The organism is Micromonospora sp. WMMA1923 (assembly GCF_049179195.1).
GTDB classification, from domain to species: domain Bacteria; phylum Actinomycetota; class Actinomycetes; order Mycobacteriales; family Micromonosporaceae; genus Micromonospora; species Micromonospora yangpuensis.
Window position 1 is genome coordinate 6,008,844 of sequence record NZ_JBMHLZ010000001.1, and the last position, 55,800, is coordinate 6,064,643.

Consider the following 55,800-nt stretch of genomic DNA (forward strand, 5'->3'; position numbering starts at 1 on the left):
GCTCGACTACATGGAGGGCTCGGCGGCGGTGATCGGCACCATGATGCTGCCGATCCTGGGCAGCTCCGATCCGGCGGCGGCCCGCGAGCCGGCCCGCCAGCTCGGCTTCGCCTTCCAGCTCACCAACTTCATCCGGGACGTCGGCGAGGACCTGGACCGGGGGCGCACCTACCTGCCCGACGAGGACCTGGCCGCCTTCGGCGTCACCCGCGACGACCTGCTCGCCGCCCGCGACCGGGGTGCCGGCACCGAGGCGATCCGCGAACTGATCCGGTACGAGGTACGCCGGGCCCAGGCGCACTACGTGGCCGCCGCCGACGGGATCACCCTGCTCGACCCCGCCTCACAGGCCTGCATGCGCACCGCCTACGCCCTCTACGGCGGCATCCTCGACGAGGTGGCCGGCCAGGACCACGACGTCTTCGTCCGGCGGGCCACCGTGCCGCAGCGTCGCCGGATGTCGGTGGCCGCCCGTTCCCTGCTCACCCCCACCGGCACCCCCGTGGTGGTCCCCGGCCCCGACCTGGCCGGGCCGCTGGCCGAGGCGGACGCCGTGCCGGCACCCCGACCGGTGGGCGGCTGACCTCGGTGCGTACCGCGATCGTGTTGTTCACCCGCGACCTGCGGGTGCACGACCACCCGGCGCTGGCCACCAGCTGCGCGGCCTTCGACCGGGTGGTGCCGACCTTCGTGCTGGACCCGGCGTTGGCCGACCGGTCACCGAACCGGACCCGCTTCCTGCGCCAGAGCCTCGCCGACCTCCGCGAGAACCTGCGCGGACTCGGCGGTGACCTGGTGCTGCGGCAGGGCGACCCGGTGACCGAGACGATCAGGCTGGCCGGTGAGGTGGGCGCCGAGGCGATCGCGGTCTCCGCCGACGTCAGCCGGTACGCCCGCCGCCGCGAACGCCGGCTGCGCGCCGAGTGCGAACGGCACCGCCTGCACCTGCGTCTCTTCCCCGGGCTGACCGTGGTCGACCCGGGCGCGCTGCGCCCCGGCGGTGGCGAACACTACAAGGTGTTCAGCCCGTACTTCCGGGCCTGGCAGGGCGCGCAGTGGCGGACCACGCTCGCCCGGCCGGAGCGGATCGAGCTGCCGGCCGGGGTGCCGGTGGGGCGGCTGCCCGCCCTGCCCGCCGGTGCGTCACCGGACGCCGCCGCCGGCGGCGAGACCGTCGCCCGCCGCCGGCTGCGCGACTGGCTGCCCAACCTCGGCGGGTACGGCGACCAGCACGACGACCTGGCCGCCGACGACACCTCCCGGCTCAGCCCGTACCTGCGGTTCGGGTGTCTGTCCCCCCTGGAGGTGGTCGAGCGGGTGGCCGACCGCGCCGACCCGTTCGTCCGGCAGGTCTGCTGGCGGGACTTCTACTACCAGGCCGCCGCCGCCTTCCCCGACCTGGACCGCACCGCCTTCCGCGCCGGCGTCACCGAGGACTGGCGGTACGACACCGACGCGCTGGACGCCTGGACCGAGGGCCGGACCGGAGTGCCGATCGTGGACGCCGGGATGCGGCAGCTGCACGCTGAAGGCTGGATGCACAACCGGGCCCGGCTGATCACCGCCGGCCACCTGACCAAGCAGCTCCGGCTGGACTGGCGGGCCGGGTTGGCGGTCTTCGGGCATTGGCTGCTCGACGGCGACGTGCCCAACAACTCAGGCAACTGGCAGTGGGTGGCCGGCACCGGCCACGACACCCGCCCGTACCGGGGGTTCAACCCGATCCGCCAGGCGCACCGGTACGACCCCGACGGCGCGTACGTCCGGCGCTGGCTGCCCGAGTTGGCGGCGATCGAGGGGGGCGCCGTGCACGAGCCGTGGCGGCTGCCCGACGCGGTACGCCGTACCCTCGACTACCCGCCGCCGCTGCCCCCACCGGGGCCACCCCCACCCTGGCTGCGTTGAACCACGACGGCCTCCCGTCCGTAGCACCTCCGACCCGTGACCCCACCGGAAGGAGGCAGACAGTGCCGAGAACAGGTTCAGGCGGCGGCTCGTCCGCATCGAGTCAGTCAACCAGTCAGCGCCACACAGGGGAGTTGACAGCCTGGCTCGACGACTCCACGAAGGCTGATTTCGACACATTCATCGCCGGTCTGGAACCAGACTTCGCCTCGCAGCCGCTGACGCGTGCGTACGTCAAAGAGCTGCAAAAGCTTGGTAAGCAGTACCGACTACTGCGCGACGCCGCCGAGCGGAATCCAGCCTCTGTGGACCAGCAGAGCCTGGTCAGGGCTTACCAACCCATCGCGCAGAAGAAAGAAGAACTCAACGAGTACGTGCGGGATTTCATCTACACGCCGGAGAGTTCACCGGAGCCCGCTCCGGTGAATCCGCAGGCCTCCACCGGGATGCCCCCTCCGCCACAACCGCAGGCCGGCGCCGAGCAGCGTGCCCGTCCGGCGATTCCGGTGTTCAACCCCGCGTCGCAGGACTGGGCCGCCGCCACCGGCCCGGGTTGGCCCGGGGGCACGAGCGGTGCCGCACAGAGCAGCACCCCGGCCGGCCGGGCACCCGATCAGCCCCGAAGCCGGGGCGGAAGGAACCGCTGATGACGTGGACGATCGTCTAGGATGAGGCCCATGAGCGCGGAGACCGTGGGCCGGTACATGCCTGCCGTCGTGACGCTCGGTGACCTCGCGGCGATGAACGCCGCCGACCCGAACGGCCACCGGTACGAGACCAGCCCTGAGGGAGTCCTCTCGGTCATGCCGCCGCCCGACTCCGAGCACGCCATGATCGCCAGTCGGGTCTTCGCCTGGCTGATCATGGCGGGTTGGCCGGCAGAGCAGGTGCTCCAGGCTGCCGGCATCCGCATCACCGGGCCCGCAGGTGACGGCGGCCGCATTCCTGACCTCACCGTGTGGCGCAAGCCGCCACCGCGTGGAGTCTGGTCGGCGACGGACGGTCTGTTGGCGGTGGTCGAGATCGTCTCGCCCGGTTCTGAGGCGATGTACTCGGTCACCAAGGTCCGGGAGTACGCCTCGGCCGGCATCGGACAGTACTGGGTGGTGGAGCGGGACAGCCGACAGACCGTCACCCTGCACCGGCTGGTCGGTGACGCGTACCAGGAGCAGGCCCGGATGCCACTGTCCTGGCTGCTCCAGACGGCACCCGGCGAACACCTCGACACTCCCTGACCGCCTCCCTGGTGGTGTGGGTGCCGGTCGGGTCGGTCGGAACGTGAGCGGGGTGGCCGGAGGGCGGTCGATGGGTGATGCTGTCGGGATGGCTGAGCCGGAACTTGTGGACGTGGTCGTGGTCGGGCTGGGCGTGGGCGGCGACGAGGTCGCCGGCAAGCTCGCCGAGGCCGGCCTGAGCGTCGTCGGCATCGAACGCGATCTGGTCGGCGGGGAGTGCCCGTACTGGGGCTGCGTGCCGAGCAAGATGATGATCAGGGCGGCCAACGCGCTCGCCGAGGCCCGCCGGGTCGACGGGCTGGCCGGCACGGCGCAGGTGCGCCCGGACTGGGCCCCGGTGGCGAAGCGGATCCGCGAGGAGGCCACCGACACCTGGGACGACCGGGTCGCGGTGGACCGCTTCGTCGGCAGAGGCGGGACGTTCGTCCGGGGCAGTGGACGGCTCGACGGCCCCGGCCGGGTCCGGGTGGGCGACCGGGTGTTCCAGGCCCGGTACGGTGTCGTGCTCGGCACCGGCACCCGCCCCTCGATCCCGCCGCTTCCCGGGCTGGCCGACACCCCGTACTGGACGAACCACCAGGCGATCGAGGTCGAGGAGCTGCCGGCGAGCCTGCTCAGCCTCGGCGGTGGCGCGATCGGTCTGGAGCTGGCGCAGGTCTTCGCCCGGTTCGGCGTACAGGTGACGGTGCTGGAGCGGTCCGAGCGGGTGCTCGCGGTCGAGGAGCCGGAGTCCTCCGAGGTGGCCGCGGCGGCCCTGCGCGCCGACGGCGTGACGATCGAGACCGGGGTCGGGGCCGAACGGGTCAGCCACGACGGTCAGCACTTCACCGTGCACGCCGCCGGTGGCGCGGAGTTCACCGCCGAGCGGCTGCTGGTGGTCACCGGGCGGCGGGCCCACCTGGCGGAGTTGGGCCTGGACACCGTCGGGATGGACCCCGACCAGCGGTACCTGCCGGTCGACGACCGGATGCGCGCCGGGGACGGGATCTGGGCCGTCGGTGACCTGACCGGCGAGGGCGCGTTCACCCACATCGCCATGTACCAGGCGGCCATCGTCGTCGCCGACCTGCTCGACCACGCCCGCCGGGCCACCGCCGGCCCCGACCCCAGCGGTACGGCCAGCGTGGTCGGCGGCGCGGTCGGCGCGGCCAGCGGGGTCCCGGCCGCCGGTGGGCCGGCCTCAGCCGGGTCGGGCTCCGCCGGGTCGGGTACGGCCGCGTCGGGTGCGGTCGGGTCGGGTGTGGCCGGGTCGGGTGCGGTCGGGGCGGGGGTCGGCGGGCCGCAGGGCGTGGCGCGGGCCGACTACCTGGCGCTGCCCCGGGTCACCTTCACCGACCCGGAGATCGGCGCGGTCGGGCTCACCGAACGGCAGGCCCGCGAACGCGGCCTCAACGTGCAGGTCGGCTTCGCCGAGTTGGCCTCGTCGACCCGGGGCTGGATCCACCGGGGCGACGGCTTCATCAAGCTGGTCGCCGACGCCGACCGGGGCGTGCTGGTCGGGGCCACCTCGGCCGGTCCGGCCGGCGGCGAGGTGCTCGCCGGGTTGGTCGTGGCGGTGCACGCGGCCGTCCCGATCAGCCAACTCCGGCACATGATCTACGCGTACCCGACCTTCCACCGGGCCATCGAGACCGCCCTGCACGACCTGAGGTGATCCCGTGCCGGCGCCGATCGGCCCGGCCGAATTGGGCCGGGGTGGGGGGTTTGGGGTGGAAGGTGGCGGGGAGTTGGTGTGGGTGCGAGCATTCCTGACGAAGATCGAGCAGGCCAGGGCGTTGGACCGGGTGGGCGACCGGGTGCAGCGTGTCGTCGAGTCCACCCTGCGCCCGCAGCGGGTCCGTGACCTGCTGCACGGCGTCTGGCTGGGTCATCCGCTGCATCCGGCGATGGTGCAGGTGCCGGTGGGGGCCTGGATCAGCGCCGCCGTGGTCGACCTGCTGCCGGGGCAGCGCCGCGCAGCCACCGCGCTGGTCGGCCTGGGCACCGTCAGTGCGGTGCCGGCGGCGGTCGCCGGCTTCAACGACTGGGCGGCCCTCTCCCGCGACCAGCGTCGGGTGGGCCTGGTGCACGCCGCCGCCAACGTGGTCGGCCTGGCCCTCTACTCGGGGTCGTTGGCCGCCCGGCTGACCGGCCGGCACGGTACCGGCCGGGCCCTGAGCTACCTGGGGTTGGGCGCGGTCAGCGCCGGGGCGTACCTCGGTGGGCACCTGGCCTACACGCAGGGCGCACAGGTCAACCAGAGCGTCTCGGAGCTGCACCGGATCAGCGAGGGGTGGCACCCACTGGGCGAGCTGGCCGCGCTGCCGGACCGCGAGCTGCTCACCCGGGAGGTCGACGACGTCTCGGTGATCCTCTACCGGCACGGCGACGAGGTCACCGTCATGCTGGAGCGCTGCCCGCACCAGAGCGGCCCGCTCGGTGAGGGTGAGGTCCAGCAGATCGACGGGCATGCCTGCGTGGTCTGTCCCTGGCACGGCAGCGCCTTCCGGCTCAACGGCGGCGAGGTGGTGCACGGCCCGTCCGGCAACGACCAGCAGACCCTGCCGACCCGGGTGGTCGAGGGTGTCCTGGAGACCCGCCTGCCCTGACGTTCCTCGCTCGCCCCGACGGTCCCGCCTGCGACGGTCCCGCCTGCGACGGTCCCGCCTGCGACGGTCCCGCCTGCGACGGTCCCGCCTCCGACGGTCCCGCCTCCGACGGTCCCGCCCTGAGGAGTCTCGGCCCGCCTCTGCGATGGCCGGCAGTGTCCCGTCGTCCGCTGGCGACTCGCCGTCGGGTCGCACGGCCGGGGGCCGCTGGCGACCGCGGGCACCCGGCCCGCCGCCACCCGGAGCTGGTGCACATGTCGCGCCGTTAGCGGGGTACCCCGCTATACCAAAAGCGTTAAGAGGGGGCCCTTCCTTACACCTCAGTCGCGGCGGTGGCGGCCGCTGGGGTTGGTGAGGCCGGGGTGGGGCGCGGGTGGTCGGGGTGCCGCCGGCCGGCGGCGCAGGCCGAGTACGGCACCGATCTGCGCGCCGACGATGCTGGCCACGGCGAGGACCGCGGAGACCGCTAGCGGCCGGTTCACCCCGTCGCCGTCGGACGCGCGGGACGCCCCGACCGCCATCACCGGCGAGCCGGAGGTGTGGTCGGTCGACGGCGGGACCACCGGCGCGGGCTGCTCGGCCGACGGTGGGGCGGCCTCCGCACCGGGGGCGGTCGAGGCCGGGCCGCCGGGGGCGGTGGGTGGCTGCGCCGGGGCGTCGTGACCGGGCGGGGCCGCCTCGGCCGGCCGGGCCACCAGCCGGCCACTCGCGTGCGCCCGGGAGCCCTGGTCGTCGGCGGTGGTGGGCAGCTTCAGCAACTGGCCGGGCCGGATCCGGTCCGGGTCGCGCAGCCGGTTCAGCTTCGCCACCTCGCGGTAGTCGCCGAAGTCGTCCAGGTACCGCTCGGCCACCGTGCCCAGGTAGTCGCCCCTGGCCACCCGGTACACCGGCGCGTCGACCTCGGCCGTGCGGTCCGCGCCGGTCCGGTCCAGGCCGGCCAGTCGGACCGACCCGCCCACGCCGGAGTCCGGGTACCCCGCACGTTCCGGCCCGACCTGCGTGACGCTGGCGGGCGAGCTGGCCGCCGGGTACGGACCGGCCAGGGTGGTCGCCGCGGTCGCTGCCGGGCTGGCCGCGATGATCAGGGCGATCGAGCCGACCAGCGCGGCGGCGGCCTTCTGCTGACGGCGCATCCCGGGCAGCTTGGGCGCCGGCCGGCGGAAGGTCTGCGCCACCAGCTCCACCAGTACGGAGAAGGCGAACGTCGCCCAGCCGAACCAGCCCACCAGGGCCAACGCCCGCAGGAAGAGCTGCCCGTCGTCACGGCTGGTGAGGGTGCTGCCGACCTCGGCGAGGGTGGGCAGGTGATCGGGGAGGGGATTGCCGGCCAGGGCGACGAGCGCCAACGGCCCACCGACCAGCACCGCGCCGAGCACGGTCAGCGCGCCGAGTCCGGTGAGGACCTGTCCCGTTCGTCGTACGGCGGTGCCACGCGGAGCTGTCATCGGAATCCTTCCTACGGACCCTCGGTGAGGGTGCGTGCGGTGGCCTCACCGGAGACGGTGACGCTGTCGCCGAAGCCGAAGAGGCCGAGCAGTAGCCGGTCGTAGGCGACGTCGACCCGTACCCGGATGTGCTTTTCGCCCTCGATCACCGGAAAGCTGACCGAGTGGCTGGCCACCCCGGCGGCGGCCAGGTAGCTGCGGACGGCCGCGCGGGCGTCGTCCTCGTCGATCTCCTTGCTGCCACCGGCGATGGCGCGGGCCCGGTCGATGGACTGGCCACCGGTCCGGGCCGCCTCGGCGGCCAGGTTCTCCGCCCGCTGCATCGACCGCAGCTGGCCGGAGCCGTCGAAGGCCAACCCGATGACGACGAGGACGCCGGCCATGGCGACGGCCAGGAAGAGGCTTACCCGTCCGGCGTCGCCCGTCGGCTCCGCCGCACCGACCGACCACCGGCGGCGGTTCACGGTCGGCTCCGGTACCGGTCGAGGGGCGAGGTGAAGGCGGCCGTGACCGTGCGCCTGGTCGGCATGCCGGGTACCGCCGGCAGGTTGAGGTCGGTGAAGGAGACCGTGCAGGTGACCCGTACGGTCACCGCGCTGGACTCGCCCACCGCGCTGTCGAAGGCGTCGTCGAAGGTGGCCGGCCGACCCCCCACCGATCCGGTGAAGGTCACCGCCGGCGCGCCCGTGCAGCTCAACCCGGACCAGTCCAGCTGCTCACGGGCCGCTCTGCGGGCCGCCGCCTCGGCGCTGTCGGCGTCCCGGGAGATCGACGCGGCGCGGGCGGCGTGGTGGGCGGCCGAGTCGATCGCCTCGGCCGCGATCGCGGTCCGACCGGCGACGCCGGCCAGCACGATCAACGACAGGAAGGCCGGGGCCAGGATCGCCACCTCGACGGAGACCGACCCCCGGTCGGACCGGCCGCTCACTGCGGATCCCCGGTGGTCCACCGCTCCACCGTCCCGTGGGCCGTCTGCCGGACCGGGAAGCTGACGCCCGGGACCAGCGACAGGGAACGACCGGTGACCGTGCAGTTCACCTCGGTCTCGGTGGTGACGCACCGCGGGCCGGCCCGCTCCCAGCCGACCAGCCAGTCGCCGGCGGCGGTCAGGAACCCGGTCGCCCGTGCCTCGCCGGCCCCGGCCGGGGCCTGGTGGACCCGTTGCGCGTTGACCCCGCTCTGGGCGGCGTTCAGCGCGGTGGCCCGCGCGACGAACCAGGCCGCCGCCTGGATCGAGGCGAAGAGCAGCAGCAGGATCAGCGGCATCACCACCGCCAACTCCACCGGGCTGGCCCCCCGGTCCGCCCCGGAGGTGACCGACGCCGGCCGGACCCGGGTCGGCCCACCAGGCGGACCCGGCACCGGGGTGGCGACGGGCGTGCGGTGGCACCGGGCGGCCGGGGCCGCCCGGTCGTGGGCCGTCGGTGGCGTACGCGGCATCGTCGTTACGGGGCGGCCGGGCCGGGGATGGCGTCCATCCAGCTCTTGGCCTTCGTGCTGACCAGGGCGGTGACCGCGATCGCGGCGGCCACCAGGCCGAAGATGATCACGGCGGTGGGGACCGGGCTGTCCCCCCGGTCACCGGCCCGGCGCAGCTCGGCGAGCCGGTCGAGGAACACGATGTGCAGGTAGGCGACGAGGCGCATGGGAGTTCTCCTGGGATGGGGAGGGGATCACAGACGGGCGACGAACGGATAGACGGCGAAGCCGAGCAGGACGAAGACCAGCAGCGCGCCCGGAATGTCGAGCCGGCTGGTGATCCCCTCCGCCCGGGCCAGGTTGTCGGTACGGATCTGGTCGCGCAGCGAGTCGGCGCGGCTGCGCAACGTCTCGTGCACCTGGGCGCCCTCGCTGCCGGACGAACGCATGATCGCCCCGACGTCGCCCAGCTCGGGGATGCCCAGCTTCTCGGCCAGGTCGCGCAGCTCGTCCCAGGGTGAGTGCATCTGCATCTGGGCGATCCGCAGCGACTCCCGCAGCCGGTCGAAGACCCAGCCGTCGCAGACCATCGCCGCCCGTTCCAGCGACTGCACCGGCCCGTGCGCGGCGGACAGTTGCAGCGCCACCAGATCCAGGTACGCGGAGACGGCCTGGCGGAACTCGGCCCGCGCCGCCTCCGCCCGGACCAGCACGTCCCGGTGGGCGATCAGGGCGCAGACCGCCGCCGCCCCCACCGAACCGAGCACCGGTACGACCACCGGCAGCTCCGTCCCGGCCAGGAAGAGGACGCCACTGAGCAGCGTCGGCGCGGCCAACCCGATCAGGGTGGAGAGCAGCAACGAGAGGGTGTACTGCTCGGGCGTCCGGTCGATCAGCGCCAACTCCCGGTGCGGCGGCCGTACCCAGCGGGCCAGCCCACCGAGCCAGTCCAGGTGCCGGCCGGTACCCGGTCGCGTGGCACCCGGTGGCTGGTGCAGCCGACGCAGCGCCGGCCCGAGCGCCGGGGTGGCCGGCAGGGCCTCCTGGACGACGAGGAACAGGCCGAGCCCGACCAGCCCGCCGCCGACCACGGCCAGGGTGAGCTGCCAACTGAGGATCACCGCAACGCCTCCTCCGGATCGGGGGCGGGCAGGAAACGGGCCGGCTGCGGTGGCTGGCTCATCGCGCGAACCCAGACCAGCAGGCCAACGAAGCAGGTGCCGAGCACGACCATCACCAGTTGCCCGGTCGGGGTGCCGTACGGTCGCATGTACTCGGTGTTGAGCAGCCCGTACGCCAGGGTCGCCAGGGTCATCCCGGTGAGGAACCGGACCGCGAACCGGGGCTGGGTGCGTTTGGCCTCGATCTCCCGCCGGGTGGCGACCTCGGCCGCCGCCGCCCCGGCGATCGAGCCGAGCACGTCACCGAGGCGCTCGCCCCGGTCGGTGAGGTGCAGGATCAACGCGGCCACCACCTGGTCGCAGACCGGGTCACCGATCTCGTCGGCGAAGGCCAGCAGGGCGGCCCGCGCCGACCAGCCGGCCTGCAACCGGGCGGCGAGCACCCGGACCTCCTCCTCGATCTCCTCCGGCACGGTGGTGACCGTGCTGGCGATCGCCTGTTGGAGGCCCTGACCGACGGCGGAGACGTCCTTGAGCCGGCGGGTCCACTCGCCGACCGCCTCGATCCGGGCGATGGCCCGCTGCTCCTCCCGGCCGACGGCGAACAGCCACGGCACCCCGGGCACCGCGAGGGCGACCAGCAGACCCACCACCGGCAAGCCGGTCAGCAGGAACGCCAACGCCCCGGCGACCACTGCGCCGACCAGCAGGGACCGGCGGCGACGCTGCTGCCGGCGGCTGGTGTCCGTGCCGAGCAAGAACCGACGCAGGTCGTTGCCCGCGCCGGGGCGGGTCCGGCGCGGGCGGCGGGTGCCGACCACCGCGACGACGGCCAGCACCATCCCGGCCACGCAGGCCGCCCCGGAAACCACCGCGACCAGTTCGACGTTCATGTCTTACCGCCTGGCCAGTTGGCTGTGGCGGGGGCGACGCCAGGCACCGGCGCCGGCCTCGATCCAGCGGCTGAGCAGGCGGGCGTCGTAGCCGACCCGCATCAGCTGCTCGCGGACCCGTTCCGGCAGGTGCCGGGGGACCGCGCGGCCGTCCGGGCCCGGGCCGAAGACGGCGGTGGTGACGATCCGGTTGCCGTCGCCGACGCCGATCACCTCCTCGACGTGCGAGACGAAGCGGTGCTTGCGTCCGCCGATCGCGGTCTCGTCCTCGACGGTGACGTAGACGATCAGGTCGAGGGCGTTGCCGGCCATCCGCCGGGCCTGGTCGACGGTCATCTCCCGGCCGTGGGCCAGCGCCAGCTCGATGATCCGCTCGCTCACCCCCGCCGGGGTACGGGCGTGGATGGTGCACATCGAGCCCCGGCTGGTGGTCATCGCCTGCAACATCGGGACGATCTCCCGGGACCGGACCTCGCCGACGATGATCCGCAGCACGCCCATCCGCAGCGAGACCGGGATCAGGTCGGCGATGCTCACCTCACCGGCGGGCCGGCCGTCCAACCCGCGTTCGCCGTGGCCCTCGCGGGCCTCGAAGCTCATCACCGCCCGGTGCCGGCCACCGTGGCGGGCCGGCAGCAGCTCGCGGCTCTCCTCCAGCAGCACGAACGGCTCGTCGGGCGGGATCTCGCTCATCAGCGCCCGGATCACCGTGGTCTTGCCCGCCCCGGCCAGGCCGGCGACCATGATGTTCAGCCCGGCACGCATCGAGGCGCGCAGGAAGTCGCGCAGCAGCGGGTCGATCATCTCGTCCAGGTCACCCCGGGCGCCGGCCAGGTCGTCCAGGCTGACGTCGAGAGTGTTGTGCTTGCGGATCACCGCGTACGGGCGGTGGCTGACCAGGAACACCGCCGCGAGGCGGCTGCCGTCGGGCAGTTGCAGGTCCAGGGTGGGCTTGGAGGTCGACAGGGAACGCTCGGTCGCCCCGGCCCGGCGGGCCGCCGCCTGGAGGATCTCCACCAGCTCCGCGTCGCTGTCGGCGATCGGTGCGCCCCAGTCCACGCCACCGCCGTGCCGGGTGATCCGTACCTGGTCGCAGCCGAGGATGTGCACCTCCTCGATGCTGTCGTCGACCAGCAGCGTCTGGAGCCGGCCCAGCCCGACCAGCTCGGCGGTCACCTGGTCGAGCAGGCTCCGTTCCTCACCGGCCGGCATCGGGGTGCCCGCCCGGCGGACCGAGTCGGCGTACTCGGCGACCACGGTCACCGCGAGCCGGGCCCGCTCGACGTCCTCCTCCTCGACGGTGAACTCCCGGCCGCGCTGCCAGAGGGTGAGCCGTTCGCTGAGTTCCCGGCGCAGCTCCCGGACCACGGCGAAGTCGGCCCGCCGGGGCGGGGGCGTCGGCTGCGGCGCGGGGGCCACCGCCGGCAGCTCCGCCGGTGGCGGCGGCTGTGGGTGCCCGTTCGCCACGGCCAGCGGCGGGACCGTGGAGGTGACCCCGGGCTGGGGGCCGCGCGGGTCGTGGGAGACCGGCTCAAACCGCATCCGGTACCTCCTGGTCGACCGGCCAGGCCAGGCGGGCCCGGCGGCGTTCCAGCAGCGCCCGGACCGGCACCTCCAGGCCACCGGCCGCGCGCATCAACGGCCGACCGGCCCGTACGGTGCCACCGAGGCTGAGCACCTCGGCGGTACGCGGATCGTGTGGCAGCCGGGCGATCACCGGCACCCGCAGGGCCTTGCTGATCTCGGCGCTGCCGTGGCCGGGGCCGACCAGCAGCAGGCGCAGGGTGCCCGAGGGCACCCGGTGCTCGGCGAAGTCCCGTTCGATGGTGCCGACCATCGACCGGGTGCCGGAGAGGTCGGGCAGGTTGGCCCGGCTGACCAGCAGCACCACGGTGGCCGCCCGCAGGACCGGCCAGGGTGGACCGGTCACCTGCAACCGGCCACAGTCGACGAGCACGTCGTACGGGGGGTTGCCCTGCTCCAGGCCGGTGAAGAAGTCGGTGAACCGTTGCCACAGCGGGGTGACGCTGCCGGCCTGGGCGGGGTCGACCACCCCGGGCAGCAGCAGGCGTTCCCGTTTCGGCGCGTCCAGGTCGACGAGTTGCGACCAGAACGCCTGCTCCAGGTTGCCGTCGCGCAGCTCGCCGACGGCCAGCTCACCGATGCCCCGGGGGCCGTCCAGCACCCCGCCCAGGTAGCCGGCCATGATCGTGCCGCCGGCCGGGTCACACTCGGCCAGCACCAGCCGCCGGTGCCAGCTCAACGCGCAGGCCAACGCCGTCGTGGTGACGCCCGGCGAGCCCTTGGCCGAGACCAGCGCGATGATCGCCATGTTCAGGCGGCCTTGGTCAGCACGAGCGCGATCCGTTTCTGCGCGGCGAGCACCACCACCGCCGGCACGTCCCGGTTGGGCAGGGCCAGGTAGACCACCACGTTGTTGGTCTCCGGGGTGGCCATCTCGATAACGGTGGCCTCGAACCGGGTGCCGGGGCTGCGGCTGTCGGAGTTGCGGTCCGGGGTGGTGACCAGCAGCACCTTGTCGCCGGGGTGGAGCTGTTTCGCGGGTACCTCGCTGGGGGTGAGGCCCAGCGCGATCTGCTGCTGACCGGGGCCGAGCAGCGGGTCGTCGGTGAGCTGGGCCATGCTCAGCAGGGTGCCCGGGGTCAGCCCCACCGCGGCCCGCATGCCGACCACCTCGTCGAGCCGGTCGGCGGCCACCGGGTCGAGCCCCTGGCCCCCGGCGACCTGCACGCTCACCAGGTCGTCCGCGTCGATCTGCCGGCCCACCTCGACCGTGCGGGCCACCGCCAGGTACGTGCCGGTGGCCCGGACCGAGGTGACCGCGAAGGCCGCGCCCAGCCCGCCGAGGGCGATCAGCAGCACCGCCAGGCCGAGCAGCCCGGGACGCATCCGGCGTTGCCGGACCACCCGGGGCGGTACGACCGGCGCGTCCACCGGACCGGTACCGCTGCGCGTCACCACACTCACCTGGTCACCACCTGAAGTTCGTCGATCTCGATCGGGGCCCCGCCGCTGTTGCGGTTGAGGGAGAAGGAGTCACCGGCCCCGCCGCTGCTGGCCGACCACTCGACGGTCCAGAAGGTGGTGGCGCTGATCCGGTAGCTGCCGGCCCGGGCGTACCCGTCGTCGTAGCCGCAGTCGGGTGAGGGCTGGCCGGCGTACGGGCCGTCGACCCGGTACGGGGTGCCGGGGCCGGTGCAGGTGACCCGGTCGCCGTTGCCCATGTCCCAGACGATCCGGTCGACCCGGGCGGTGATCGTGACGGTCAGTCCCCGGTCGGAGGCGGACGCGGTCAGCGGGCCGAAGTAGTTCGCCCCCGGGCTGGCCCACATCCAGACCGGCAGCCCGACCAGTCCGGGACCGGTGCCCCGGCGGGGTGCGACGGAGATCCGGGGTGCCTTCAGGGTGATCGAGGCGAGCGCCCGGCGGGCCAGCTCCTCCGGGTCCGGCGGCGCGCCGAACCCGGGCGGCGGCGCGTCGAACAACTCCTCGCGGGAGGAGCCGAGGCCGCCGTTGCAGGTGACCAGGTACCACTGCTTGCCCTCGACGATGGTGGGCTGCGGCTCAAGGAGCTTGTGGTAGCAGCCGGTGCTGTTGTCGAAGTAGCCCAGGAACTCGTCGTAGCAGGGGATCACCCGCCCCTCCCACTGGCACCGGGCCGCCGGGCCACCGCCGCCGTCGTCCCCGTCGCCGGGTTCGCCGGGGTTGCCCGGGTTGCCGGGCGTGGGCGGGTCGTCGTCCCAGACGTTGCAGTCGTCCTGCCCCGGCGGGCAGTTGGCCCCCGGGTCGGCCCGGCCGGCGGCCCCCGCCGGGACCGCCGTCAGCAGCGGCCCCAGGGCGCCGACCAGCAGCAGCGCCGCCGTCAACGCCAGCAGCCGGACGGGTCGGCGGGTCAGCACGGCTGGTCCTGGTGCGCTTCGCCGGCGCGAATCAGCCAGCGCCCGTCCGGATAGCGGGAGGCGGTGGCGGTGGCCAGGTGCCGGCTCCCGCCGGAACCGGGCACCACCTTGTTGTTCCGGGTGTAGACCAACCGGTACCCGGTGGTGTCCAGGCAGTCCTGGATCTCCACGGTGGGCGGTTCCGAGATCAGGTCCACGCTGGTCACGGTGGGGTCGGAGACAATTTTCCCGGTACGCATCGCGCCGCGCTCCTTCGTCTCACGAATTGTCACCCGGACCCGGGTCAACAACGGATCACCCAGGTACCTGGTCAACTGCGGATGGTGTGGATCACTGTTTCGACTGGCCGCCCGGGTAGCGGCGAGATAACCGGCGTAGGCGGCGAGGGCGGCCTTCCGGGCGACCTGCTCGTCGGCGGTGGAGACGGTGGCGGTGGGGGTGGGTACTCGGCGGGCGGGCCGGTCACCGGTCTCCGCCGTCGGGCCGCCGCACCCGACGCCGGAGGTGAGCCCCAGCACGGCGATCACGAACAGTCCGGTGACCCGACGTACGACGGGTGCCCGACGATCTGACTGCCTCGCGCGCAACGCCGTGCCTCCTCGATGGCGACCGGGGGATGCCGGCATCCGGTGCCCTTCGGACGTGCGGAAACGTGCCTCGGACCGGTAGTTCCGGAGCCGCGGCGACGGTTTCCGCATTCGCCTGTGTGGATCATTTTTGAACGGGGACGTTTGTCCTGGTTGGCCCGACGCCGGTTGCTCTTCGGGGGTTGCGTCGTACCCAAGGGGCGAGCATAAGCTGACCCACGCCGCTACAACAGAGGCAATTCGCCCGAATACGCTCGGTGATGAATGGGGGTGTCGGCAGATGATCGCTGGCGATGCGTCCAGCTTGCGCGGCCGGCCCCGTATGGTAACCCCGGTCGGTACCGGTGCGGGACTGCCTCCGGGTGCTCCGGCACCGATCGGCCGCCGCGCGGTATTGCGGAATGAGACCGGCTCTGCCCGGATTCATTCCCCCGGTGTCGACGGCCTGGTCGGGGCGGATCGCTGCGAGGTCGGTCGGTCGAAGACATCCGCATGCGGCGGTCTGCCGCTGCCGTCCCGGGTCGGTTCTCGCGCCATCCGCTACACGAGAACCCCGGAACGACTACTGTCCGTGCCGTCCGCCGTTGCCCTGACCAGCGGTCGAGGGACGGTGACGCGTCCAGCTCGCCCCCTCGCCAAGGGATCTTGGAAAAAAACGGCCCGCACAGGGGCCATCAGCTTCCAAGATCGGCCAGGATCTGCCGCAACGTCGCCAGCGGTGCTTCTTCGGGCTGGGGCGTGACCGCCACCCGGCCCCGGCGGTCGGCCGCGCCGGTGCTGGGGGCGCTCGCCGTCGTACCCCTGCTGCGGCTGGCGGTGGTGCGGCACGCCGTACCGGCGGGGGTGGGTTGGCGGGTCGGGTGTGACGGCTGCGGCGCGCCGGTCGGCCTGGACCGGCCGCTGCCGGCGCTCGGGCCGGCGGCGCGCTGCGGCGGGTGCGCGGCCCGGGTCGGCGCGCCACCCGGGATGGTCGAGGCCGGCCTGGTCGCGGCGCTGGCGGTGGCCGCGCTGGTCGGCGGTTCGGTGCCGGAGACCCTCGCGCTGCTCTGGTGGCTCGGCTGGGTGCTGCCCGCCGTCCTGGTCGACGTGGCCGTGCACCGGCTTCCCGACCGGCTCACGTATCCGGCGGCGGCCGGCACCTGGGCGTTGCTCGGGCTGGCCGCGTGGAGCGGGGCGGGCGGGCAGGCGTGGTTGCGGGCCACCGCCGCCGGCCTCGTCCTCGGCCTTTTCTTCGCCGCCACCACGCTGCTGCTCGGCCGACGCGGCTTCGGCCTGGGCGACGCGAAGCTGGCGCTCGGTGTCGGACTGCTGCTCGGCTGGTACGGCTGGGCGACGATGCTCGGCGGGCTGCTGCTGGCGTTCCTGCTCTCCGCCACGGTCAGCCTGGCCCTGCTGCTGGCCCGCCGGATCCGCTGGTCCAGTCACCTGCCCTTCGGCCCGTTCCTGGTGCTCGGCACGGTCGGCGCGTTACTGCTCACCGCCACCTGACCGCCGCCGCCGGCCCGCCTGCACCGCCGGCCCGCCTGTGCCGGCCCGGCCCGCCTGTGCCGGCCCGGCCCGCCTGTGCCGGCCCGGCCCGCCTGTGCCGGCCCGGCCCGGTTTTGGCAGTCGGGCCGGGCCGGCAGGGCCGGTGATCAGTGCCGGTCGACCGGGATCGGATCCTCGGCGCGGCGGCTGCGCCGGCGGAGCACCTCGCCGACCGGCCGGGCCAGCAGCGGCGCGACCACCGCGACGACAAGCGTGCCGAGCAGCACCCCGGCGACCACGTCGTGCGGGTAGTGGACGCCGACGTAGACCCGGGAGAAGGCAGCCAACGCCGCCAACGGCACCGCCGCGTACCAGCCGATCCGACGGTGCAGCAGGACGACGGCGGTGGCCAACGCGCCGGCGATGGTGGAGTGGTTGCTCGGGAACGACCAGTCGCCCACCGGCGGGCACTGCTCGGCGACGATGGCCAGGTCGGTCAACGCCCGGCAGGGGCGGTCCTGGTCGACCAGCACCTTCAGGCCCTCGCTGCACCCGTACGCGAGGACCACCGCGACCGGGGTGACCAGGGCGAGCGCCCGGTCCCGGGGGCCGCCGCCCAGGCGCGGCCAGGCGGCCAACAGGAAGAGCAGCCCGAGCAGGATGATCGACGCCTCGGTGAAGTGGCCCATGAACCACTGCACCGGCTCCGGGTTGGCGTCGGCGAACTCGACCACGTCCCGGTACCAGTCCCCGCTGACCTCCGGAACGTCCGACGGCGCCTCCGACGGCGCCTCCGCCGCACCGACCAGACCTGAGCCGATCATGTCCCACCTCACCATGCCGTTACCCCACCAAGCGTTCAGAAACCGTTTACGAACGAGCACCGTAGGAAACCATGTCGGTTCACCGCAGCGTTCATTGGTTGATCCGAAACCCTCACTTTCGTCTCAGCGGCCTCTCAGCCGGGTCCGGTTGACTGGCCGGTGAGGTCCCGCAGCCTTGGAGGCGATGTGCACACCACCGGAACCGCCGACGGGCGGGAAGGCCCGCAGTCGACGGCGAAGGACGCGACCTGGCGGGTCCGGCGTACCGGGTCCGACCTGGACCGGCTCGCCGAGACCGAGTCGATCTTCGCGTTGAGCAACGGCTGGATCGGGTGGCGGGGCACCCTCGACGAGGGGCAGCCGTGCGGGATGCCCGGCACCTACCTCAGCGGGCTGCACGAGCGGCGGGAGCTGACCTACCCCGAGGACGGGTACGCCTTCCCCCAGCTCAGCGACACCGTGATCAGCGCGCCGAACGCCGCGCTGATCCGGCTCTTCGTCGCCGGCGAGCCGCTGGACGTGACCACCGGCACCCTGCGCGAGCACGAGCAGACGCTGGACCTGCGGGCCGGCGTCGTCGAACGGCACACCGAGTGGGTCTCGCCCGCCGGGCACCGGGTACACGTCCGCAGCACCCGGCTGGTCTCGCTCTCCCGGCACCCGATCGCCGCCGTCCGGTACACCGTCGAGGCCCCGGACGCGCCAGTGGAGCTGCGGGTCTGCTCCGACCTGCAGGCCAACGAGCGGGTGCCGAACCGCTCCGACGACCCCCGGGCCGCCTCGGTGATCCCCGACCCGCTGACCGCCGAGACCCACCGGCGGCACGGCACCGGCGGCGCGCTGGTGCACCGCACCGAGCGCAGCGAGCAGCGGGTCGCCGTCGGGGTCGGGCACACCGTCGAGACCCCGGAAGCCGACGACTGGGCCACCGAGGCCGACCTGACCGACGACCGGCTGCGGGTCACCGTGGTCGGCACGCTGGAGCCCGGCCAGCGGCTCACGCTCACCAAGTTCGCCGCGTACGAGTGGGCGGCACTGGACGGCACCGACGCCGAGGAGATGGCCGAGCACGTCAGCCGGGCGGTCGAGGAGGCCCGCACCGAGGGGTTCGACGCGCTGCTGGCCGACCAGCGGGCCGCCCTCGACGTGGCCTGGCGGACCGCCGACGTGGTCGTCGACGGCGACGAGAAGTTGCAGCAGGCCATCCGCTTCGCCGTCTTCCACCTGCTGCAGGCCGGCCGGCCCGACGTCGACCGGACGATCCCCGCCAAGGGGCTCACCGGCAACGGCTACGACGGACACGTGCTCTGGGACACCGAGGGTTACGTGCTGCCGGTGCTTACCTACCTGGCCCCGGCGATGGTCCGCTCGGCGTTGCGCTGGCGGCACGCGCACCTGCCGGAGGCCCGGGAACGGGCGGCGGAGCTGCGGCTGTCCGGGGCCACCTTCCCGTGGCGGACGATCGGCGGCCGGGAGTGCTCCGGTTACTGGCCGGCCGGCACCGCCGGGATGCACGTCAACGCCGACATCGCCGATGCGGTGCTGCGCTACGCCGCCGCCACCGACGACCCGGACTTCCTCGCCGGCCCGGGGCTGGAGCTGCTGGTGGAGACCGCCCGGCTCTGGCACGGTTTCGGGCACTTCGCCGACGACGGCACCTTCCACGTCACCGGGATCACCGGCCCCGACGAGTACGCCGCCCTGGTCGACGACAACCTCTTCACCAACCTGATGGTCCGGCGCAACCTGCGTGGCGCTGCCGACGCCGTCGAGCGTCACCCCGAGCAGGCCGGGCGGCTCGGCGTACGCCCCGACGAGGTGGCCGGCTGGCGGGCCGCCGCCGACGCCGTGCACCTGCCGTACGACCGCAAACGCGGGGTGCACCAGCAGGCGGCCGGCTTCACCGAGCAGCCCGAGTGGGACTTCGAGTCCACCGACGAGGACGACTACCCGCTGCTGCTGAACTTCCCGTACCTGGAGCTGTACCGCAAGCAGGTGGTCAAGCAGGCCGACCTGGTGCTGGCCATGCAGCGTTTCCCCGGTGACTTCACCGCCGAGGAGAAGGCCCGCAACTTCGCCTACTACGAGGCGCGGACCGTCCGGGACTCGTCCCTGTCGGCCTCCGCACAGGCGGTGCTCGCCGCCGAGGTAGGCCACCTCGACCTGGCGTACGACTACTTCGCCGAGACGGTGCTGCAGGACCTGGCCGACCTGGGTGACAAGACCGGCGACGGGCTGCACCTGGCCTCGCTGGCCGGGGCCTGGCTGACCGTGGCGCAGGGCTTCGGCGGGATGCGCGACGACCAGGGGGTGCTCTCCTTCGACCCCCGGCTGCCCGAGCGGATCGGGCGACTGGTCTTCAGTCTGCGCTGGCACTCGCACCGCCTCCAGGTGACGCTCACGTCCGACGGGGCCCGCTACGAGCTGCCCGACGCCGAGCCGGGCACCGAGATCGAGATCCGGCACTGCGGCGAGCGGCTCCGGATCACCCCGACCGGGCCGGTGACCCGCCCGCTGCCCGCCGTGCCCGACCCCGGCCCCGAGCCCACCGCCCCACCCGGCCGCCGCCCCACCCGCCGGTAAGGAAGGGCCCCCTGTTAACGCATTCGGTATAGCGGGGTACCCCTTTCACACCGCCCCGGCACCAGTGGCGCCTCGGTGCCGGGGTCAGACGGTGCCGGGGCCAGACGGTGCCGGGTTCAGAGCTGGGTGGGCGGGGGTGGGCCGGCCATCCGGGCGTGCACCGCCTCCAGCGCCTCGAAGGCGTACGCCCAGTTGTGGCACTTGAAACTCCGCAGCCCGGTGATCGGGGTACGGCAGTCGAGGCAGTGCAACCCGGCGATCGCCGCCGGGATCTCGGTGTTGACGTACTTGCGTTCACCGAGGATCACGGTGGCGATCATCATCCGGTCGTGCACCCCGGAGAGCGCCGACGAGACGATGTCGAGCCAGCTGACCCGGCGGCGACACTTCGGGCAGTCCGGTTCGTCGCCGCTGAGCCAGAGCGGCGCGCCGATGCTGCGCGCGGGCATGCCGAGCAGCTTCTCGATCCGGCGTACGTCCGACTCCGGCGTGGTCCACCGATGCCGACCGGGCAGGCTGGCGGGCGAGTCGTACACCGCGCGGAACAGGCTCGGATCCACCTCGACCGTTCTTCGTGCACCGGTCACGGCATACCTCCTCGGTCGGTGGCGGTCCCCCCCCAGCAGTGGCGGACACCCGACTCAACGACACGACGGGTTAGCGGGATGTCGCATTCGGTGATAGACATCAGGGCGGATTCCGCTCGGCGCGAGTGGAGCCACGCGAGGGAGGAGTCCCGGTGAGCCCTGATCCGGCATCCGCGGGCGGTCCGCCCGTACCATCCGGTCTGTCGTCGGCAGCGGCTCAGGCGGAGGCTCAGGCAGAGGCTCAGGGCCGCCCGAACGTCGCCCGGATGTACGACTACTTCCTGGGCGGCTGCCACAACTTCGCCCCGGACCGGGCCGCCGCCGACCGGGTGCTGGAGATCCTCCCGGAGACCCGGGGCGCCGCCCAGGCCAACCGGCACTTCCTGCACCGGGCCGTGCGCCACGCGGCGCAGCGGGGCATCCGCCAGTTCCTCGACATCGGTGCCGGCCTGCCCACCCAGGGCAACGTGCACGAGATCGTCCGCGCCGTCGACCCCGGGGCCCGGGTGGTCTACGTGGACAACGACGAGGTCGCCGTCGCGTACGCCGGTGAGTTGCTGACGGAGACCGACGGCGTTGTGGTGGTCCGGGGCGACCTGCGCCGCCCGGACGAGCTGCTGGCCCACCCCGCGGTACGCGCCACCCTCGACCTGACCGCGCCGGTGGCGGTGCTGCTCGCCGCCGTGCTGCACTTCGTGCCGGACACCGACGACCCGTACGGCGCGGTGGCCGGGCTGCGCGACGCCTGCGCCCCCGGCAGCCACCTGGTGTTGTCCCACCTGACCGTGGACGACGTCCCGCCGGACATGGTCCAGCAGGGCGAGGCGATCTACCGCAGCAGCTCGGCCCCGCTGGTGCCCCGCACGCACGCCGACACCCTGCGCTTCTTCACCGGGTACGACCTGGTCGAGCCCGGGTTGGTCTGGCTGGCCGACTGGCGTCCCGACCACGGCGCGCACCCGGTCGTCTCGCACTCCTACGGCGCCGTCGGCATCCGCCGCTGACTCGGTACGCAGGCGGTCGCTGATCCGACAGTGCGCGCGAGCGGACTCCCGGCCGATGTCCACAGTGGCATGATGAGGGCTCGCGTTCGGGATCATGCGAACTCCTGAGGAGACCAGCTGTGGGCAGTCGCCTGCGGAATCTCGTTCGCCGGAGCCTGCTGGCACCGGAGGTCGGCGGCGAGGCGTCCCCGGGCCAGGAGCCTTCCGTCCGGGACACGCAGAGCCTGGAGACGCTCCTGCTCGACTACGAGATGGTGCGTGAGGACGAGCGCAACTACCTCAACGTGCAGGCCGGTCTCTACGGCGTGGCCATCGCCCTGATCGCGCTGATGATCGGGGCGCTGACCCAGGAGTGCGGGCTCGGCATGCGGGAGCCGCCGGACTGCACCGACGCACCCGATGCCGTGCTCGCGGCGGCGCCGATCCTGCCCCTCGGGCTGATCGCCTTCATCCAGGGCATGGGTTCGATCGCCAGCATCCGCAGCTACTATCTGCGGGGGCTGGAGCGGGAGTTGGGGCGGTACGTCCCGCAGCCGATCGCGGCGCTGGGTGATCTCCGGCCGATCAGCTACGTCGGCCTGACCACCGAGTTGATCAGCTTGCGGCGGGGGTTCCTGACCTACCGGATCCTCTTCAACACCATCCTGCTGGCGATCTTCGTCGTCTTCGGCGGCATGACGTTCTACATCGGTACCGCGGTGACCCGCCCGTACCAGGTGGCCATGGCGGTGTTGTACGGCACGGTGGTGCTGATCCTGCTCACCCAGACCCTGCAGGCGACCGTCGGCGGCGCGAGACTGTTCGCCCTGGTGGCGCGGCGGTTCGTCCAGGGGCCCCGGTACAGCCACCTGCCGAAGGTGCACGCGGCCGCGGAAGGCGGGGTGGCCACCACGTTCGGCGCCACCCGGCAGCGGAGCTTCCTCTCGTACCTGCTGCTGCCCCGTCCCGAAGACATGATCAAGTGGTCGATCGCGCCGCTGACGTACGCCGCGTTCGCGGTGGGGCCCGGCGGGTGGGCGGACGTCCGCGGTTTCGTCGTGCTGTGGTTGGTCCTCGAATACCTGGTGTACATGGCCCGGTACCAGTGGAACGACGTCCGGGGCGTGACGGACGACTGGGAGCACAGCGAGAGTGCCGCCCGGGGCCGGCTGCCGATCGGCCGCGACTTCGCCGAGACCAGGTCGAACATCCTGGGCAGCGTCTTCGTGGCGGCGCTCCGGTTGGTCCTGGCGATGCTCGTCGCCTGGCTGGCCGGGCTGGTGGCGCAGACCGGGTGGACCATCGCGGTGGTCTTCGGCGTGGCGGTCCTCTACGAGGTGTTCCGCTCACCCGCGCTGGCCCGGGTGCCGGGGACCGTGCCGGTCGTCTGGCTGCTGGTCGGTGCCGGGTACGCCATCCGGGGCGCCGTCGGCATCCAGGGCGCGGGTGTCCCGCTGCGGTCCGGCCCCGCGCTGGTGGGCCTCGGCTTCTTCGTCTCCTTCGGCATCATGTTCGTGTTGCTGACCTGGGTGCTCGACGCCACCTCGTACGGACGGACCGGGCCGGACGGGAGCTGGGCCTTCCGGCCGGCGTTGCGGCGTAAGCCGCACCTGGCTCGACTGCTGTCCCACACCTCGTTGCGGCGGCACCTGGTGACCGGTCAGCGCGACGAGGAACCGGAGGGGGAGTACGGCGGTGACGTTCGCCTGCTGCTCGACGACCCGCAACGACCCCGGCCAGGTGCCCCGTGGAACGTCGCGCAGGTGGTCGCCGCCGGGTTGGGCGCGGTACTCGGGCTGGAGCTCGCGGTGCCGGCGGATCGACTGCCGGTGGCCCACCTGACGGTGCTGGCCGGTGGGGTGGCGCTCGCGCTGCTGGTCCAGCAGATCCGGAAGACCTGGGTGAACGTGCTCACGGTCGTCGCCGGGGTCGGCGCGCCGGTGGCTGTCGCCCTGGTCGCGGGCGCGGCCTACCCGGTGTTGGCTCCGCTGCCGTGGCTTGTCGTGGCGCTCACCTATGTCAGCTTCCGTGGCTCCTCGTACCAGGAACTCAAGTCCTTCGGTCCGATGGTCGTCGGGCACCTGCGGCGACTGCCGCGGCTGCTGATGCGCGGCATCGTCGGCTCGGCCACCTGGGACCGTCTGGTCCGGTGACCGCCCCGGGCCTGCGGCCACGCCGCCGCGGCCCCCCTCAGACCCGGCGGTTGGCCTGCTCGAAGATGTCCAGCAGGCTCAGCATCAGCGTGCGCTGTTGCGCGGTGTAGGCCGGGTCCCGCCGGATCGCCTCGCGGACGCTGATCTCGGACGCGCGGGCGGCGTCGGTCCCGGTCGGCGGGGCGGGGGCCCGGCCGGCGAGGCGGTGCGCCTCGGCCGGGTCGATCTCCAGGGCGTCGGCCAGGGCGTTGACCACCCGGGCGGTGGGTGGCCGCTTGCCGACCTTCATCCGGCCGACGGTGGTGCGGGCGACGCCGGTTCGGGCGCGCAGCTCGTCGTCGGTCCAGCCGCGACTGTCCTGCTCGGTGCGCACCCGCCACCAGAAGTCGTACGCCACGCCATGTGCAGACCCCTGAGCCACGTGCATGTTGTAGCACGAATGCACGATCCGGACATAGGGCCAGGGTGGCTGATCCCGACTCGCCGGATCGGTCTTGCATCGTCTTGTAGCGTCGGCTAGCGTCCGGTGAGCGCGCGGAAACGCTACGAGTCGATACAAGGTGGGTGCGGGTGTCGGGGCTGGAGATGGAGCGCCTGCTGACCGTTCAGGAGGTCGCCGACGTGCTGCGGGTCTCCCGCTGGTCCGTCGGTCGGTACATCGAGGCCGGCGCGCTGGAGGCGATCAAGGGTGACGGGCCGAACGGCACCGTCCGCATTCCGCTGCGTAGCCTCTCCGCCTACATCGAGGCACACACCGTCGGGCCGGGAGATCAACCGTGACGCCCGCGCCAACCCGCTGCCACCTGCGTGAACATCGATCGTTCGTGGTCGGGTGCGGCTCGGCCGCAGGGCGGGCCGCGCATCGTTCCGGCACCGATCTCGTTGATTCCAGAGAACGGTGCGGGGCCGGTGTCACGCCGGCCCCGCACCGGAGTGGGGCTACCGCTGATCGTTCGATCTGCCAAGTACGGCGATCAGGCGGAGCAGGAGAGCGGTGGTTCTGGCGGCATGAGCCAGGCCGCCGCTTTCTGCTTCCAGCAGTTCTGCTGCAAGCTCAAGAGCGGCGGCCAGGGCCGATGCTGCGTTTCTGACTCTTCCCGGGCCCGCTGGCGGCGACCCGGTTCTTGGGGGTTGGGCCTGCTCTGAGCCCTCGGGCTCCTTGTGATCATCTGCCACCGGTGAGCAGAAGATCCGGTGCTGCACCCTCTCCAACGGAGCCGGGCGCACCGGGTGACGGGGAAAACAAGAATCTTCCTGAGGTGCATCTTCGCCTGCCGTGCCGGTCGCACAAGCTGTCTGTCGCCGTAACGAAGAAGTGTGCTGAGCGACCGGCTCGGCGAAATGGCAAATCCGGCTAAATGTTCAAAGGTGGCAAATCGTCGTGAGTTTGTTGCGATATGCAATTGCATCGGCCAACCCCCGACACGCAAGATCGGCTGTCAGATGCTGGACACCTGTCGACCCGGCCGCTCAGCCGGTGGCAGTCCCGAACCATCGGGGCAGCTGGTCGAGCAGCTCCTGCTGGTCGTCGCCGACCCAGGCCACGTGCCCGTCCGGCCGGAGCAGCAGGGCGGGCACGTCCAGCTCCTCGCTGGCGTCGACGACATGGTCGACCCGGTCCGCCCAGCCGGTCACCGAGAGCCGCCCCGTCTGGTCCAGCAGCAGCCCACGCCCCCGGTGCGTCAGCCCGTACAGGCGTCCCCGCCGCAGCCCCACGTCCCGCAACCGGCGGCCGAGCAGCCGGTGACCCGGGCCGAAGTCGTACCGGACGGAGATCGCGGTGATCTTCTCGATGAGGTGCCGGTTCACCTCCTCGAAGTCCATCAGCTCCGCCATCAGCCGCCGGACGGCCTGCGGACCCGACTCCAGCTTCATCAGCTCGGTCTGCGCCCGGGTGTTGTCCAGCACGTCCGACGCGACCGGCCGCCGCTCGGCCTGGTACGTGTCCAACAGATCCGCCGGTGCCCACCCGGCGACCTGCGCGGCCAACTTCCAGCCCAGGTTGAACGCGTCCTGCAGGCCGAGGTTGAGCCCCTGCCCGCCCAGCGGCGGGTGCACGTGCGCCGCGTCCCCGGCCAACAGCACCCGGTCGACCCGGTACCGCTCGGCGAGGCGGGTGGCATCGCCGAACCGGGAGAGCCAGCGGGGCGAGTGCACCCCGAAGTCGGTGCCGGCGGTGGCCCGCAGCTGCTGCCGGAACTCGTCGAGGGTCGGTGCGACCGCGCGGTCCTCCGCCACCTGGGCCGCCGGCACGACCACCCGGTACAACCCCTCCCCGTCCCCGACCGGTCCGACCCCGAACCGCAGCTGGGTCTTGCGTACCTCGGTCATCACCGCGAGCACCTCATCCGGTGCGGCGGTCAACTCCATCACGCCCAGCAGCGTCTCGGCCCTGCTGGGCTCACCGGGAAAATCGATGCCCAGCAGCTTGCGCACCGTACTGCGCCCGCCGTCGCAACCGACGAGGTAGCGCGCGCGCAACCGGGTACCGTCGGCCAGCTCGGCGGTCACCGCCTCCTCGTCCTGGCTCAACCCGACAAGTTCGACGCCGCGCCGCAGCTCGGCGCCGACCTCGGTGGCGTGCGCGGCCAGCAGTCGTTCGGTGACCGGCTGCGGGATGCCGAGGATGTAGTCGTGCGCGGTGTCCATCCCGGTGGGCCACGCCTTGACGATCCCGGCGAAGTACCCCCCGAGCTGGAACTTCTTGCCCGCCGCCAGGAAACGCTCCAGCAGGCCGCGCTGGTCCAGCACCTCGATGCTGCGCACGTGCATGCCGAGCGAGCGGACCACCCGGGTCGGCTCCGCGTCCCGCTCCAGCACGACCACGCGTACGCCGTGCAGCCGCAACTCGGCGGCCAGCATGAGACCGGTCGGCCCGCCGCCCACGATGATCACATCGATCATGGAAATCCCCGTTCTGTCGCTTGCCCAGCCGTCGTCCACGTCGGACGACGACGCGGGAGGTCGCGGAGCCCGGATGACACCGGGTCCGGCTTCGGCTGGAGATTTTGCAGCAGAACCGGGGTCTTGCCGCAAGACCCCCGGTGTGGTATACGTTAAGAGTGGCAGGGAGCGGTCGACTCCCTGCCTTTTTCTTGTCCGGGCAAATGGAGCAGCTCGGTCTGATTATCAGATACGCTGGTCGCATGCGAACCATCTCGGCCACCGAAGCCTCACGAAGGTTCTCCGATCTCCTTGACGCCATCGAGCGCGGCGAGAGCGTCACCGTCACGCGTGGAAACCGACCGATCGCCGAGATTCATCCGGCCCACCGTCGCACCGGCCGGGACCTACGAGCCGCGCTCGCCGACCTGCCCGCACCCGATGACCACTTCGAAGCCGATCTCACCGACGCCCTCCGCTACGTGACGACCGAACGGACGGATCCGTGGGCCGACGTCTGATCCTCGACACCAACGTCCTCATCGCCTACGAGCGCGGCACGCTCGATCGCGCCCTCCTCGACGAGGACGAGCTGGCGATCGCCGCCGTGACCGTCGCCGAGTATCGGGTCGGCATCGAGCTGGCAGATACCGTCAGTCGTGCGGCAGATCGGGCCCGAGCGCTGGCCGCGATTGTCTCCGCGGTCGATGTCCTCGACTACACCGACGCGACGGCCGCCCACCACGCCCGACTCATCGCACAGGCGCGACGTGCCGGAACACCGCGTGGTGCGCACGACCTGATCATTGCCGCCCACGCAGCCGAGACCGGGCGAATCATCCTCAGCCGAGACGCGAAAGCTCGCTTCGGTGACCTGCCCAACGTCCTGGCGACGCACCCCTGACCGGTCACATCGAGATCACGGCACGCGGTGGGCCGCCTGGGACTCGAACCCAGAACCTAAGGATTAAAAGTCCTCAGCTCTGCCAATTGAGCTAACGGCCCGCTGGGCCACAGGTTACCCGAATCCCGCCCGCGCCCGGCGTCCGCCCGAGGCCCCCCGCGGCGGCAGGCCAACCGGACGGCGACGGGTTGGCGGCCGGATCCGTGGGTACCGGAGCCGGCATGCGGATCGTGGTGGTGGGGGGCGAGCGGGAACGCCGGTACCGCGCTGTTGCGGCGGCTGCGGCGGGAGTCCGACCTGGAGCTGGTGGGGGTGGCCCGGCGGTTGCCGGGGCCGGACGCCGGTCAGACCGACCCCTACTGACTGAGGGTGTCGTCCCTGGTCAGGTGTGGGAGAGGGCGAAGGCGGTCAGGAAGCCGGCCACGGTGATCAGCCCGACCAGCAGGTGGGCGTCCTCGAAGGCCTCCGGGACCATGGTGTCGGTGATCATCGCCAGGATGGCGCCGGCGGCCAGCGCGGTGATGGCGGCCGTCACCTGCACCGGAGCGTCACCGAGCAGGGTGTAGCCGGCCACCGCCGCCACCCCGCTGACCAGCGCGATCGCCGTCCAGAGCAGGAAGACGTACCGTCGGGACCGGCCCGCCCGGCGCATGCCGGCGGCGCTGGAGAGCCCCTCCGGCACGTTGCTCAGGAAGACCGCGACCACGGTGACCAGGCTGACCGGGCCGCCGGCCAGCAGGCTCGCCCCGATCACCACCGACTCGGGTACGCCGTCGAGCAGCGCACCCACCGCGATCGCCGAACCGGAGCCGGGACGTTCCTGTTCGGAGGGCTGTGCTCCGCTGGATCGTTTGCGGTGCTGGGCACCCCGTCGGGCGAGGAGCAGGTTCGCCCCGGTGTACGCCAACGCGCCGCCGGCCGCCCCGATCGTGGTGGCCAGCAGCCCACCCTGTCGGTGCGCCTCCTCGATCAGGTCGAAGGAGACGGCGGAGAGCAGCACCCCCGCCCCGAAGGCCATGACCGACGCGAGCACCCGGCGGGGGACCGGCACGAACCAGCCCACCGCCGCCCCGATCAGCAGAGCGGAACCGGCCAGCAGCCCCCAGCCACCCGCTTGCAACCACTGCGGCACGCCGACGAACCTACTCCCGCCGGTCAGAAGTCGGCGAAGAGGTACGGCACCTGACGCGAGAAGATCCGGCGCAGCTCGGCCGCCGCGTCGGCGGGCACCGAGCCCAGCTCACGCAGGTGCACCTCCATCGGGTCGAGCACCCCGTACGCCAGCGCGGAGAGCCCGGCGGCGGTGAGCGTGGCGGTCGGGGTCGAGGAACCGGCAGCCACGGCAGAGGTCACCTCCAGCTGACCGCTGCCCCCGTCGAGCAGATGCGTGCCGGCCAGCCAGCGGTCCCCGGTCAGCTCGACGAGGACCCGCCCCGTCCCGGCGGGTCGGCCGGTCAGCGCGTCCAGGGAGAGCAGCCGGGCCATCGGGGCGGCCGCCTCCGGGCTGTTCACCCTGGCCTCCACCTGCACGTCGAAGTCGGTGAGCCAGAGTTCGGGCAGCTCGTCGGGGGGAATCTGGACGGTGATCCGGGTTACCTGGTCGATGTGCCGGGCGAAGAACCCCAACAGCAGCATCCGCCCGTACGGGTCCTCGGCGAGCAGTTCGTCGGCGACGAGGTGCCCGCCGTGGCCGTCGATCCGGTAGGTCACCGCGCCGACCGTCCGGCCGTCGAGGCGCGCGGTGACCAGCCAGCGGTTGTCGTCGTCGCGGACGGCGACCGCCCGTTGCGCGTCGAAGACCGCGAAGCCGTGCCGCCGGCGCAGGCACTCCTCGGTGAACGCCCGGTAGGCCGGATAACCGGCGCCGATCCGCTCCCAGGCCAGCTCGCCGGGAAGCTCCGCGCGCAACAACGGACCGAGGTCGGCCGGGGAGAACGAGACGGTACGCGCCTTGGGCAGCCCGACGAAGCCGAACCGGGCGTAGAACGACGGCCGGAACGGGTAGAGCGCGCTCAGCGGGTGTCCCTCGTCGCGCATCTCGTCGAGCAGTTGGTGCAGCAGGGCCCGGATGTGGCCCTGCCGTCGGGCCAGCGGATGGGTGGCCACCGAGGCGACCCCGGCCATCGGCAGGACGGTGCCCCGCAGGTTCTGCCGCATCGGGATCGCGCTGACGCAGGCCACGGTGCTGCCGTCCGCCTCGGCCACCAGGGTCCGGGTCTCCGCCCAGTACGGCAGGCGGTCCCGCCAGCCCTCGATCTGCGCCGCCGGCAGCGGCGAGCGGTCGAAGGCGTACGCCTGGAGCGGATAGCTGGTGGTCAGACGTTCCTCGGCGGTCACCCGGCGGATCTCCATCACCCCATCCCAGCCAGCGCCGACCTGGTACGCAACCGAATTGGGCGGCCGGGGTCAGTCGGTCGTGATGTCGGTGACCACCACCGTCACGTTGTCCGGCGCGCCGGCCTGGTGGGCCAGCTTCACCAGTTGCTCGCCACAGTGCTGGCGCTCGGCGTAGGAGTTCAGGGTGCCCGCGATCGCCCCGTCGGCGACGTAGTCGGAGAGCCCGTCGCTGCAGAGCAGCAGCCGGTCGCCGGTGTAGACGGTGAGGGTGCCGATCGCCGGTGGGGCGTCCGCGCCCTGCACCGCCCGGGTCACCAGCGAGCGCTGGGGATGTTGCCGGGCCTGGGCGGGGGTGAGCGCACCCTGGTCCACCAGGGCCTGGACGAAGGTGTCGTCCCGCGTCAACTGGGTCAGCTCACCGTCGCGCAGCAGGTAGCAGCGGGAGTCCCCGACCTGGGCCAGGACCAGGGTCTCCCCGGCCAGCAGGGCCGCGGTCAGGGTGGTACCCATGCCGTCGCGCGCCGGGTCGGCGGTGATGGCCGCCCGGATCCGCTGGTTGGCGGTGCTCACCACGGCCAGCAGCGCGTCGGTGGCCTCGGTGACTCCGGTCGGCGGGGTCAGCTCGTCCAGGATCCGGATGACGATCTCACTGGCCAGCTCCCCGGCGGGCAGTCCACCCATGCCGTCGGCCACCGCCACCAGGCGGTCTCCGGCGAGGGCGGAGTCCTCGTTGTTGGTCCGGACCAGGCCGACGTCGTTGATGATGGCCGAGCGGAGGATCAGCGTCATGGGACAAGCTTGCCAAGAACAACCCGTCGGCGTCTCGACACACTGACGCCGCGTTGTGAAATTACCTTTTCGGGCGGGGATAGCGCAGTAGGAGACTCGCGGTCACCTCCTCGTCGCCGAGGGCGGCGTAGCCGTGCGGCACGTCCGAGGTCCAGCGCAGGTGACCACCGGCCACGGCGGTCAGCGGCGCGTCCACCGGCCCGGCCCGCAGCACGCCACTGAAGACGGTGACGTGCTCGGTCACCCCGTACTGGTGGGCCGGGGAGACCTGGCCCGACCCGGGAGCGACCCGCAGCCGGTACAGCTCGTACGTCGCGTCGGTGTCGGTGAACACCTCCAGTACGGTCGCGGTGACCGCCGCGCCGCGTACCACCGGTTCGGTCGCCGTCGCGGAGAGTACCGCGCTGAGCGGCACGCCGAGTTGCGCGGTGATCGCGTAGAGCGTCTCCAGAGTGGGGTTGCGCAGGCCGTTCTCCAGCCCGGACAGGGTGGCCTTGCCCACGTTCGCCTGCCGGGCCAGCCGGGACAGCGACAGGCCCCGCTCCTCGCGCAGGGTGCGGACCCGGCGACCCACCTCACCGGCCTCGGCGTCGAGGGGGCGACGGGGCTCTGGTGGTGGCTGGTCCATCCCGCTATGGTGCTACACGGCCAGCGTTCCGTAAACGGAACAGTCGGGGAGGGGGTGGCCGTGGCCGGACGTACCCAGCCGTTGTTGGCCGGGGTGGTGACCGCGCTTGTCGGCTTCGCCAGCTCGTTCACCGTCGTGCTGGCCGGATTGCGGGCGGTCGGTGCCACCGACGCCCAGGCCGCCTCGGGGCTGCTCGTGCTCTGCCTCACCGCCGGCCTGGCCGCCGCCTGGCTGGGGCTGCGCCACCGGATACCGATGAGCGTGGCGTGGTCCACCCCCGGTGCCGCGCTGCTGGTGGCGACCGGACCGCTGCCCGGCGGCTGGCCGACGGCCGTCGGGGCGTTCCTCGTCTCCGGCGTGCTGATCGTGGCCGCCGGACTCTTCCCGCCGCTGGGCCGGGCCGTCGCGGCCATCCCCCGACCGGTCGCCGGCGCGATGCTCGCCGGGGTGCTGCTGCCGCTCTGCACCGCCCCGGTCCGGGCCCTGGTCGAGGTGCCCCTGCTCGCCGCGCCGGTGGTGGTGACCTGGGTCCTGCTGCACCGGTACGCCCGCCGCTGGGCGGTCCCCGCCGCGCTGGCCGTCGCGGTGGTGGCGATCACCCTGACCGCCTCCGGACTCGGCGGGGTGGGTGCGGCGGGGCTGCTCCCGGTCGTCGAGTTGACCGCGCCGGCCTGGAGCCTCTCCGCCACGATCGGCCTCGCCGTGCCGCTGTTCCTGGTCACCATGGCCGCGCAGAACGTGCCCGGGATGGCGGTGCTGGTCGGCTACGGCTACCGCCCGCCGTTCGGCGCCGCGCTGCGGGCCACCGGCCTGGCCAGCCTGGCCGCCGCGCCCGCCGGCGGACACGCGGTGAACCTCGCCGCGATCAGCGCCGCCCTCGCCGCCGGCCCGGACGCCCACCCCGACCCGGACCGCCGGTGGATCGCCTCGGTCACCGCCGGTGTCGGTCTCGCCCTGCTCGGGCTGGGTGCCGGACTCGCCACCGCGCTCGTCGCGCTGGCACCCCCGGTACTGATCGAGGCGGTCGCAGGCCTGGCCCTGCTCGGGGCGTTGGCCACCGCGATCGCGGCGGCGGTGACCGAGCCGGACGCCCGGGAGGCAGCCGTGGTCACCTTCGTCGTCACCGCCTCCGGGGTGACCCTGCTGGGGGTGGGCGGCGCGTTCTGGGGACTGCTCGCCGGCTGGCTCATGCTCCTCCTCTTCCGCGAAGGAAGGGCCCCCTCTTAACGCTTTCGGTAGAGAGGGGTTCCCCTCTCACATCGCATCGAGGACGTGCACGTCACGCCGGGGGCGCGCACCAGGGGGCAGGGTGCCGGGTTACTGCTCCGGCGGGAGGTCGGCGGCGGGGACGGCCAGCCGTACCCCGTCGGCGGTGACGGTGGCGATGCGGTCGGCAAGCACGTACACCGCGCCGGTGGGGACCAGGTCGGTGGAGACCTTGAGGTAACCGCTGTGCAGCAGCCGGGCGGCCAGGTCGGCCGGCACGTCGGGCTCCTCGACGGTGGTCGACTCGATCAGCTCGTCGAGGCTGCTGCCGGGGTCGGCGTTCGGGGTGCCCTGCACGGTCACCGCGTTCGGGTCGCCCCGCTGGACCAGATCGACGGTGCCGATCTCGGTGCCTGTCGAGTCGATCACCCGCATGCCGGTGGTGACCCGGGAGATGGTCGCCTGCTGCTCGGTGTCCTGCTGGCTCATCCTGGCGCGGTTCCCGGACCGGCCCGACGCTAAACGCGCGACGGCGTGGCGCCCACCGCGACCACGTGAGGGCAAGGACCGCGCGAGGGCCGCGGGGTGGCTCAGTGGGACGGGGTCCAGCCGCCCGGCGGGCGGGGGGAGAGCTCCCGCCAGTCTGCCCCGTCGAGCAGGGCGCGGACGGTCTCCTCCGCCGCGTCGGCGCTGTCGTACTCGTAGAACCGGGAGACTCCCTCGGCGCCGCCGGCGCGCTGTTCGACGTGCCAGCGGTCGGCGTCCACCCGGAGGAAGACGTCCCGCCGGGCGAGTCGCCCCCACTTGCCGTTCCACCAGTGTTTCCGCTGCTCCATGGGGTGGACTCTATCGAACACACGTACGAAAAAGGTTGGCCCCTGCGGGATTCCCACAGGGGCCGATGTGCGGGTGCCGGCTCAGCGCAGGGCGGGCGGCTCCTGGCGGCGACCCAGTACGTCGTCGAGCGCGCCGCGCTGCTGCCCCGGGCCGGCCTGGCCGGCGGCGACCAGCGCGTCCCGGATCTCGGTGAGCAGTTGGATCTCCTCGCTGGGCGTCTTCGGCGGCGGCTCCTCACCCCGCTGCCGCCGCTCGGCCAGCTTGTTCATCGGGAACACCACCAGGAAGTACAGTGCCGCCGCGGTGAGCACGAAGGTGATCAGCGCGTTGACGAAGCTGATCCAGTCGAACTCGACGTTGCGTACCGTCCAGACCGCGCCGTCCAGGCCCTTTTCGCTGCCGGTGATCAGCACGGTGATCAGCGCGATCAGCGGCTTGAGGAACGAGGTGGTCAACTGGGTGACCACCGCCGTGAACGCGGCCCCGATGACCACGCCGACCGCCAGGTCGATGACGTTGCCGCGCATGATGAACTCTTTGAAGCCCTTGAGCATCCCTACTCCTGTGGCTGGCCCGTGTTTCGATCGGGGACAACCTAAGCCCCCGGGGCGGGCTCCAGGAAAGCGCCGGCCTCCCGGGCGGCCCGTGCCGGGTCACCGGCCCGGATCGCCTCGACGAGTCGACCGTGGTCGACGTACCGCTCGGGGAGCAGTTCGTCGCCCATGGTCCGGGCTATGGTGCTGCGGAGCGCGGTGCCGACCGAGGCGTACAGCTCGGCGAGCATGCCGTTGTGCGCGGCGGCGACCACCGCGGTGTGCAGCGCCGCGTCGGCCTCCACGAAGTCGGCGACCCGGCCGCCGCGCCACGCGGCCTCCCGGGCGGCCAGCGCGTCGTCGAGCGCCGCCAGGTCTGCCGGGGTACGCCGAAGCGCGGCGAGCCGGGCCGCCTCCACCTCGAAGGCGCGCCGGACCTCCACCACCTCGGCCGTCCGGTCGTCGGTGATCCGGCGGGCCACCACCGGGGCCAGTTCGTCGGTGGAGACCACGTACGTCCCGGAGCCCTGCCGGCACTGCAGCACCCCGGCGTGCACCAGTGCGCGGACCGCCTCGCGGACGGTGTTGCGTCCCACTCCGAGCGTGGCGACCAGCTGTGGCTCGGTCGGGATCCGGTCGCCCACCGGCCAGTCGCCGCGCAGGATCCGCTCCCGCAGCGAGGCGATGGTCTGCTGCACCCGCCGGCCGCGCGGCGGCACGGTGGCGGAATCAACCGATGGTGGCACTGGTTACATCACCCGCCCAGAATTCATCCCATGATTGTAGGTTGACGGTCATGACCCCGCCACCGACCGCCCTCGCCTCAGCCCGCACCCGCATCCCCGAGGCGCCGCCGGATACCCGGCCGGCACCGGCCGAAGCGCCGCTGCCGGACTCCGGTCCCCAGCCGACCGCCCCGCCGCCGGTGGCACCCCCACCCGCTGCCGGCCGACCGGCCGCTGGTCCGGTGGTGATCCTGGTCGGGATCCTGCTGGTCGCCCTGAACCTGCGCGCCGCGATCACCAGCCTCGGCGCGCTGCTCGACGAGGTACGCACCGGCCTGGCGCTCTCCGGAGCGGTGGCCGGCTTCGTCACCACCCTGCCCGCCCTGGCGTTCGCCCTGTTCGGGTCGCTGACCCCGCGCCTGGTCCGCCGGTACTCGGCCGCCCGGGTGCTGGTCGCGGCGATGCTCGCCCTCGCCGCCGGGCAACTGCTGCGGGTGGCCACCGACTCGACGGTGGTCTTCCTGGTCACCAGCGCGCTGGCGCTGGGCGGGATCGCGGTGGCCAACATCCTGCTGCCGATGCTGGTCCGGCAGTACTTCCCGCACCGGGTCGGGCTGGTCACCGGGGCGTACTCGATGACCATGACGGTGGGTGCGACGGTGGCCGCCGCGGCGGCGGTACCGGTCGGGCACGCGCTCGGGTCGTGGCGGGCCGGGCTGGCCGTCTGGGCGCTGCTGGCGGCGGTCGCCGTACTCCCGTGGGTGCCGGCGGCGCTGCGGGCGCACGCCGCCGCCCGGCGGCCGAGCGCGACGCCGGTCGCGTCGGTCCCGCTCCGGATCCGGCCCGGTCGGACCCGGCTCGGCTGGGCCATGGGGCTCTACTTCGGCACCCAGGCGCTCGGCGCGTACGCGTTGATGGGCTGGCTGGCCCAGCTCTTCCGGGACGCCGGTTACACCGCCGGGGACGCCGGCCTGCTGCTGGCGGCGGTGACCGCGGTCGGGGTGCCGATCGCCCTGCTGATGCCGACCCTGGCCGGTCGGATGCGCACGCTGCACCCGCTGATCCTGGTGCTCTCCGCGGCGATGCTCCTGGCCTACCTGGGCCTGGCCGTGGCGCCGTACCGGGGGGCGTTGGTCTGGGCGGTGCTGCTCGCGGTCGGGCAGAGCGCCTTCCCGATGCTGCTGGCGACCATCGGGCTGCGGGCCCGGACCACCGAGGGGACCGTGGCGCTCTCCGCGTTCGCCCAGAGCGTCGGGTACCTGATCGCGGCTCTGGGGCCGCTGCTGGTCGGCGTCCTGTACGACGTCACCGGCGGGTGGGTCGCACCGATCGGTTTCCTGCTGGTCGCCCTGGTGGTGCAGACGGCGGCGGGCATGGTGATCGCCCGTCCCCGGTTCATCGAGGACGAGCGCTGAGTGGTGCGGGTCGGGTCAGGAGGAGGTCGGCGTGGGCTCGCCGGCCACCGCCTCGTCCACCGTCGGATAGGTCTGCAGCACCTCGACCAGCCCGCTGACCTCCAGGATGCGGAGCACCCCACGCTGCGGGGCGGCGAGCCGGACCACGCCGCCGGCCTCGTCGCAGCTGTTCTTGGCCCGGACGAAGACGGACAACCCGGTCGAGTCGCAGAACGACACCTCGGCCAGGTCGAAGACCAGGCGGTTGCGGCCCTTGTCGAGCAGGTCGGTGATCTGGTCCTGCAGCTGCGGTGCCGTCGCCATGTCCAGCTCACCCGCGACCGATACGACGACCACGTCGCCACGCTGTTCCGTGTGCACCGTCAAGGACATTCGTACCTCCTGTTATCCGGGGGAACGGTATCCCACCGAACCGGGGTACGCCGACCGGGAGCCGAACCCGGTGGCAGCGGTCATTCCTTTGCCACGGGGCAACTAGTTGACCGGGGTGCGGTGATAGAGTCCGGCCGGTTCGGGTCGAGGAGGTAAGCATGGCGTTGACCGCCGAGGAGAACGGCCGACTCACCGGTCTGTTGAACGAGCACGCCGAGCGGATCACGCAGCGGTGGACCGAGCTCGTGGCGGTGACGTTGCGCGGTCGGCTGAGCCAGGCCGAGCTGCGCCGCCAGCTCGGTGACCTGCACCGCAGCCTGGTCGCCGTGGGCGAGCAGGGGATCATCGACGTGGAGGCCGAGCAGGCCGCCGAGCTGCGCGCCGAGCTGTCCGAGCTGTCCCGGGGACGGGCCCGGCAGGGCTTCTCGGCCCGCGAGACCGCGGTGAGCATCTTCGCCCTCAAGGACGTCCTGCTGGAGCTGATGGACGCCGAGGCCGGTGCGGGCACGCTGCGCGACTACGTCGCCTTCGCCGCCCTGATCGACCAGCTGGGCCTCTTCACCGTGGAGAGCTACGTCCGGACCCGGGAGAGCCTGATCGCCGACCAGGCCGAGCAGCTGCTCGAACTCTCCACCCCGGTGGTCAAGCTCTGGGAGGGCGTCGTCGCCGTGCCGCTGGTCGGCACGCTGGACTCGGCGCGGGCGCAGGTCGTCATGGAACGGCTGCTGCAGACCCTGGTCGACACCGGCTCGCCGTACGCGATCATCGACATCACCGGTGTGCCGGCGGTGGACACCCAGGTCGCCCAGCACGTGCTGAAGACCGTGGTGGCCGCCCGGCTGATGGGCGCCGAGTGCATCATCTCCGGCATCCGGCCGCAGATCGCCCAGACCATCGTCGCCCTCGGTATCGAGTTCGGTGACATCGCCACCAAGGCGAGCCTCGCCGACGCGCTGCGGCACGTCCTGCGGATCACCGGCGTGGAGAACGCGCGCCGACAGGCGCAGGCGCGCCGGGAGGCCTGATGGAACGGGTACCCATCCTGAAGATCGGCGACATCCTGCTGGTCTCCATCCAGCTCGACATGTCCGACCAGACCGCCGTGCAACTGCAGGAGGACCTGGCCGAGCGGATCGTCGCCACCGGTTGCCACGGCGTGATCATCGACATCACCGCGCTCGACATCGTGGACTCCTTCGTCGGGCGGATGCTCTCCACCATCGCCTCCATCTCCAAGGTGCTCGACGCCGAGACGGTGGTGGTCGGGATGCGCCCCGCCGTGGCCATCACCCTGGTCGAGCTGGGGCTCTCGCTCAACGGCATCCGGACCGCGCTCAACGTCGAGCGGGGCATGGAGCTGGTCGCCGCGGCCCGCGCCGACGAGTTCGGTTACGACTTCGACGAGCCGGACGCCGAGACGACGGCGACAGCATGATCACCGGCGTCGACCTGGGGCAGCCGCAGACCCAGGCGGTCCGCGCCGACGAGGACGTGGTCCGGGTCCGCCAGTTGGTGCGTACCGTCGCGGTGCAGGTCAAGCTCTCCCTGGTCGACCAGACCAAGCTGGTCACGGCCGCGAGTGAGCTGGCCCGTAACACCCTGGTGTACGGCGGCGGCGGCACCGTCGAGGTGATGACCGCGGACAACGGCCGGCGGCGCGGCGTACGGATCGTCTTCGCCGACTCCGGTCCGGGCATCGCCGACCTGGACCTGGCGCTCACCGACGGCTACACCACCGGCGGCGGGCTCGGGTTGGGGCTCAGTGGCGCCCGCCGGCTGGTCGACGAGTTCGAGATCGACACCGGCGTGGGCCGGGGCACCCGGATCACCATCACCAAGTGGTCCCGTTGACCTCCGACGTGGTTCCCGACCAGGGGATCTGGTTCCGGGTGGAGAGCAGCAGCGCGGCCAGCGCGGTCCGGCGGGCCGCCGAGCGCCTCGGCAGCCAGCTCGAACTCGGTGCCGAGCGCACCGCCGACCTGGCCATCGTCGCCGCCGAGCTGACCAGCAACCTGGTCAAGCACGCCGACGAGGGCGCGTTGCTGCTGCGGCCGGTACGCGGCACCCGGGAGGCCGGGGTGGAGCTGATCGCCCTCGACTCCGGGCCCGGCATGGCCGACCTGGCCCACTCCGCCCAGGACGGGCACTCCACCGCCGGCACCCTCGGCATCGGCCTCGGCGCGATCCTGCGGCAGGCGAGCTGGTCCGACGGGTACTCGCGCCCCGGCCGGGGCACCGCCTTCGTCGTGCAGGTCTGGCCGGTGGCGGCCCCGGATCCGAGCTGGGCGGCCGGACTGACCCGACCGTTGACCGGCGAGTCGGTGAGCGGCGACGGGTACGCCGTCCGGGTCGTCGAGGGCCGGCACCAGGTGCTGGTCAGCGACGGGCTCGGACACGGACCGCTGGCCTCGGCCGCCAGCGACGCCGCGCTGACCGCGTTCCGGGCCGCGCCGGCCGCACCGCCCGGCGCGGTGGTGCAGCACCTGCACCGGTCGATGTCGCACACCCGCGGCGCCGCGCTGGCCGTCGCCGAACTCGATCCGGCCGCCGGACTGCTCCGGTACGCCGGGCTGGGCAACATCTCCGCCATGATCACTGTCGAGGGTGAGCGCCGCCGAGGGCTGGTCTCGTTGCCCGGGATCGCCGGCCACCAGCGGCCCACGGTGCGCGAGTACGACTACCCGTTCGCCGCCGGGGCCCTGCTGACCATGCACAGCGACGGGGTGGTCGACCGCTGGTCGATGGACGACTATCCCGGGCTGGCCGACCGGTCGCCGCTGGTGGTGGCCACCACGTTGCTGCGCGACGCCGGCATCCGGCGCGACGACGCCTGCGTGCTGGTTGCCCGGGCCTGGTCGTGACCGGCCGGATGGACGAGCCGCTGCTGCAGCTGGCCCTGCGGGTGGAACACGACATCTTCGTGGTCCGCCAGCGGGGCCGGGAGGTGGCCGCGGCGGTCGGCCTGGAGCACCAGGACCAGGTCCGGGTCGCCACCGCGCTCAGCGAGGTGGCCCGGGACCTGCTGACCATCACCGGTGGGGCGAACGTCACCTTCGCCGTGACCGGCCGGGTCGACGGGCGCTTCGGCCTGCGAATCGACCTCGCGCCGCTGCGCCCGTTGCCCGACGACGACTACCAGCCGCAGTCCGGCGCGGTGGCACGTCTGGTCGACACGTTGGGCGTGGTACGCGTCGAGGGGGATACGGTCGTGAGGATGTCCCGACGCGCCCCCTCCCATGTGCCTGAGCCGACCCCGCAGCGGCTCGCGGAGCTGCGCGCCGAGCTGGAACGGGTCGCCCCCGGCAGTGCCGTGGACGAGCTGGCCAGCCAGAACCAGCAGTTGATCGCCGCCCTCGACGAGGTACGCAGCCAGCGCGACGAGCTGGCCGTGCTCAACGCGGAGCTGCAGGAGACCAACCACGGGGTGATGGCGCTCTACAACCAGCTCACCGAGGAGTTGGAGGCGACCAACCAGGGGGTGGTGGCCCTCTACGCCGAGCTGGACGAGAAGTCCGCCCAGCTGCGGGCGGCCAGTGAGTCCAAGAGTCGCTTCCTGGCCAACGTCTCGCACGAACTGCGGGCCCCGGTCACCGCGATCATCGGGTTGGGGCGGCTGCTCACCGACGGCGGCTCCGACCCGCTCACCACCGAGCAGAGCCGCCAGGTGGAGCTGATCCGCTCCTCCGCGACCGACCTGCTCAGCCTGGTCAACGAGCTGCTCGACCTGGCCAAGGCGGAGTCCGGGCGGATCGAGCCGGCCTGGGCCGAGGTGGACCTGCGTCTCCTCTTCGGGCAGTTGCGCGGCACCCTGCGGGCGCTGGCCTCCCGGGACGAGGTGGAGCTGGTCGTCGAGGATCCGCCGCACCCGGCAGTCATCCGAACGGACGAGGTGCTGCTGGCCCAGGTGCTGCGTAACCTCCTGCACAACGCGCTGAAGTTCACCGAGCGGGGCGAGGTGCGCATGCGGGCTGAGCAGCGGGCCGACCGGTGGCAGCTGACGGTGACCGACACCGGCGTCGGCATCGCCCCGGAGCTGCACGAACGCGTCTTCGAGGAGTTCTACCAGGTGCCGGGGAGCACCCGGGTCGGCGGCACCGGCCTCGGGCTGCCGTACGCCCGGCGGTTGGTGACCCTGCTCGGCGGCACGATGCAGCTGACCAGTACGCCGGGGCAGGGCAGCAGCTTCACCGTGGCCCTGCCGGTCGGTGGGGGCTGACGGTGGACGGCAGCCCCGCGACAGTGCTCGTCGTCGACGACAGCCAGACCAAGCGGTACCTGCTGGTGAGCTGGCTGACCCGGGCCGGCTTCCGGGTGGTCGAGGCGGAGAACGGCGCCGAGGCGCTGGCCCGGGTCGACGCGGACCCGATCGACCTGGTGGTGCTCGACGTACGCCTGCCCGACCTGAGTGGCTTCGAGGTCTGTGAGCGGATCAAGGACGCCCATCCGGCGATCCCGGTGATCCACGTCTCGGCACACGCGGTCGACGTGGTGGACCGGGCGCAGGGGCTGACCCGGGGCGCGGACGCGTACCTGGCCGAGCCGATCGAGCCGGAGGAACTCGTCGCGACCGCGCACGCGGTACTGCGCTACTACCAGGCGCGGCAGCGCGCCGAGCTGCTCGCCGAACGGCTCACCGGGCTGGCCGACACCACCGTGGCGGTGCACGCGGCACCGAACTTCGCCCGCCTGCTGGAGGCGGCGGCGACCGGCGCGGCGCAGATCTTCAAGTGCCCGGCGGCGGTGGTGGCCGAGACCTTCGACGGCGACTGCATCGCCGGGGTGTCGGCCGGCCCGGACGCCGGGGCGGAGGTGGTGCCCTGGATCGTCGACGACACCGGGGTGCCCACCGGCTCCACCGTCCGAATCGACGAGCCGGAACACTGGGGCCTGGTCGACTGGCCGGCCGGGGACACCGTCACGGTCGCCGCGGCCAGGCTCCGGGAGGACCGGGCCCCGCTCTACGTGGTGGTGCCGACCCACACCCAGACCGCGCGGACCCCGGTGCTGGTGCAGCTCGCCCAGGCCGTCGCGGCGGCGGTCGAGGGGCAACGCTCCTTCGACGAGGAGCACCGGATCGCGGTCACCCTGCAGCGCAGCCTGCTGCCCCGGCGGATCCCGGAGATCGCCGGGCTGGACCTCGCCGTCCGGTACGAGCCGGCCAGCGCCCAGACCGAGGTCGGCGGGGACTTCTACGAGCTGGTGATGCTCGACGGTCACCTGCTGATGGCGATCGGCGACGTCGCCGGCCACTCGCTGCACGCCGCGACGGTGATGGCCGAGCTGCGGCACGCCGTCCGGGCGTACGCCGTGGAGGGGCACCAGCCGGGGCAGATCCTGCACCGGGTGAACGAGTTGATGCGTACCCTGCTCCCGGCCGAGCTGGCGACGATCTGCGTGCTGCTGCTGCACCCGCCCACCGGGCGGGTCCGGCTGGCCAGCGCCGGGCACCTGCCGGCGCTGCTCAGCCTGGACGGCAAGGTCGACTACATCGAGCACCCGGCCCCGCTGCTCGGGGTCCGCGCCCGCCGCCCCGACGACCTGGAGTTCGTCCTGCCGGCCGGGGCGACCCTGGTGCTCTACACCGACGGGCTGATCGAGCGGCGGGACGTCACCATCGACGACGGGCTGGCCGCGCTGGCCGCCGTCGCCGGCCGGGTCGACGACGACCTGGACGCCTTCTGCGAGCGTCTGGTGGTCGAGCTGGCCCCGTCGGAGATCAACGACGACGTAGCCGTGGTAGCCCTCCGCCGCCGCTGAGGGTGTAAGGAAGGGCCCCCTGTTAACGCTTTCTGATGTAAAGGGGCCCCTTCCTAACGCCGTGCCTGCGGCGTGCGCGGCGTGCGCGGCGTGCGCGCCGTGCCTGTGGCGTGCGCGGTGTGCCGTCGGTCCGGGGCGGCGGGGACGGCCCGGTGGGACCTACGCTGGGCGTCATGACGACGGAGATCGGTCGGTTGTTGGGCGCTGCCGGGCCGGGGACGGTCGCGGTGGTCCGGGGTACCGCTGACGGGCAGTTCGACCTACCCACCCCCTGTGCCGAGTTCCGGGTCCGTGACCTGGTCAACCACCTCTTCGAGGTGGTGGTCAACTTCCAGGCGCTGGCGGTCCGGCAGCCGGTCGACTGGGCGGAGAAGCCGGACTTCCTGACCGGGGACTGGCGGGAGCGGTTCGAGGTCGAGACCGACCGGGTGGTGCGGGCCTGGTCGGATCCGGCCGCGCTGGAGGGCACCTCGCCGATGATGGGCATGCCCCAGCAGGTGGTCGGCGGCATGATCCTGATGGATCTGATCGTGCACGGTTGGGATCTGGCGGCGGCGACCGGCCAGCCCTACGATCCGGCCCCCGAGACGTTGCCCCCGTCGGTCGCGCTGATCGCGCAGCTGGCGCCGCAGGGCCGGCAGTACGGCGTCTTCGGCGCGGAGGTGGCGACCGGCCCGGATGCCCCGGAGCTGGACCGGCTGCTCGGTCTCGCCGGCCGAAACCCGGCCTGGGGCCGCTGACCGCATCGCCCGGGAAACCGGGGGTGACTGCCGATCGAGAGATTTGCAGCATTTAGGAAATTCTGTGAACCGGGTCTGTTGGCCTTCCGTAGTTGTTCCGTCACGGTCGCCGGTTGTCAGGAGCCTGCATGCCCACCTATTACCAAGAGCCCGAGGAGATGGGAGAGCCGTCGACTCCCCGCCGGGCGGACACCCAGGTGTTTCCGGCGTCCTCGACGGAGAGCTCGGACGACGAGTACATGACGGCGAGCATGCCGAACATACCGATCGGGTCGTACCCCAGCGGGCTGGTCGGGCCCGTCGGGCCCGCCGCCGGGCAGCCTCTCGGCGGGCCGGCGGTGAACGCGGCGGTGGCTGGCGTGGCGTCGATGTCCTATGCCCCGCCAGCGCAGAGCCCGCTCGAGGCCCGGGAGCCGGTCCCCGGTGTGCTGACGCGGCGCAACGGCTTCTACGCCAGGACCTCGCAGGACCAGTCCGCGCTGTACGAGGTCCCCAACCCGGGAGCGCTGACCCGGGTGGCCACCGAGCTCAGCGCCCTCACCTCGGACGGTGGGCCGGTCCGGCGGGGCAGCGTCGAGCTCGACCTGTCGCCGAGTCGACGGCTCACCCCCCAGGAGCGGGAGATCAGCGCGCAGAACGCCGGTTTCTACAACTACGACCAGCTCAAGAGCGTGCTGGAGAAGGCGTGGGAGTACGTTCCGCCGAAGGTGGAGACCGGGGGGAACTTCATCAGCGTCATCGGGGCGCTCGTCGAGAACAAGCCGACGGAGATCGCCGGCGCGGCGCTGACCACGGCCACCGCCTTCGCGGGATTGATCAACGCGACGCGCGAAAGGGACTACGAGCGGGCCGCCCTGCACCTGGGCAACCTGGGGGTCGGGGGGATCAACGCCTACAACGTGCACGCCCAGCTCAAGCCGTTGGCTGCGGTGTCGGGATTCGCCGCCATCGGGCTCAACAGCTGGGAGGGGCACATCGACGGGCGGCAGCAGGCCCGTCAGGAAGCCCTGCGGCGTGACCTGGAGCGTCGAGGCTCCGGCACCGTCGAACCCTCCGGGTCCCAGTCACAACCCGACGCCTCGTCGAGCGCGTTCCAGCACCGTCTGCACCGGACGGACACCAGGGCGACGCGGCGGGGCGGTCGCTCCTAGCCCGGCTCCGGCCGGGCCGGCTGCCGCCGTTCGCAGCGACGGCGGCAGCCGGCCCAGGTCGAGCGCCCAGCCGGTGATGGTGGCCGGCCGTCGCCGCGGGGCGGCCGCCGGCAACGCGTTCGAGTGCATCAGGCCCGCCCGGTGAATCGCCGGGCGGGCCCCCTTGACAGTGGCTATTCGCTGAGTGAATAGTTGTGGTCGTGTCCACTCCACACGTGCTGCTCGGTCTGCTCGCCGCCGGCACCCGCCACGGCTACGAGCTGAAACGGGCGCACGACCAGCGGCTGCCCCGGGCCCGTCCGCTGGCCTTCGGGCAGGTCTACGCGACCCTCGGCCGGCTCCAGCGGGACGGCCTGGTGGTGGCCGCCGGGCAGGACCGCGACGGCGGGCCGGACCGGACGGCGTACGCGCTCACCGCCGACGGCCGCGCCGCGCTGGACCAGTGGCTGACCACCGTCGAGCCGCCGATGCCGTACGTCGCCAGCACCCTCTTCGCCAAGGTGGTGGTCGCCCTGGTCGCCGCCGACGTGGAACGGGCCCGGGCCTACCTGATCGACCAGCGGCAGGCGCACACCCAGCGGCTCCGCGAGCTGACCACGGTGAAGACAGCCGCCACGGCCAGTCTCGACGACGTCGTCGCGGCCGACTTCGCCATCGCCCACCTCGACGCCGACCTGCGCTGGTTGCAGACCACGCTGGACCGGGTCGTCGACTGGCACCGGGAGGTGCACTCGTGACGCAGCTACAGGCCCGCGCGGTGGTCAAGGCGTACGGCGCGACACCCGCCCTGCGCGGGATCACCCTCGACGTCGCCGAGGGGGAGATCGTCGCCGTCACGGGCCCGAGCGGCTGCGGCAAGTCGACCCTGCTGCACTGCCTCGCCGGGATCCTGCGACCGGACGCCGGCGAGGTGCACTACCGGGGCCGACGGATCGACAACACCTCCGAGGCGGCCCGGTCCCGGCTGCGGCGTACCGAGTTCGGGGTGTTGTTCCAGTTCGGCCAGCTCGTCGCGGAGTTGACCGCGGCGGAGAACGTCGCCCTTCCGCTGCTGCTCGCCGGCACGCGGCGGCGAGCGGCGCGGACGGTGGCGCTGAGCTGGCTGGACCGGCTCGGCGTGGCCGAGGTCGCCGACGTCCGTCCAGGGGAGATGTCCGGCGGTCAGCAGCAGCGCTGCGCCACCGCGCGGGCGCTGGTCACCGAGCCCCGGGTGCTCTTCGCCGACGAACCGACCGGCGCGTTGGACACGCTCAGCGGCGAGCAGGTGCTCACCCAGGTGGTGCGGCTGGCCCGGGAGCAACGCACCACGGTCGTCCTGGTCACCCACGAGCCGAGGATCGCCGGGTACGCCGACCGCGAGATCGTCCTGCGCGACGGCACGGTCGACCACACCGGACTCGGCCTGGACGCCGCGCTGCCCGGTGGCCGCCGGTGAAACCCGCCACCCTGGTACGCCTCGCCCTGGCCGGCACCCGCACCGACTCGGCCCGGGTGATCCTGACCGCGCTCAGTGCCGCCCTGGCCGTTCTCACCGGGTTGGCCGCCGCGACCGTCCTGGCCATCCCCACCCCGCCGTTCAGCGACCCGGAGAACTTCCTGAGCAACCACTCCGAGCAGTACGCCAGCGGCCTGCTCCGGGAGCCGGGGCTCCGGCCGGGGGTGGCCTTCGCCCTGCTCCTGCTCACCGTTCCGGTGCTGGCGTTGGCCGGGCAGTGCGCCCGGCTCGGTGCCCCGGCCCGGGACCGTCGGCTGGCCGCGCTACGGCTGGCCGGTGCCACCCCCGGTCAGGTGACCCTGGTCGCCGCGCTGGAAACCGGGGTGGCCAGCCTGCTCGGCGCGCTGGTCGCGCTCGGGGCGTACCTGGCCGGGCGGGAGGTGTTCGACCGGCCCGACCAGCGGGGGCAGCTGGCCCTGCCCACCGACGTGCTGCCGCATCCCGGGGTGCTGGCCGCCGTGGTGCTGGGGCTGCCCCTGGTCGCCACGGTGGCCACCGTGCTGCTGCTGCGCGCCGTGGTGACCGGGCCGCTGGGCGTGACCCGACGGGCCACCCGGTCGGGGGCACCCCGACCCTGGGCGGGGCTCCTGATCGGCGTCGGCCTGCTCGCCTTCGCCTCGATCCGACCCGTGCTGGAGGTCTACGCCCGCACCGGCGTCGAGGCGCCGACCTGGCTGGTGCCGACGTTGCTGATGACCGGTGGGCTGCTGGCGATGACCGGGGTGGTGACCGGGGCCGGCTGGTTCTCGTACACCGCGGGCCGGCTGCTGCGCCGGTACGGCCGGGGGCCGGCCGCGTTGCTGGCCGCCGGCCGGTTGACCGCCGACCCGTGGGCCGGTAGCCGTACCCTCGCCGCACTGCTGGCCGCGCTGGTCTTCGGTGGCGGTGCCGCCGGGCTGCGGGCCTACTTCGTCGCCGACGACGCCAGGCTCCGGGAGGAGAACCGCCTGGTCGGCGTCGACGCAGGCGCCGACCCGTTCTACCTCGCCAGCATGGACCTGGTCGACCTGGCGGTCCAGGTGGCCGTGGCGATCGCCGCCGCCGGCATGCTCGTCGCCCTGGTCGAGGGCGTCGTCGGACGCCGCCGGGCGTACGCCTCGCTGGCGGCGACCGGGGTGCCCCGGGCCACCCTGAGCCGGTCGATCCTGTGGCAGGTGCTGGCCCCCGCAGTGCCGGCGGTGCTGCTCGCCCTCACCGTCGGGTTCTTCCTGGCCCGGGGACTGTTCGGCGACGTGACCCGGGACAACCGCGTCTACGTCTGCGACGCCGGCACCCAGCTCTGCTCGGATCCGGCGACCCGGGAGCGCTACACCCGTACCGTCGGCGAGCTGGTCCGGTCGGCTCCGGACGTACCGGTGGAGCAGTTGGGTTGGCTCGCCGCCGGCACCCTGGTCGCGGTGCTGGCCGTTACCGGCCTCGGCCTGCTCCTGCTCCGCACCAGCACCGCCCCCGAAGAACTCCGCACCCCCTGAGGTGTAAGGAAGGGCCCCCTGTTAACGCTTCCGGTAGAGAAGGGAACCCCTTTCGACAGCCGAGGGCGGAGCCGAACTCGGCAGGCGCGATCGCGCGTCGTCGGGGGCTGCCCCGTCCGCGGTACGGGCCGGGGCGCGAAGATGGCCGGATGGACCTCGTCTCGCTGGCCGATGTGCGGGCCGCCGCCACCGACATCGCCCCGACCGTGCTGCGTACCCCGTTGCTTCCGGCGACCTGGGACGACCGGCTCTGGCTCAAGCCGGAGAGCCTGCAACCGGTGGGGTCCTTCAAACTGCGCGGGGCGACCCACGCGCTCGCCCGGCTGGCGGCCGACCGCCGGGAGCGGGGCGTGGTCACCCACTCTTCCGGAAACCACGGGCAGGCCCTGGCGTACGCCGCCCGCGCAGCCGGCGTCCGGTGCACGGTGGTGGTGCCGGAGGGTGCGCCGGCGGTGAAGATCGACCGGATGCGTGCCCTCGGCGCCACGGTGCTGCTGGTGCCCCCGGCCCAGCGGCAGACCGAGGCCGAACGGGTCGCCGCCGAGACCGGCGCCACGCTGGTACCGCCCTTCGACGACCGACGGATCATCGCCGGCCAGGGCACCGTCGGCCTGGAGATCGTCGCCGACCTGCCCGACGTCGACGTGGTGCTGGTCTCGGTGGGCGGCGGCGGGCTGGCCTCGGGGGTGAGCACGGCGGTACGGGCGCTGCGGCCGTCGGCCACGGTCATCGGGGTCGAGCCGGCGCTGGCCGCCGACGCCCACGAGTCGCTTACCAGCGGAACACTGACGAGTTGGGAGCCGGAGCGGACCTACCGGACGGCGGCCGACGGATTACGGACGAACCTCTCCGAACTCACCTTCGCCCACCTGACCGAGCGCCTCGACCGGGTGGTGACGGTGAGTGAGGAGGAGATCATGGCGGCGACCGTCCGGCTGGTCCGCGAGGCCCGCCTGGTGGTCGAGCCGAGCGGCGCGGTGGCGCTCGCCGCCCGGCTCTTCCACGCCGCCGAACTACCCCCCGGCCGTACGGTCGCCGTCGTCACCGGCGGCAACATCGACCCGGCCCGGCTGGCTGCCCTGCTGAACCCCTGAGCCGCCCCGGCCGGCTGGCAGGCCCTACCCCGTCCGGGCGCGTGGCATGCCCGGACGGGGTCCCGGTGCCGTGCGCGCCCAGGCAGCCTGGGTGCCCTCGCGGCGGGTGTGAGAAGGGGACCTTTCTATACCGGAAGCGTTAACAGGGGGCCCTTCCTTACCGAAGGAAGCGGTCCAGGGTCCAGGCGTTGACGAAGGCCTCTTCCTTCCAGGCGTCGTACCGGCCGCTGGGGCCACCGTGTCCGGCACCCATCTCGGTTTTGAGTAGGTAGTCGCCCTGCGGTGCCACCGCCCGCAGTCGGGCGATCCACTTCGCCGGCTCGTGGTAGAAGACCCGGGTGTCGTTGAGACTGGTCACGGCGAGGATCGGCGGATAGTCGACCGGGGCCACGTTCTCGTACGGGGTGTACGACTTCATGTACGCGTACACCTCGGGGTCGGCCAGCGGGTTGCCCCATTCCTCCCACTCGGTGACGGTCAGCGGCAGTGAGGGGTCGAGGATGGTGTTCAGCGCGTCCACGAACGGCACCTGGGCGACGATCCCGGCGAAGGCGTCCGGGGCGAGGTTGGCCACCGCGCCCATCAGCAGCCCGCCCGCCGAGCCGCCCCGGGCCACCAGTCGGTCCCGGGCCGTCCAGCCGGCCTTGACCAGGTGCCGGGCGCAGGCGACGAAGTCGGTGAAGGTGTTCTTCTTGGCCAGCAGCTTGCCTTCTTCGTACCAGCGTCGGCCCAGTTCGCCACCGCCGCGGATGTGCGCCACCGCGAAGATGACCCCCCGGTCGAGCAGGGAGAGCCGGCTGACCGAGAACCATGGGTCCATGCTCGCCTCGTACGAGCCGTAGCCGTAGATGACGCAGGGCGCGGAGCCGTCGCGTGCCGTGCCGGCGCGCAGGACCAGCGAGATCGGGATCCGGGTGCCGTCGTCGGCGAGCGCCCAGTCGCGGTGCTGCTCGTAGTCGGCCGGGTCGAACTCGCGCCCGTCCGGGCCGGGGCGTACCGGGCTGCGCCGGCGCAGCACCAGGGCCCGGGTGACCAGGTCGAAGTCGTACACCGAACCGGGGGTGACCAGCGACGAGTAGCGCAGCCGGATGCTGTTGGTGCGGTACTCCGGGTTGGCGTCCAGCCCGACGCTGTAGATCGGTTCCGGGAAGTCGATGTCGTACGAGTCGGAGGTGCCGACCGGGAGCACCCGCAGCCCGGTCAGGCCGTTGCTGCGCAGCGAGACGACCAGGTGGTTGTCGAAGGCGTCGACCGCCTCCAGCCGGGTGCCGGGGGCGTGGTCGATCAGCGGCACCCAGTCGCCGGGCGCGTCCGCCGAGGTGTACGCCAGCGCGAAGTCCTCCGCGCCGTCGTTGTGCAGGATCAGGAAGCGGTGCCCGTGGTGCTCGACGGCGTACTCGACGCCCTGCCGGCGCTCGGCGATCACCGCCGGTTCGCCGGTCGGGTTGTCCGCCGGGATGACCCGTACCTCGCTGGTGATCTTGCTGTGGATGTCGACCAGGACGAAGCGTTCCGACCGGGTCAGCTCGACGCCCACCCAGAACCGCTCGTCGTCCTCCTGGTGCACCACCTGGTCGTCGGCGGCCGGGGTGCCGACGGTGTGCCGCCAGACCCGGTGGGGCCGCCACGCGTCGTCCACGGTGACGTAGAAGAGCACCGAGGCGTCGGCGGACCAGGCGGTGCCGTAGAAGGTGCCGGGGATCTCGTCGGCCAGCACCTCGCCGGTGTCGAGGTCCTTCACCCGCAGGGTGAACCGCTCGTCACCGGAGAAGTCCGTCGAGTACGCCAGCCAGCGCCCGTCCGGGCTGACGTCGAACGCCCCGAGGGAGAAGAAGTCGTGCCCCTCGGCGAGCAGGTTGCCGTCGAGCAGCACCTCCTCGCCGTCCAGGGGTGCGCCGTCCACGCTGACCGGCGGTTCGGTCTCGCCGTCGCGGACCGCGCGTCGGCACTGCACGCCGTACTGCTGGCCCTCGACCGTGCGGGTGTAGTACCAGTGCGCGCCCTTGCGGGCCGGCACCGACAGGTCGGTCTCCTGGGTGCGCTGGCGGATCTCCTCGAACAGTTCGGTACGCAGGTCGGCCAGGTGCGCGGTGCGCGACTCGGTCCAGGCGTTCTCGGCCTTCAGGTACGCGATGGTGTCCGGGTCGTCCTTGGCGGTGAGCCAGGCGTACTCGTCGACGACGGTGTCGTCGTGGTGGATGCGCTCGGTGGGGACCCGCTTGGCGACGGGCACGGGGGTCTCGGTGGTCACCGGTGTCACGTTACCGGCCGGGCGGGTCGGGGTCGGCCCGCGCGGCACCGCTCGGCGTCGCGCGCCGAGCCCCGACCCCACGTGGTACGGGACTGCGTGCGCTTTCGTACACCTGTACGATCTGGCCATGGCGGCAACAGCGAGTTCCTCGATGGACCGACCCGGAGCCTCCGACATCGTCCGCCGGCTGGTGGAGATCTGCGGCCCGCCCTTCGCCCGCCTGGCCGGCCCGGCCGACGAGGTGGCGGGGTGCCCGGCGCGGTGGGTGGCGGTGCCGGGCGACGCGCGGGCCGCGGCCCGGGTGCTCCGGCTGGCCGCCCAACACGACCTGGCAGTGGTGCCCCGGGGCGCGGGCACCAAGATCGACTGGGGTGCGGCCCCGGCCCGGGTCGACATCGTGCTCGACACCGGCCGGCTGGCCGGCATCGACCGGCCGGCCGGCGAACCCACCGAGGTCGAGGTCGGCGCGGGTACGCCACTGCGCGCGATCCAGGCCACCCTCGGGCGCAGCGGGCACCGGTTGCCGCTGGATCCGCCCTCGCCCGGGGCCACCATCGGCGGGGTGCTCGCGGCCGACGAGTCCGGCCCGCTGCGACTGTGCCACGGTGGCCCCGGGGACCAGCTGCTCCGGCTGCGCTACCTCGACGCCGGGGGAGAGCTGGTCACCGTCCGGCTCGACCCCGCCGACCTGCCCGCCGGGAACGGCGTCGACCTGACCGGGACGGGAGTCAACCCCGACCTGACCGGGACGGGCGTCAACCCCGACCTGGCCGTGACGGGCGTCAACCCCGACCTGACCGTGACGGGAGCCGACCCCGACCTGGCCGCGACGGGAGTCGACCCCGACTTCTGGGCGGCCGGGGCCACCGGGTTCGACGTCGAGCTGCCGGCCACCGGCGGGTTCCACGGGGGCGCTGGAGTGGCGCTGGCCCGGCTGCTCTGCGGCTCCCAGGGTGGGCTCGGCCTGCTGGTCTCGGCGACGCTGCGGGTGCGGGAGGTGCCCGCCGGGCGGCGCTGGGTGATCCGGCCGGTACGGGACCCGGCCGAGGCACGCACCCTGGTGTTGGAGGTGCTCGACGCCGACCTCGACCCGGCGGCGATCGAGCTGCACCTGCCCGCCGACGTCGGCCCCCGGGCGTTCGTCCATCCCGACCACCCCTCGGTGGCCGGTCGTTCCGGGCTGGCCGGCAGCGTCGCGGTGCTGCTGGAGGGTGGGCTGCCCGAGGTCGACGAGCAGGCCGCCCGCCTGGTCGGGATGCTCGGTGCGGAGACCACGGTGACCCGGTCGGCCCCGGACTGGTGGGGGCGGTACCCGTTCGGCCCCGCCGACGTGGCGCTGCGCATCGAGGCCGCCCCGGAGCACCTCTACTCCGCCCTGTACGCGTTGCGCGACTCGGCCGGCGGCCCGGTGTCGGTGCGCGGGTCCTTCGGCTCCGGCGTGCTCCACGCGGCCCTCACCGGCCGGCTCGCCACCGTGGAGCGTGCGGTCCGGATCGTCGCCGCCGCCCGTGCGGTGCTCCAGCCCCGGCAGGGGCGGTGCGTCGTGGTCGCCGCGCCGGCACCGGTGCGTGACGCGGTCGACATCTGGGGCGGCCCGCCGGGCCTACCCGGCCTGCGCGACGCCAAGGACCGGCTGGACCCGCACCGCCGGCTGGCCCCGGGTCGCCTTCCCGGCGGCCTCTGAGCACCGTTCGCCGGCCCCGCGCGGGCCCGGTCGTGCCCGCCCGGACGTGCCGCGCCGCTCGGACGTGCCGCGTCGCTCGGACGTGCCGCGTCGCTCGGACGTGCCGGGCGGACGCGCCGCGCCGCTGCCCGAGTGCCGCTGGACCGGGCACCGTCAGAGCGCGTCGTTGCGGAGCACCAGGATGGCGATGTCGTCGCGGGGCGGCTCCGGCGAGAAGTTGATCGCGGCTGCGCGCAGCCGGGCGGCGACCACGTCGGCGGAGTAACCGCGCAGCGGGGCGGCGGCGTCCCGCAGCCGGGCGGTGCCGTAGAGCTCCCGCCCGCGTCGCCGCTCGGTGACCCCGTCGGTGTAGAAGATCAGCGAGTCTCCGGGGTCGAGCGTGATCTCGGCGGTCGGCGAGGTGATCGAGTCGAGCAGGCCGAGCGCGGTGCCGCTGGTGCCCACGAAGGTGGCACCGCCGCTGCCGTGCAGCAACACCGGGCGGTCGTGCCCGGCCAGGTGCAGGGAGACGTCCAGTTGGTCGCCCTCGCCGGCGCCGACCGCTGCCAGCGCGAGCGTGCAGTACCGCCCGCCGCCCCGGTCGACGAGCGTCTCGTTGAGCCGGGACAACGCCTCCGGCAGCGGCTTGCCGTCGCCGACCAGCACCCGGATGACGTCCCGGACCAGTCCGGTGACCGCCGCCGCCTGCACGCCCTTGCCGGAGACGTCGCCGATCACCACCAGCCAGCGGCCGTCCGGCAGCGGCAGCACGTCGTAGAAGTCCCCGCCGACGTCGGCGTCGTCGCCGGTGGGGACGTACTCGGCGGCGAAGCCGATGCCGTCGACCACCGGCAGCACCGGCGGTAGCAGCGACTGCTGCAGGGTCTGCGCCACCCGGCGGCGTTCGGCGTGGATGCGGGCGTTCTCGATGGCCAGCGCGGCCCGGCGGGCGACGTCCTCCAACACGGCGACCTCGTCGGGGTCGTGCCGGTGCCGTTGGTGCCGACCCACCGCCAGGGTGCCCAGGCGCTGGCCCCGGGCGATCAGCGGGACCGCGAAGCCCTCCGTCGGCGGCCCCAACGGCACCTGGGAGCCGTGCCGGGAGGCCTCGCGCAGCCGGGCCTGGATCGAGTCGGGTCCGGTCTCCCGCAGCACCTGGTGCAACTGTGGCAGCACCGACTCGTCGGCGTGGCTGGCGGCGGCGAGCCGCAACCGGCCCCACTCGTCGGTGGTGTGCACCGCGCACCACTGCCCGAGGCGCGGCACCACGAGCTGCGGGACGAGCGCCATGGTCAGCTCGACGTCGAGGGACTGGGCGAGCAGCTCACTGGCCTCGGCGAGGAAGGTCAACCAGGCCTGCCGGCGGACGTCGGCGCGGCGCAGCCGGTCGTTCTCCAGGTGCAGGGAGAGCCGTTCGGCGGTCAGACCCGCCAACGGCCAGGCGTACCCGCTGGGGGCGGCGTCCAGCTCCAGCTCACCGGAGTACGGGCGGTGCACGGCCAGCGGCACCCGGAGCAGTTCGTGGCCGGGGCGGGGGTGCCGGCCGTACCGGGCGAGCACCTGGGGGCCCTGACCGTCACCCCGGTCCAGCCGGATCACCCCGCCGGCGGCGCCGATCATCTCGCCGAGCCGGGTCAGCAGGCTGGCGGCGAACTCCGGCAGCGGGTCGTCGGCGTACGGGTCGGGGGTGGTCTGCATCAGTTCGCTCATGGCGGCCGCGCTCGGGGTCGAGGACTGCCCGGAGTCGCCGCTGTCCGCCGAGGCGGCCGGCAGGTCCCGCCGGGTCGGCAGCCCCCGGTCGGCGGGGCGGTCGCGGTGCCGTTCCAGCCGGAACCAGACGCCCTTGCCGGTGGGCAGGTACGTGGTGCCCCAGCGGCTGGCGAAGTGGTCGACCAGGAGCAGCCCCCGGCCCCGCTCGGAGACCTCGGTGATCTCGGCGGTGTCGTTGCGGACCCCGACGATCAACTCGTCGACCGGGCCGGAGGCGAAGTCCGACACGGTGACGGTGAGCCCGACCTCGTCGGCGACGACCTCGATGTCCAGTTCGGTGCCGGCGTGTTCGACCGCGTTCGTGGAGAGCTCGGTGGTCAGCAGCAGCGCCTCGTTGACCAGCTCGTCGAGGTCCGCCTCGGCCAGCACGGAACGGACCACGGCACGGGCGGCGGCGGGGGTGCGCCGATCGGCGGGCAGGCGCACCCGCCGTACGTGCTCGTCCAGGCCACCCGTGCTGGCGGCCCCCGCCTGCGCTGACATCCCTCGTATCCTCCACCGCCGGAGGCCGGGTGCCAAGCCGATCTCCACGGTCGGGTCGGGATCCGCTTTCCGGCTCAGCGTCGGCACCCCGTCCAGCGTGGCGATCGGCACGTCAGATGGTGTGCGGCGGCCGGCGGGCACAATGATGGGACGGCCGGCACGTCGGCAGCGGCCCGAAGCCCCGAGCTCTGCGAGGAATCATGACCACGGCGAAACAGTCCGTCGCCACGGACCCCTCCGCTCCGGATCGCGACGCGGTGCTCGACGAGCTGGCGGAGGCCCTCCGGCGGGTCCGCCGGGGTGACCTGAAGGTCCGGTTGTCCCGCCGCTCGGGTTCGGCCGGTGAGGTCGCCGAGGCGTTCAACGAGGTGGTGGCGTTGCAGGAACGCCAGCACCTGGACCTGCGCAAGATCAGTCGGATCGTCGGTCGGGACGGTCGGCTCACCGAGCGCCTCGACGAGGAGGGGATGGAGGGCTCCTGGGCCGAGGGGCAGCGGGCGGTCAACTCGCTCATCGACGACCTGGGCCGACCGACCACGGAGATCGCCCGGGTGATCGTGGCGGTCGCCGACGGCGACCTGTCCCAGCACATGGCGCTGGAGATGGACGGTCGGCCGCTGCGGGGTGAGTACCTGCGAATCGGGCGGACCGTCAACACGATGGTCGACCAGCTCTCCTCGTTCTCCTCCGAGGTGACCCGGGTGGCCCGGGAGGTGGGCACCGAGGGTGAGCTGGGCGGTCAGGCCGATGTCCGGGGTGCGGCCGGCACCTGGAAGGACCTCACCGACTCGGTGAACACGATGGCCTCGAACCTGACCCACCAGGTGCGGTCGATCTCGCAGGTGGCCACGGCGGTGGCCAAGGGCGACCTGTCGCAGAAGATCACCGTCTCGGCCCGGGGCGAGGTCGCCGAGCTGGCCGGCACGATGAACTCACTCACCGACACCCTGCGGCTCTTCGCCGAGCAGGTGACCCGGGTGGCCCGGGAGGTCGGCACCGAGGGCAAGCTCGGTGGCCAGGCGGAGGTGCCCAACGTCGCCGGCACCTGGAAGGACCTGACCGACAGCGTCAACTCGATGGCGTCGAACCTGACCAGTCAGGTGCGCAACATCGCCCAGGTCTCCACGGCGGTCGCCCGGGGTGACCTGAGCCAGAAGATCACCGTGGCGGCGCAGGGCGAGATCCTGGAGCTCAAGGACACCGTCAACACGATGGTGGATCAGCTGTCGTCGTTCGCCGACGAGGTGACCCGGGTGGCCCGCGAGGTGGGCACCGAGGGCAAGTTGGGCGGCCAGGCCCAGGTGCGCGGGGTCTCCGGCACCTGGCGGGACCTTACCGAGAACGTCAACCAGCTCGCCGGCAACCTGACCAGCCAGGTCCGCAACATCTCCCAGGTCTCCACGGCGGTGGCCAAGGGCGACCTGAGCCAGAAGATCACGGTGGACGCCCGGGGCGAGATGTTGGAGCTGAAGAACACCGTCAACACGATGGTGGATCAGCTGTCGTCGTTCGCCGACGAGGTGACCCGGGTGGCCCGGGAGGTGGGTACCGAGGGCAAGTTGGGTGGTCAGGCCCAGGTCAAGGG

At 73.0% G+C, this 55,800-nt stretch carries 56 protein-coding genes, 1 tRNA gene and 1 pseudogene (2 of these 58 running past the window's edge); 30 read left to right on the forward strand and 28 right to left on the reverse strand.

Annotated features, from left to right (window positions below; genetic code table 11):
- The 6 genes from ACN28G_RS27350 to ACN28G_RS27375 form a co-directional block, all read left to right on the forward strand.
- Window positions 1-583 carry the 3' portion of a phytoene/squalene synthase family protein gene (locus ACN28G_RS27350; protein ID WP_091433102.1) on the forward strand. 380 nt of this gene lie to the left of the window's left edge, so 583 of the gene's 963 nt are visible here — the last part of the coding sequence; its start codon lies beyond the left edge, outside the window; its stop codon occupies window positions 581-583.
- A 5-nt stretch (window positions 584-588) separates the two neighbouring features.
- Window positions 589-1,905, forward strand: a complete 1,317-nt coding sequence (locus ACN28G_RS27355) for a cryptochrome/photolyase family protein (RefSeq protein ID WP_421480653.1) — start codon at window positions 589-591, stop codon at window positions 1,903-1,905.
- Between the two features lie 134 nt (window positions 1,906-2,039).
- Window positions 2,040-2,552, forward strand: coding sequence for a hypothetical protein (locus ACN28G_RS27360; RefSeq protein WP_421480654.1), 513 nt, complete (start codon window positions 2,040-2,042; stop codon window positions 2,550-2,552).
- Window positions 2,553-2,582: 30 nt separating this feature from the next.
- Window positions 2,583-3,140: a Uma2 family endonuclease gene (locus ACN28G_RS27365; protein WP_091433110.1), complete on the forward strand. Its 558-nt coding sequence runs from the start codon at window positions 2,583-2,585 to the stop codon at window positions 3,138-3,140.
- An 88-nt stretch (window positions 3,141-3,228) separates the two neighbouring features.
- Window positions 3,229-4,794, forward strand: a complete 1,566-nt coding sequence (locus ACN28G_RS27370) for a dihydrolipoyl dehydrogenase family protein (protein WP_421480655.1) — start codon at window positions 3,229-3,231, stop codon at window positions 4,792-4,794.
- A gap of 82 nt (window positions 4,795-4,876) precedes the next feature.
- A complete protein-coding gene (locus tag ACN28G_RS27375; protein WP_091445751.1) occupies window positions 4,877-5,728 on the forward strand; it encodes a DUF2231 domain-containing protein in 852 nt (283 codons plus the stop codon).
- A 320-nt stretch (window positions 5,729-6,048) separates the two neighbouring features.
- On the opposite strand, the gene ACN28G_RS27380 is transcribed toward ACN28G_RS27375, so the two are convergent.
- The 12 genes from ACN28G_RS27380 to ACN28G_RS27435 are packed head-to-tail and all read right to left on the reverse strand — an operon-like array spanning window position 6,049 to window position 15,152.
- Window positions 6,049-7,173, reverse strand: coding sequence for a LysM peptidoglycan-binding domain-containing protein (locus ACN28G_RS27380; protein ID WP_421480656.1), 1,125 nt, complete (start codon window positions 7,171-7,173; stop codon window positions 6,049-6,051).
- A gap of 11 nt (window positions 7,174-7,184) precedes the next feature.
- Window positions 7,185-7,637 (reverse strand): pilus assembly protein TadG-related protein, encoded by a 453-nt coding sequence (locus ACN28G_RS27385; RefSeq protein ID WP_091433119.1) that lies wholly within the window; start codon window positions 7,635-7,637, stop codon window positions 7,185-7,187.
- Window positions 7,634-8,101: a TadE/TadG family type IV pilus assembly protein gene (locus tag ACN28G_RS27390; RefSeq protein ID WP_421480657.1), complete on the reverse strand. Its 468-nt coding sequence runs from the start codon at window positions 8,099-8,101 to the stop codon at window positions 7,634-7,636. Before ACN28G_RS27390 ends, ACN28G_RS27385 begins: the two co-directional genes overlap by 4 nt.
- On the reverse strand, window positions 8,098-8,613 hold the full coding sequence (locus ACN28G_RS27395) for a TadE/TadG family type IV pilus assembly protein (RefSeq protein WP_421480658.1): 516 nt from the start codon (window positions 8,611-8,613) through the stop codon (window positions 8,098-8,100). The genes ACN28G_RS27390 and ACN28G_RS27395 overlap by 4 nt, the downstream gene beginning before the upstream one ends.
- A 5-nt stretch (window positions 8,614-8,618) precedes the next feature.
- The gene (locus ACN28G_RS27400; protein WP_091433128.1) at window positions 8,619-8,819 is read right to left on the reverse strand and encodes a hypothetical protein; all 201 of its coding nucleotides are present in this window, start codon (window positions 8,817-8,819) and stop codon (window positions 8,619-8,621) included.
- Between the two features lie 27 nt (window positions 8,820-8,846).
- Window positions 8,847-9,710 carry a type II secretion system F family protein gene (locus ACN28G_RS27405; protein WP_091445753.1) on the reverse strand — a complete coding sequence of 288 codons (864 nt, stop codon included), beginning with the start codon at window positions 9,708-9,710 and terminating at the stop codon, window positions 8,847-8,849.
- Entirely contained in the window at window positions 9,710-10,606 is an 897-nt protein-coding gene (locus tag ACN28G_RS27410; protein ID WP_091433131.1) for a type II secretion system F family protein, read from the reverse strand. The genes ACN28G_RS27405 and ACN28G_RS27410 overlap by 1 nt, the downstream gene beginning before the upstream one ends.
- A gap of 3 nt (window positions 10,607-10,609) precedes the next feature.
- Window positions 10,610-12,148: a CpaF family protein gene (locus ACN28G_RS27415; RefSeq protein WP_091433134.1), complete on the reverse strand. Its 1,539-nt coding sequence runs from the start codon at window positions 12,146-12,148 to the stop codon at window positions 10,610-10,612.
- A complete protein-coding gene (locus ACN28G_RS27420) occupies window positions 12,138-12,938 on the reverse strand; it encodes a ParA family protein (protein ID WP_091433138.1) in 801 nt (266 codons plus the stop codon). The genes ACN28G_RS27415 and ACN28G_RS27420 overlap by 11 nt, the downstream gene beginning before the upstream one ends.
- 2 nt (window positions 12,939-12,940) lie before the next feature.
- Window positions 12,941-13,594, reverse strand: a complete 654-nt coding sequence (locus tag ACN28G_RS27425; protein ID WP_091433143.1) for an SAF domain-containing protein — start codon at window positions 13,592-13,594, stop codon at window positions 12,941-12,943.
- Window positions 13,591-14,526 carry a hypothetical protein gene (locus ACN28G_RS27430; protein ID WP_421480659.1) on the reverse strand — a complete coding sequence of 312 codons (936 nt, stop codon included), beginning with the start codon at window positions 14,524-14,526 and terminating at the stop codon, window positions 13,591-13,593. Before ACN28G_RS27430 ends, ACN28G_RS27425 begins: the two co-directional genes overlap by 4 nt.
- Window positions 14,520-15,152: a hypothetical protein gene (locus ACN28G_RS27435; protein WP_421480660.1), complete on the reverse strand. Its 633-nt coding sequence runs from the start codon at window positions 15,150-15,152 to the stop codon at window positions 14,520-14,522. Before ACN28G_RS27435 ends, ACN28G_RS27430 begins: the two co-directional genes overlap by 7 nt.
- Before the next feature lie 699 nt (window positions 15,153-15,851).
- On the opposite strand from ACN28G_RS27435, the gene ACN28G_RS27440 reads away from it, so the two are divergent.
- Window positions 15,852-16,601 (forward strand): prepilin peptidase, encoded by a 750-nt coding sequence (locus tag ACN28G_RS27440; RefSeq protein WP_421480661.1) that lies wholly within the window; start codon window positions 15,852-15,854, stop codon window positions 16,599-16,601.
- Window positions 16,602-16,747: 146 nt separating this feature from the next.
- On the opposite strand, the gene ACN28G_RS27445 is transcribed toward ACN28G_RS27440, so the two are convergent.
- A complete protein-coding gene (locus ACN28G_RS27445) occupies window positions 16,748-17,404 on the reverse strand; it encodes a phosphatase PAP2 family protein (protein ID WP_421480662.1) in 657 nt (218 codons plus the stop codon).
- A 186-nt stretch (window positions 17,405-17,590) separates the two neighbouring features.
- On the opposite strand from ACN28G_RS27445, the gene ACN28G_RS27450 reads away from it, so the two are divergent.
- A complete protein-coding gene (locus ACN28G_RS27450) occupies window positions 17,591-19,987 on the forward strand; it encodes a glycoside hydrolase family 65 protein (protein WP_421480663.1) in 2,397 nt (798 codons plus the stop codon).
- A 116-nt stretch (window positions 19,988-20,103) separates the two neighbouring features.
- On the opposite strand, the gene ACN28G_RS27455 is transcribed toward ACN28G_RS27450, so the two are convergent.
- Window positions 20,104-20,574, reverse strand: a complete 471-nt coding sequence (locus ACN28G_RS27455; protein WP_091433155.1) for a hypothetical protein — start codon at window positions 20,572-20,574, stop codon at window positions 20,104-20,106.
- Between the two features lie 200 nt (window positions 20,575-20,774).
- On the opposite strand from ACN28G_RS27455, the gene ACN28G_RS27460 reads away from it, so the two are divergent.
- Window positions 20,775-21,578 (forward strand): SAM-dependent methyltransferase, encoded by an 804-nt coding sequence (locus tag ACN28G_RS27460; protein ID WP_421480987.1) that lies wholly within the window; start codon window positions 20,775-20,777, stop codon window positions 21,576-21,578.
- A gap of 119 nt (window positions 21,579-21,697) precedes the next feature.
- On the forward strand, window positions 21,698-23,710 hold the full coding sequence (locus ACN28G_RS27465; protein WP_421480664.1) for a hypothetical protein: 2,013 nt from the start codon (window positions 21,698-21,700) through the stop codon (window positions 23,708-23,710).
- Window positions 23,711-23,747: 37 nt separating this feature from the next.
- Here ACN28G_RS27465 and ACN28G_RS27470 read toward each other — a convergent pair whose 3' ends face one another.
- Window positions 23,748-24,131 (reverse strand): helix-turn-helix domain-containing protein, encoded by a 384-nt coding sequence (locus tag ACN28G_RS27470; protein WP_421480665.1) that lies wholly within the window; start codon window positions 24,129-24,131, stop codon window positions 23,748-23,750.
- Between the two features lie 149 nt (window positions 24,132-24,280).
- On the opposite strand from ACN28G_RS27470, the gene ACN28G_RS27475 reads away from it, so the two are divergent.
- Window positions 24,281-24,490: a helix-turn-helix domain-containing protein gene (locus ACN28G_RS27475; protein WP_139135552.1), complete on the forward strand. Its 210-nt coding sequence runs from the start codon at window positions 24,281-24,283 to the stop codon at window positions 24,488-24,490.
- 690 nt (window positions 24,491-25,180) lie between these two features.
- Here ACN28G_RS27475 and rox read toward each other — a convergent pair.
- Complete coding sequence (rox, locus tag ACN28G_RS27480; RefSeq protein ID WP_421480666.1) at window positions 25,181-26,614, reverse strand: rifampin monooxygenase; 1,434 nt, start codon at window positions 26,612-26,614, stop codon at window positions 25,181-25,183.
- A gap of 203 nt (window positions 26,615-26,817) precedes the next feature.
- Between rox and ACN28G_RS27485 the strand changes: the two genes are divergently transcribed.
- Together ACN28G_RS27485 and ACN28G_RS27490 are read left to right on the forward strand one after the other, a co-directional pair.
- Window positions 26,818-27,114, forward strand: a complete 297-nt coding sequence (locus ACN28G_RS27485; protein WP_229688539.1) for a type II toxin-antitoxin system Phd/YefM family antitoxin — start codon at window positions 26,818-26,820, stop codon at window positions 27,112-27,114.
- Window positions 27,099-27,497 (forward strand): type II toxin-antitoxin system VapC family toxin, encoded by a 399-nt coding sequence (locus ACN28G_RS27490; RefSeq protein ID WP_091433180.1) that lies wholly within the window; start codon window positions 27,099-27,101, stop codon window positions 27,495-27,497. Before ACN28G_RS27485 ends, ACN28G_RS27490 begins: the two co-directional genes overlap by 16 nt.
- Before the next feature lie 28 nt (window positions 27,498-27,525).
- Here the strand turns inward: ACN28G_RS27490 and ACN28G_RS27495 are convergent.
- A tRNA-Lys gene (locus tag ACN28G_RS27495) sits at window positions 27,526-27,598 on the reverse strand.
- 120 nt (window positions 27,599-27,718) lie between these two features.
- Here ACN28G_RS27495 and ACN28G_RS27500 point away from each other — a divergent pair.
- A pseudogene (locus ACN28G_RS27500) lies at window positions 27,719-27,857 on the forward strand (epimerase); the annotation flags it as partial.
- A 22-nt stretch (window positions 27,858-27,879) separates the two neighbouring features.
- Here ACN28G_RS27500 and ACN28G_RS27505 read toward each other — a convergent pair.
- The 4 genes from ACN28G_RS27505 to ACN28G_RS27520 form a co-directional block, all read right to left on the reverse strand.
- Complete coding sequence (locus ACN28G_RS27505; RefSeq protein WP_091433183.1) at window positions 27,880-28,629, reverse strand: ZIP family metal transporter; 750 nt, start codon at window positions 28,627-28,629, stop codon at window positions 27,880-27,882.
- 23 nt (window positions 28,630-28,652) lie between these two features.
- Window positions 28,653-29,849, reverse strand: a complete 1,197-nt coding sequence (locus ACN28G_RS27510; protein ID WP_421480667.1) for a GNAT family N-acetyltransferase — start codon at window positions 29,847-29,849, stop codon at window positions 28,653-28,655.
- Window positions 29,850-29,903: 54 nt separating this feature from the next.
- A complete protein-coding gene (locus tag ACN28G_RS27515) occupies window positions 29,904-30,623 on the reverse strand; it encodes a PP2C family protein-serine/threonine phosphatase (protein ID WP_421480668.1) in 720 nt (239 codons plus the stop codon).
- A gap of 61 nt (window positions 30,624-30,684) precedes the next feature.
- Window positions 30,685-31,251 carry a helix-turn-helix domain-containing protein gene (locus ACN28G_RS27520; RefSeq protein WP_091433191.1) on the reverse strand — a complete coding sequence of 189 codons (567 nt, stop codon included), beginning with the start codon at window positions 31,249-31,251 and terminating at the stop codon, window positions 30,685-30,687.
- A 60-nt stretch (window positions 31,252-31,311) separates the two neighbouring features.
- Between ACN28G_RS27520 and ACN28G_RS27525 the strand changes: the two genes are divergently transcribed.
- Window positions 31,312-32,478, forward strand: a complete 1,167-nt coding sequence (locus ACN28G_RS27525; protein ID WP_421480669.1) for a benzoate/H(+) symporter BenE family transporter — start codon at window positions 31,312-31,314, stop codon at window positions 32,476-32,478.
- Window positions 32,479-32,568: 90 nt separating this feature from the next.
- Here the strand turns inward: ACN28G_RS27525 and ACN28G_RS27530 are convergent, their stop codons facing one another.
- From ACN28G_RS27530 to ACN28G_RS27545, 4 genes are all read right to left on the reverse strand, one after another.
- A complete protein-coding gene (locus ACN28G_RS27530; protein WP_091433195.1) occupies window positions 32,569-32,946 on the reverse strand; it encodes a hypothetical protein in 378 nt (125 codons plus the stop codon).
- 101 nt (window positions 32,947-33,047) lie between these two features.
- Complete coding sequence (locus ACN28G_RS27535; protein ID WP_091433198.1) at window positions 33,048-33,293, reverse strand: hypothetical protein; 246 nt, start codon at window positions 33,291-33,293, stop codon at window positions 33,048-33,050.
- A gap of 81 nt (window positions 33,294-33,374) precedes the next feature.
- Window positions 33,375-33,848, reverse strand: coding sequence for a large conductance mechanosensitive channel protein MscL (mscL, locus tag ACN28G_RS27540; RefSeq protein WP_421480670.1), 474 nt, complete (start codon window positions 33,846-33,848; stop codon window positions 33,375-33,377).
- Window positions 33,849-33,889: 41 nt separating this feature from the next.
- The gene (locus tag ACN28G_RS27545; RefSeq protein ID WP_421480671.1) at window positions 33,890-34,573 is read right to left on the reverse strand and encodes a FadR/GntR family transcriptional regulator; all 684 of its coding nucleotides are present in this window, start codon (window positions 34,571-34,573) and stop codon (window positions 33,890-33,892) included.
- Between the two features lie 50 nt (window positions 34,574-34,623).
- Here ACN28G_RS27545 and ACN28G_RS27550 point away from each other — a divergent pair, with 50 nt between their 5' ends.
- Complete coding sequence (locus ACN28G_RS27550) at window positions 34,624-35,967, forward strand: MFS transporter (RefSeq protein WP_091433208.1); 1,344 nt, start codon at window positions 34,624-34,626, stop codon at window positions 35,965-35,967.
- Between the two features lie 15 nt (window positions 35,968-35,982).
- Here ACN28G_RS27550 and ACN28G_RS27555 read toward each other — a convergent pair whose 3' ends face one another.
- On the reverse strand, window positions 35,983-36,339 hold the full coding sequence (locus ACN28G_RS27555) for an STAS domain-containing protein (protein ID WP_091433213.1): 357 nt from the start codon (window positions 36,337-36,339) through the stop codon (window positions 35,983-35,985).
- A 158-nt stretch (window positions 36,340-36,497) separates the two neighbouring features.
- Here ACN28G_RS27555 and ACN28G_RS27560 point away from each other — a divergent pair, with 158 nt between their 5' ends.
- The 12 genes from ACN28G_RS27560 to ACN28G_RS27615 all read left to right on the forward strand — a co-directional run bounded on the left by ACN28G_RS27560 (window position 36,498) and on the right by ACN28G_RS27615 (window position 48,048).
- Window positions 36,498-37,364: an STAS domain-containing protein gene (locus ACN28G_RS27560; RefSeq protein WP_091433217.1), complete on the forward strand. Its 867-nt coding sequence runs from the start codon at window positions 36,498-36,500 to the stop codon at window positions 37,362-37,364.
- Window positions 37,364-37,774 (forward strand): STAS domain-containing protein, encoded by a 411-nt coding sequence (locus ACN28G_RS27565; RefSeq protein WP_091433220.1) that lies wholly within the window; start codon window positions 37,364-37,366, stop codon window positions 37,772-37,774. Before ACN28G_RS27560 ends, ACN28G_RS27565 begins: the two co-directional genes overlap by 1 nt.
- Entirely contained in the window at window positions 37,771-38,190 is a 420-nt protein-coding gene (locus tag ACN28G_RS27570) for an ATP-binding protein (protein ID WP_091433225.1), read from the forward strand. The genes ACN28G_RS27565 and ACN28G_RS27570 overlap by 4 nt, the downstream gene beginning before the upstream one ends.
- The gene (locus ACN28G_RS27575) at window positions 38,178-39,200 is read left to right on the forward strand and encodes a SpoIIE family protein phosphatase (protein WP_421480672.1); all 1,023 of its coding nucleotides are present in this window, start codon (window positions 38,178-38,180) and stop codon (window positions 39,198-39,200) included. Before ACN28G_RS27570 ends, ACN28G_RS27575 begins: the two co-directional genes overlap by 13 nt.
- A gap of 8 nt (window positions 39,201-39,208) precedes the next feature.
- Window positions 39,209-40,555, forward strand: a complete 1,347-nt coding sequence (locus ACN28G_RS27580; protein ID WP_421480673.1) for a sensor histidine kinase — start codon at window positions 39,209-39,211, stop codon at window positions 40,553-40,555.
- Window positions 40,556-40,557: 2 nt separating this feature from the next.
- Window positions 40,558-42,096, forward strand: coding sequence for a SpoIIE family protein phosphatase (locus ACN28G_RS27585; protein ID WP_421480674.1), 1,539 nt, complete (start codon window positions 40,558-40,560; stop codon window positions 42,094-42,096).
- 173 nt (window positions 42,097-42,269) lie between these two features.
- A complete protein-coding gene (locus ACN28G_RS27590; RefSeq protein ID WP_091433231.1) occupies window positions 42,270-42,836 on the forward strand; it encodes a TIGR03086 family metal-binding protein in 567 nt (188 codons plus the stop codon).
- 128 nt (window positions 42,837-42,964) lie between these two features.
- The gene (locus ACN28G_RS27595) at window positions 42,965-43,987 is read left to right on the forward strand and encodes a hypothetical protein (RefSeq protein WP_189021551.1); all 1,023 of its coding nucleotides are present in this window, start codon (window positions 42,965-42,967) and stop codon (window positions 43,985-43,987) included.
- Between the two features lie 200 nt (window positions 43,988-44,187).
- A complete protein-coding gene (locus ACN28G_RS27600; RefSeq protein ID WP_091445763.1) occupies window positions 44,188-44,724 on the forward strand; it encodes a PadR family transcriptional regulator in 537 nt (178 codons plus the stop codon).
- On the forward strand, window positions 44,721-45,422 hold the full coding sequence (locus ACN28G_RS27605; RefSeq protein ID WP_091433236.1) for an ABC transporter ATP-binding protein: 702 nt from the start codon (window positions 44,721-44,723) through the stop codon (window positions 45,420-45,422). Before ACN28G_RS27600 ends, ACN28G_RS27605 begins: the two co-directional genes overlap by 4 nt.
- Window positions 45,419-46,954 (forward strand): FtsX-like permease family protein, encoded by a 1,536-nt coding sequence (locus tag ACN28G_RS27610; protein ID WP_421480675.1) that lies wholly within the window; start codon window positions 45,419-45,421, stop codon window positions 46,952-46,954. The genes ACN28G_RS27605 and ACN28G_RS27610 overlap by 4 nt, the downstream gene beginning before the upstream one ends.
- Window positions 46,955-47,103: 149 nt before the next feature.
- Complete coding sequence (locus tag ACN28G_RS27615; protein WP_421480676.1) at window positions 47,104-48,048, forward strand: threonine ammonia-lyase; 945 nt, start codon at window positions 47,104-47,106, stop codon at window positions 48,046-48,048.
- A 157-nt stretch (window positions 48,049-48,205) separates the two neighbouring features.
- Here the strand turns inward: ACN28G_RS27615 and ACN28G_RS27620 are convergent, their stop codons facing one another.
- Window positions 48,206-50,299: a S9 family peptidase gene (locus tag ACN28G_RS27620; protein WP_421480677.1), complete on the reverse strand. Its 2,094-nt coding sequence runs from the start codon at window positions 50,297-50,299 to the stop codon at window positions 48,206-48,208.
- A gap of 127 nt (window positions 50,300-50,426) precedes the next feature.
- Here ACN28G_RS27620 and ACN28G_RS27625 point away from each other — a divergent pair, with 127 nt between their 5' ends.
- The gene (locus tag ACN28G_RS27625) at window positions 50,427-51,983 is read left to right on the forward strand and encodes an FAD-binding oxidoreductase (RefSeq protein WP_091445765.1); all 1,557 of its coding nucleotides are present in this window, start codon (window positions 50,427-50,429) and stop codon (window positions 51,981-51,983) included.
- 153 nt (window positions 51,984-52,136) lie between these two features.
- Here the strand turns inward: ACN28G_RS27625 and ACN28G_RS27630 are convergent, their stop codons facing one another.
- A complete protein-coding gene (locus ACN28G_RS27630; RefSeq protein WP_091433247.1) occupies window positions 52,137-54,215 on the reverse strand; it encodes a SpoIIE family protein phosphatase in 2,079 nt (692 codons plus the stop codon).
- Window positions 54,216-54,415: 200 nt separating this feature from the next.
- On the opposite strand from ACN28G_RS27630, the gene ACN28G_RS27635 reads away from it, so the two are divergent.
- Window positions 54,416-55,800 carry the 5' end (the start) of a hybrid sensor histidine kinase/response regulator gene (locus tag ACN28G_RS27635; protein WP_091433251.1) on the forward strand. Its footprint extends 2,983 nt past the window's final position, so 1,385 of the gene's 4,368 nt are visible here — the first part of the coding sequence; the start codon lies at window positions 54,416-54,418; its stop codon lies beyond the right edge, outside the window.

Bases quoted from the DNA above. Each gene is read 5' to 3' on its own strand.
- ACN28G_RS27570 (WP_091433225.1), top strand. From the start codon at position 37,771: ATGATCACCGGCGTCGACCTGGGGCAGCCGCAGACCCAGGCGGTCCGC.
- ACN28G_RS27410 (WP_091433131.1), bottom strand. From the start codon at position 10,606: ATGAACGTCGAACTGGTCGCGGTGGTTTCCGGGGCGGCCTGCGTGGCC.
- rox (WP_421480666.1), bottom strand. From the start codon at position 26,614: ATGATCGATGTGATCATCGTGGGCGGCGGGCCGACCGGTCTCATGCTG.
- ACN28G_RS27590 (WP_091433231.1), top strand. From the start codon at position 42,270: ATGACGACGGAGATCGGTCGGTTGTTGGGCGCTGCCGGGCCGGGGACG.
- ACN28G_RS27535 (WP_091433198.1), bottom strand. From the start codon at position 33,293: ATGGAGCAGCGGAAACACTGGTGGAACGGCAAGTGGGGGCGACTCGCC.
- ACN28G_RS27555 (WP_091433213.1), bottom strand. From the start codon at position 36,339: ATGTCCTTGACGGTGCACACGGAACAGCGTGGCGACGTGGTCGTCGTA.
- ACN28G_RS27400 (WP_091433128.1), bottom strand. From the start codon at position 8,819: ATGCGCCTCGTCGCCTACCTGCACATCGTGTTCCTCGACCGGCTCGCC.
- ACN28G_RS27395 (WP_421480658.1), bottom strand. From the start codon at position 8,613: ATGCCGCGTACGCCACCGACGGCCCACGACCGGGCGGCCCCGGCCGCC.
- ACN28G_RS27560 (WP_091433217.1), top strand. From the start codon at position 36,498: ATGGCGTTGACCGCCGAGGAGAACGGCCGACTCACCGGTCTGTTGAAC.
- ACN28G_RS27595 (WP_189021551.1), top strand. From the start codon at position 42,965: ATGCCCACCTATTACCAAGAGCCCGAGGAGATGGGAGAGCCGTCGACT.
- ACN28G_RS27370 (WP_421480655.1), top strand. From the start codon at position 3,229: ATGGCTGAGCCGGAACTTGTGGACGTGGTCGTGGTCGGGCTGGGCGTG.
- mscL (WP_421480670.1), bottom strand. From the start codon at position 33,848: ATGCTCAAGGGCTTCAAAGAGTTCATCATGCGCGGCAACGTCATCGAC.
- ACN28G_RS27615 (WP_421480676.1), top strand. From the start codon at position 47,104: ATGGACCTCGTCTCGCTGGCCGATGTGCGGGCCGCCGCCACCGACATC.
- ACN28G_RS27520 (WP_091433191.1), bottom strand. From the start codon at position 31,251: ATGGACCAGCCACCACCAGAGCCCCGTCGCCCCCTCGACGCCGAGGCC.
- ACN28G_RS27550 (WP_091433208.1), top strand. From the start codon at position 34,624: ATGACCCCGCCACCGACCGCCCTCGCCTCAGCCCGCACCCGCATCCCC.
- ACN28G_RS27625 (WP_091445765.1), top strand. From the start codon at position 50,427: ATGGCGGCAACAGCGAGTTCCTCGATGGACCGACCCGGAGCCTCCGAC.
- ACN28G_RS27510 (WP_421480667.1), bottom strand. From the start codon at position 29,849: ATGGAGATCCGCCGGGTGACCGCCGAGGAACGTCTGACCACCAGCTAT.
- ACN28G_RS27380 (WP_421480656.1), bottom strand. From the start codon at position 7,173: ATGACAGCTCCGCGTGGCACCGCCGTACGACGAACGGGACAGGTCCTC.
- ACN28G_RS27565 (WP_091433220.1), top strand. From the start codon at position 37,364: ATGGAACGGGTACCCATCCTGAAGATCGGCGACATCCTGCTGGTCTCC.
- ACN28G_RS27515 (WP_421480668.1), bottom strand. From the start codon at position 30,623: ATGACGCTGATCCTCCGCTCGGCCATCATCAACGACGTCGGCCTGGTC.
- ACN28G_RS27445 (WP_421480662.1), bottom strand. From the start codon at position 17,404: ATGATCGGCTCAGGTCTGGTCGGTGCGGCGGAGGCGCCGTCGGAGGCG.
- ACN28G_RS27415 (WP_091433134.1), bottom strand. From the start codon at position 12,148: ATGCGGTTTGAGCCGGTCTCCCACGACCCGCGCGGCCCCCAGCCCGGG.
- ACN28G_RS27580 (WP_421480673.1), top strand. From the start codon at position 39,209: ATGGACGAGCCGCTGCTGCAGCTGGCCCTGCGGGTGGAACACGACATC.
- ACN28G_RS27365 (WP_091433110.1), top strand. From the start codon at position 2,583: ATGAGCGCGGAGACCGTGGGCCGGTACATGCCTGCCGTCGTGACGCTC.
- ACN28G_RS27420 (WP_091433138.1), bottom strand. From the start codon at position 12,938: ATGGCGATCATCGCGCTGGTCTCGGCCAAGGGCTCGCCGGGCGTCACC.
- ACN28G_RS27630 (WP_091433247.1), bottom strand. From the start codon at position 54,215: ATGTCAGCGCAGGCGGGGGCCGCCAGCACGGGTGGCCTGGACGAGCAC.
- ACN28G_RS27485 (WP_229688539.1), top strand. From the start codon at position 26,818: ATGGAGCAGCTCGGTCTGATTATCAGATACGCTGGTCGCATGCGAACC.
- ACN28G_RS27435 (WP_421480660.1), bottom strand. From the start codon at position 15,152: ATGCCGGCATCCCCCGGTCGCCATCGAGGAGGCACGGCGTTGCGCGCG.
- ACN28G_RS27530 (WP_091433195.1), bottom strand. From the start codon at position 32,946: ATGAGCCAGCAGGACACCGAGCAGCAGGCGACCATCTCCCGGGTCACC.